Origin of the sequence: Pseudomonas sp. NFACC46-3 (genome assembly GCF_900114515.1) — a bacterium.
In the GTDB taxonomy this organism is placed as follows: domain Bacteria; phylum Pseudomonadota; class Gammaproteobacteria; order Pseudomonadales; family Pseudomonadaceae; genus Aquipseudomonas; species Aquipseudomonas fluorescens_Q.
Genome location: NZ_FOTH01000009.1, coordinates 1 through 57,671, shown reverse-complemented (window position 1 = coordinate 57,671; position 57,671 = coordinate 1). Strand labels below are relative to the sequence as shown.

Sequence of the window (57,671 nt, the reverse complement as noted above, 5' to 3'; positions counted from 1 at the left end):
GTAGACCCTTTGCGGTTTTTCGCTGGGGTACTGCCGAGGCTCGGGCAGTGGCGGGGCGACACGGGTCGCGTTCGGCACGGCGTTATAAAAAAGCTCGCTCATCAGGCGTGTCTCCGGGTGGTCCCGGTTATCCGTCCGCTGAGGCTGCTGAATATAGACAGGAAATCTTTCAGCAGCCTTGCAGACCCGGTGGTGAATAGCAGACGCCGAATCACGGTTCGGCGTCGGTTTTTCCAGTGTTGCGTGTAGGACTTAATGAACCAGCATGCCGGTAAACCAGTAGGCCTGGGCCAACGTGATCAGGCCGACAATCGTTGCAAAGAATAGGCTGTGTTTGAGGGTGAAACGGAACAGATCCGATTCCTTGCCCACCAGCCCGGTCGCCGCGCAGGCCACCGCGATCGATTGTGGCGAAATCATCTTGCCGGTCACGCCGCCGCTGGTATTGGCCGCCACGAGCAAGGTGTCGTTGACGCCGAGCTGGTGCGCGGTGGTGGCTTGCAGCGAGCTGAACAACGCGTTGGACGACGTATCGGAACCGGTCAGGAACACGCCCAGCCAACCCAGGAACGGCGAGAAGAACGGGAACGCCGCGCCCGTGCCGGCCAGTACCAGGGCCATGGTCGACGACATGCCCGAGTAGTTGGTGACGAAGGCGAATGCCAGCACCATGCCGATGGACAGGATCGGCCAGCGCAGCTCGAAAAGTGTCTCTTTAAAAGTGGTAAGACCAGTTTTGATATTGATCTTCAGCACCAGCATCGAGATCAATGCGGAGAAGAAAATCGCCGTGCCGGTGGCGGAAATCGGATCAAGCTTGAACACGGCCGGAATGGCAGTGGGGTTGATCACGATGGGCGCGACCTTGATCACCATCTGGTCCAGGTGCGGGATGGCGAAGTTGAACACCCAGCCGTACATCGAACCGCCCGCAGCGAACATTGCCTTGAACGGCTTGAGGGTCCAGATCGTCACCAATACGGTCAGGATCAGGAACGGCGACCAGGCTTTGATGATTTCTCCCAGGCTGTAGGGCGAAGCCACCGTGCTGCGCGGTTGGCCGAAACCGCCGACGCTGGCGGTGACCGTTGCGCTGGAGGTGGCGCCGGCAATCTGGGCGCCGGCGGTGCGCTTGGGCTGCCAGACTTTCAGGAACAGCGTCAGGGAAATCAGGCTGGCCAGGGCGGAGGTGATGTCCGGCAGTTCCGGGCCGATGAAGTTGGAGGTGAAGTACTGGGTGATGGCGAAGCTCAAGCCGGCCACCAGCGCTGCTGGCCAGGTTTCCCGCACGCCGCGCAGACCGTCCATCATGAACACCAGCCAGAACGGCACGAACAGCGACAGCAGGGGCAGTTGGCGACCGGTCATGGCGCCGATCTTGAAGGCGTCGATCCCGGTAACCTGACCGGCCACGATGATCGGAATGCCCAACGCGCCGAACGCGACCGGGGCGGTGTTGGCGATCAGGCACAGGCCCGCGGCATACAGGGGGTTGAAGCCCAGGCCGACCAGCAGGGCGGCAGTGATCGCCACCGGGGCACCGAAACCGGCGGCCCCTTCGAGGAACGCGCCGAAGCAAAAGCCGATCAGCAGCACTTGCAGGCGTTGGTCATCGGTAATCGACAGCACTGAGCTGCGAATCACCTCGAACTGGCCGCTCTTGACCGTCAGTTTGTAGAGGAATACGGCGGCGACGATGATCCAGGCGATGGGCCACAGACCGTAGGCAAAGCCATAGCCGGCGGCTGCGAAGGCCATGTCGGCGGGCATATTGAACGCGAAAATCGCCACAGCGATCGCCAGGGCCAGGGTAATGCTGCCGGCCACATGTCCCTTGAGGCGAAACACCGCCAGGGCCAGGAAGAAAAATACGATGGGAATGACGGCCGCGAGTGCGGACAAGCCGAGGCTGCCGAGCGGGCTGTAGAGCTGTTGCCAGGTTTGCATCATGGGTGGGCCCCTAATTGTTGTTGGTCAGGCACTGTCAGCGGATTTGGTTAATTGGTAATACCAATTTACAATCGCTGTTGGCTAGGGTAAAAGCCTTGGTTGTCGTGTGTCAATTTGCCGCCCTGAAACTTTCGTCGAATAAGCGGTGCAGATGGCATCTGATCCGTTGGTAGAAGCGGCTTTTACGGGGTGTGGATAAAGCCCGGATGGGCCAGAATAGAGGGCCCGGCGAGCGGTCGGGATCGTGGAGAATTGAGTTATGGGGTTTGATCAGATTCGTCAGCGCCGTTTGTCTGACGATATTGTCGAGCGGCTTGAAGGCATGATCCTTGAGGGCACGCTCAAGTCCGGTGAGCGGCTGCCGGCCGAACGGACCCTGGCTGAGCAGTTCGGTGTGTCACGCCCTTCGTTGCGCGAGGCGATCCAGAAGCTGGCGGCCAAAGGCTTGTTGGTCAGTCGCCAGGGCGGCGGCAACTATGTGGTGGAGTCGCTGGGCTCGACGTTCAGTGATCCGCTGCTGCAGCTTTTGGAAAGCAATCCCGAAGCGCAGCGTGACTTGCTGGAGTTCCGTCACACCTTGGAAGCGTCCTGTGCTTATTACGCGGCGCAGCGGGCCACGGATGTGGACCGCGAGCGGCTGACGGCGGCATTCGACGAGCTGCTGGATTGTTACTCGCGCCACGACGAGGTCAGCCGGGCGGAGGAGGGCGCGGCGGATGCCCGGTTTCACTTGGCGATCGCCGAGGCCAGTCATAACGCCGTGTTGCTGCACACGATTCGCGGCTTGTTCGATTTGCTCAAGCGCAACGTGGTGACCAACATCGGCGGCATGTACAAGCAGCGCAGTGAAACCCGCGACATGCTGATCAGCCAGCACCGGGAGTTGTACCAGGCCATCATGGACGGGCACGCCGAACAGGCGCGGGAAGTGTCCAGCCGGCATATCTTGTATGTGCAGGAAGTCTTGGAAGAGGTGCGTCAGGAGGTGCAGCGGGTGGCGCGGGCGGAGCGGCGCAAGGGGATGTAGGTCGCGAGTTCGGTGGCGATTGGGCTTCTGTATTCGCGAGCAAGCCCGCTCCCACACGGGCTCACTGTTGTACACATATTCTGTGTTCGCAAAAGATCCTATGTGGGAGCGAGCTTGCTCGCGATAGCGGTCTCAAGGACGAAAGACTCAGTCTTCCTTGCCCTTGTTGCGCACTGCACGCTGCAGCTCGCGGCCGGCATCACGTTCACGCTCGGTATCGCGCTTGTCGTATTCCTTCTTGCCCTTGCCCAGGGCAATTTCGCACTTGATCAAGTGCTTGCTCCAGTACAACGACGTGCAGACGCAGGTGTAACCCTTCTGTTGCACCGAGGCGAAAAGTTTTTCCAGCTCGCGTTTGTTGAGCAGCAATTTGCGCGAGCGCACCGGGTCGGCAATCACGTGGGTGCTGGCGGTGGTCAGCGGCGTGATATGACTGCCCAGCAGCCAGGCTTCGCCGTCCTTGAGCAGCACATAGCTGTCGACCAGTTGCGCCTTGCCGGCACGCAAGCTCTTTACTTCCCAGCCGGCCAGGACCATGCCAGCCTCGAAACGTTGTTCGATGAAGTAATCGTGTCGCGCCTTTTTATTTTGCGCGATGGTCCCTGTGGGGTGTTTCTTCTGTTTAGCCATAGGGGCGGCATTATAGGCAGTTGCGCGCGTGTCGGCTACGGTGAAGCAGCGTGCTTGAGCACGTTGAGTGAATCCCGGACAATGCGGCCTCTTTTTTGAATGCTTGGGCGTGATCACGATGTCGACAGACAAGGTTTCTGTCCACGGCAGTTGGGCTAGCCGCTGGGTCTTCATACTCGCGGCGACTGGTTCTGCCGTGGGGCTGGGTAGTATCTGGAAGTTTCCGTACATGGTCGGCGTCTACGGTGGCGGCGCCTTCGTATTGATGTTCCTGGCGTGCATCGCGCTGATCGGCGCACCGGTGATGCTGGCCGAAACCCTGATCGGACGTCGGGCCCGGCAAAGCCCGGCCAATGCCCTGAAGGTACTGGCGGTAGAGGCTGGCCATTCGACCAAGTGGTCGTGGGGCGCCTTCGCCGGGATGATCACGGCGCTGTTGATCCTGTCTTTCTATAGCGTGGTCGGTGGCTGGTCCCTGGACTACATCATCGACATGGGGCGCGGGGATTTCCAAGGGGCCACGCCGGATCAGGTGGGCGCCTACTTCGGCAATGTGATCGCCGATCCCTGGAGGCTGACCCTCTGGCACACGATTTTCATGGTGCTCTCGGCGGTGGTAATTGCCCGGGGCGTGGTGGCCGGGCTTGAGCGCAGCCTGCGGATCATGATGCCGTTGCTGTTCGTGATGATCCTGGTGCTGCTGGGCTACAGCATGACCACCGGGCATTTCATGGAAGGCGTGCATTTCATGTTCGACTTCCAGCCGGAGAAAGTCCTGGACGGCCTGCTGCCGGCCATGGGGCATGCGTTTTTCTCCCTGAGCGTCGGGGTCGGTTCGATCATGATCTATGGCGCCTACATGCCCAAGAATGCCTCCCTGACCCGAACTGTGGTCGGCGTTGCACTGCTGGACACCTTCGTGTCGCTGCTGGCGGGCGTGGCATTGTTTCCGATTGTGTTCGCTGCCGGCCTGAATCCGAGCGAGGGGCCAGGGTTGATGTTCGTCAGCCTGCCCTTTGCCTTTGGCAGCATGGCGTTCGGCCAGGTGATGGGCGTGGTGTTTTTTCTCCTGGTGGCCATCGCGGCCTGGAGTTCGGCTATCTCCCTGCTGGAACCCATGGTGGCTTACCTGGTTGAACGGACCCGGCTCAGTCGTGCCTGGGTAACCTTCTGGCTGGCCTTCACCTGTTGGTTTGTCGGCCTGGGCACGGTGTTTTCCTTCAATATATGGAAGCAGGCGAAGTTTTTCGTGAACGAAGACGGGCTGTTCCATCTCTACCAGTGGGGCGCCACCGGAGGGCTGGATTTCTTCGGCGTGATTGATTTCTTCACCTCACGGATCATGCTGCCATTGGGTGGTTTGTGTTTCGTAGTGTTTGCAGGATGGATCATGGGGCGTGAAGCAGTGCGTGATGAGCTGTCGCTGCGTAGCCCGGTATTGTTCGGCTTGAGCCTGTTCTTGATGCGCTATGTGGCGCCCATCGGCATTCTTGTAGTGTTTGCCGCCCAGCTGTGGAAGTGACGCTTACATGACGACACATATTCAACGCTCGGCCTTGCTGCCCTACCCGGCGCAGGCGCTGTATGACCTGGTCAACGATGTGGCGAGCTACCCGGAGTTCTTGCCGTGGTGCTCGTCGGCCGAGGTGCTGGAAAGCTCTGAAACCCATATGCGCGCCAGCCTCAACATTGCCAAGAGCGGCTTGAGCCAGCGCTTCGTCACGCGCAATACGCTGGTGCCGGGACAGTCCATCGAGATGAATCTGGAGGAAGGGCCTTTCAATCAGCTCCACGGTGTCTGGGTGTTCAAGCCGCTGGGTGAAAAGGCCTGCAAGATCAGCCTGGACCTGTCGTTCGACTACGCCGGTCCTCTGGTGCGGGCGACGCTGGGGCCGCTGTTCAATCAGGCCGCCAATACCCTGGTCGATGCGTTCTGCCAGCGGGCCAAGCAGAATGCAGAGCTCAAGCGTTGATTGAGATAGAAGTGGTGTATGCCTCAGCGGAGCGTCAGGTCTTGCGCACCTGCATGGTGCAGGAGGGCGCGAGTGTTCGCGCCGCACTGGCGGCATCCGGTATTGCCGATGTGTTTCCGGAGCTGGATCTGACGACTTGCCCGGTGGGGATTTTTGGCAAGCTGGTTGCCGATCCAGAGCATCAGGTGGTGCAGGCGGCCGATCGACTGGAGATTTATCGCCCGTTGTTGGCCGATCCGAAGGAAATTCGGCGCCTGCGCGCGGCCAAGGCTGCCCAGGCACGCCAATCGGAGCAATAACCTGGCTTGAATGACAGGCAATAAAAAACCCGGCATGCCGGGTTTTTTTATGCCGCCATTTATTGCGGCGATGTGTCCAGGGGCTCTGGCGTCGGGACTGGTACGGTCTCGACTTTGTCCACATCCTTCTGGATCTGGTCCAGCAACGAACCTGGCTTGGCCGGTTTTTCCGGTTTTGGCTGTTCGGCTTTCTGGGTCGGGTCGGTAACGGTGTTGTCGCTGTCCTTGCCCAAGATGGCTTCGTCACGACTCACGCCAGGCATGAAATCGCCTGACAGGCTGACGAGTTGGTCGTTGGGGCTGAAGATAACGCTGATGCGTTCCTGCTGGCGTTCACCGCCGCCTGGCTGCAAGCTGTACAGATAATCCCAGCGATCGGCATGGAACGTGTCGGTCAGCAGAGGGTTACCCATGATAAACCGTACTTGCCGGCGGGTCATTCCCGGGCGTAACTGGTCTATCATGTCCTGCGTGACGACATTGCCCTGCTGGATGTCGATTTTGTAAACCCCGGGGAATGAACAACCGGCGAGTGCGAGCAGTCCCACAAAGGTGAAACTGGTTAGCAAGAGCTTGGTGTTTTGCATCGGTGGGCGACTTCCACTATCTTGGCTGGGACAACGTAAACGCCGATCATACCCGCATTAAGAGAAGCTGCGAAGCAGCATCGCGAGAAAGCTGACCATGGTTGAAAATAGCGAACTACGCAAAGCCGGCCTCAAAGTGACCCTGCCACGGGTCAAGATTCTACAAATGCTCGATTCCGCCGAGCAACGCCACATGAGTGCTGAAGATGTCTATAAGGCGCTTATGGAGGCTGGTGAGGACGTCGGTCTGGCCACGGTTTACCGTGTTCTGACCCAGTTCGAGGCAGCTGGCTTGGTGGTGCGGCACAACTTCGACGGAGGCCATGCGGTCTTCGAGCTGGACGACGGCAAGCATCACGACCATATGGTCAACGTCGAGACCAGTGAAGTGATCGAATTTTTCGACGAAGAAATCGAGCGGCTGCAGAAAGCAATCGTCGACAAGTATGGCTTCGAGATGGTTGATCACAATCTTGTGCTGTACGTACGCAAGAAAAAGTAAGCATGTCGCGCGGACTATTACGGTTCGCGAAACGAACGAAGGCGACCCCAGGGTCGCCTTCGTGCTTTCTGCCGTTCTCAGATTTTCGCTGTAACGACCATTTTTTTCGCGTGGGCCAGGGATTCCTTGGTGAGGTCGATGCCCCCGAGCATTCGCGCCACTTCTTCTACGCGCTCGTTTTTGTTGAGCTTGGACACGGCGGTGCGAGTGGCATCCTCGCCGCGTACCTTATGCACAAATAGATGCTGGTGTCCCTGGGCGGCGACCTGGGGCAGGTGAGTCACCGTCAGTACCTGGCCGCGTTCCCCCAGTCGGCGCAGCAACTGGCCGACAATTTCCGCGGTTGGGCCACCGATGCCCACGTCCACTTCGTCGAATACCAGCGTCGGCACACGGGAGGTCTGCGCGGTGATGACCTGGATGGCCAGGCTGATTCGTGACAGTTCGCCGCCGGACGCGACTTTGGCCAGGGCCTTGAGCGGTTGCCCTGGGTTGGCGCTGACCAGCAGTTCCACTTGCTCCAGCCCGTTGGGCTGGAGCTCGTCGCCAGCGTTGGGGCGCAATTCGATGGTGAAGCGCCCGCCGGGCATGCCCAGGCGCTGGATCTCCTGCTCCACGGCGCTGGCCAGCCCTGTTGCGGCGTGCTGCCGCAGTTCACTGAGCTCCTTGGCCTTTTCCTGATAATGACGGGCATAAGAAGCCAGTTCGTCCCCCAGGCGCTCGATGGATTCATCGTTGGCGTTCAGGGTTTCCAGTTCTTCCAGCAGCCGCTGCTGGAGTTCGGCAACGTCGGCCGGCTGGATGCGGTGCTTGCGCGCCAGTGTATAGATGGTGTCCAGGCGCTCTTCCAGGTACTGCAGGCGGGCCGGGTCGGCATCGAAATGATCGAGGAACCGATTCAGCTCCCCGACGGCTTCTTCGACCTGGATCTGCGCGCTCGTCAGCAGGTTCGTCGCTTCGTTCAGGGCGCCCACCGAATTGTTCACACTGGAGAGTCGGTTCAAGCTCGCTGTCAGCGCATTGAGCACATTGCCCGAATCGCTCTCGCTGCATTGTTCGACCACTTGCCGGCAAATGCCCAGCAGGGTTTCGGCGTTGGTCAGGTTCTTGTGTTCCTGCTCCAGTTCTGCCAGTTCATTTTCACCTAGGGCCAGGTTCTCCAGCTCTTCGAGCTGATAGCTCAGCAACTGGTGACGGGCGCGCTGTTCGTCGCCGGAGTTGGAGAGTCGATCCAGTTCCTGCCGGGTTTGGCGCCAGCGTTGGGCCGCCAGTTGGACCTGTCGGGCCAGGTCGGTGGCGCCGGCGTATTCATCCAGCAAGCGGCGATGGGTGTCGGTCTTGAGCAGGGATTGGTGTTCATGCTGGCTGTGAATGTCGATCAGCAGCTCGCCGAGGGCCTTGAGGTCGCCCAAGGGGCAGGGCGTGCCATTGATGTAGCCGCGGGAGCGTCCTTCGGCGGTGATGACCCGGCGCAGGATGCACAGGCCGTCGGTGTCCAGGTCGCGTTCGGCCAGCCAGGCGCTGGCCTCGGGGATGTCGACCAGGTCGAACGTCGCCAGGATGTCGGCCTTGTCCGCTCCGGGGCGCACTACGCCACTGTCGGCGCGGTCGCCCAGCGTCAGGCCCAGGGCATCGAGCATGATCGACTTGCCTGCGCCGGTTTCACCGGTGATCACACTCATGCCTCGATCAAGTTCGAGGTCGAGGTGTTCGACGATGGCATAGTTGTGTACGGACAGGTGCACCAGCATAAGGCCGCTCCCAGGCTTTAGGTCTGGTTATTTATACAGTGTTTTGTTTTGGCCTGACAACGCCTTTGCTTAGCTCGATTTGCTTGGATAAATGATTTTCTTAGCGCGGCGGGGAATGGTTATGCAGCTGTTTTTTGTAAGGTTAATTCGTCAGATGGCCCTTGAAGCTGCAAAACCCGACCCCATATACCGGGGCAGAAGCGCGAGTTGAGCTCGCGGACGAAGTTGAGAGGAGAAATCTATGGCTGACGAACAGACGCAGGACACGCAAAATCTAGACGCCAATCAGGCTTCCCAGGATTCCGGTGAAGACCTGGCGGCACGTGTACAAGTGCTCGAGGAGCAACTGGCCGGTGCGCAGGATCAGGCGTTGCGTGTAGCAGCCGACCTGCAGAATGTCCGCCGTCGCGCCGAGCAAGATGTAGAGAAGGCTCATAAATTCGCCCTGGAGCGTTTCGCCGGCGACCTGCTGCCGATCATCGACAGCCTGGAGCGTGGCCTGGAACTGTCCAACCCGGATGACGAAAACATTCGTCCGATGCGTGAAGGCATCGAGCTGACCCTGAAGATGTTCCAGGACACCCTCAAGCGTTATCAGCTCGAAACCCTTGATCCCCATGGCGAACCCTTCAACGCCGAGCACCACCAGGCCATGGCGATGCAGGAAAGTGCCGACGTCGAGCCAAACAGTGTGCTGAAGGTTTTCCAGAAGGGCTATCTGCTCAATGGGCGCCTGCTGCGTCCGGCCATGGTCGTGGTCAGCAAGACGCCAGCGCCGGTTTCGCCTTCTATTGATGAGCAGGCTTGAAATCGGTCGTAGCGGCCCCATCTATATGTCAAGCGTTTAAGTGCTACCGCAGTTAGCCACCACTGCTGCGGCAACAAAATCCAAGTTCCGGGAGAGTTAACATGGGCAAGATTATCGGTATCGACCTGGGGACCACCAACTCGTGCGTCTCCGTGCTGGAAAACGGCAAGGCCAAAGTCATCGAAAACGCTGAAGGCGCGCGTACTACGCCGTCGATCATCGCTTACGCCAATGATGGCGAGATTCTGGTTGGCCAATCGGCCAAGCGTCAGGCAGTGACCAATCCGCATAACACCCTGTACGCGGTGAAGCGTCTGATCGGTCGCAAGTTCGACGAAGAAGTCGTCCAGAAAGACATCAAGATGGTGCCTTACAAAATCGCCAAGGCTGACAACGGCGATGCCTGGGTTGAAGTGAACGGCCAGAAAATGGCGCCGCCACAGATCTCGGCTGAAATCCTCAAGAAAATGAAGAAAACCGCCGAAGATTACCTCGGCGAAGCGGTGACTGAGGCGGTCATTACTGTGCCTGCCTATTTCAACGACAGCCAGCGCCAGGCGACCAAAGACGCCGGCCGCATCGCGGGCCTGGACGTAAAACGTATCATCAACGAACCGACTGCGGCCGCTCTGGCCTACGGTATGGACAAGGCCAAGGGCGATCACACCGTGATCGTTTATGACCTGGGTGGCGGTACCTTCGACGTTTCCGTGATCGAGATCGCTGAAGTCGACGGCGAGCACCAGTTCGAAGTATTGGCAACCAACGGTGACACATTCCTCGGTGGTGAAGACTTCGACATCCGCCTGATCGACTACCTCGTCGACGAGTTCAAGAAAGAAAGCGGCATGAACCTCAAGGGTGACCCGCTGGCCATGCAGCGCCTGAAAGAAGCCGCTGAAAAAGCCAAGATCGAACTGTCCTCGAGCCAGTCGACCGACGTGAACCTGCCGTACATCACCGCAGACGCCACCGGTCCTAAGCACCTGAACGTAAAAATCTCCCGCGCCAAGCTCGAAGCGCTGGTGGAAGACCTGGTTCAGCGCACCATCGAACCTTGCCGCATCGCTATGAAAGACGCCGGTATCGACGTTGGTTCGATCAACGACGTGATCCTGGTTGGCGGTCAGACCCGTATGCCACTGGTTCAGAAGTTGGTGACCGATTTCTTCGGTAAAGAAGCGCGTAAAGACGTCAACCCTGACGAAGCTGTTGCCATGGGTGCTGCTATCCAGGGCGCGGTATTGGCTGGTGACGTGAAAGACGTTCTGCTGCTCGACGTCAGCCCGCTGACTCTGGGTATCGAAACCATGGGCGGCGTAATGACCGCGCTGATCGAGAAAAACACCACGATTCCTACCAAGAAATCCCAGGTGTTCTCGACTGCCGACGACAACCAGGGCGCAGTGACCATTCACGTGCTGCAAGGTGAGCGTAAGCAAGCCGCACAGAACAAGTCCCTGGGCAAGTTCGACCTGGCCGAGATTCCACCAGCACCGCGTGGCGTGCCACAAATCGAAGTGACCTTCGACATCGACGCCAACGGCATCCTGCACGTCGGCGCGAAAGACAAGGCTACCGGCAAGACTCAGTCGATCGTGATCAAGGCCAACTCCGGTCTGTCCGAGGAAGAAATTCAGCAGATGGTTCGCGATGCTGAAGTCAACGCCGAGGAAGACCGCAAGTTCGAAGAACTGGCCAGCGCTCGTAACCAGGGCGATGCCTTGGTGCACTCGACTCGCAAAATGATCGCTGATGCTGGCGAAAAAGTGACCGCGGAAGAGAAAACCGCCATCGAAGCGGCCGTGGTTGCCCTGGAAGCTGCCGTCAAAGGCGACGACAAGGCCGCCATCGAAGCGAAGATCGAAGAGCTGTCCAAGGTCTCTGCGCCAGTGGCTCAGAAAATGTACGCCGAACAGGCTCAGCCTGCAGAAGGCGCGGCTGCGCAGGGCGAATCGGCCGAGAAAGCCGACGACGTCGTTGACGCCGAGTTCGAAGAAGTGAAAGACCACAAGTAATCGCTTGTTGGTCGGCCGGTTGACTGCATTTGTGCGGTGGCTGGTAGGATGTCGCCGCGCGGGAGCTTGCTCCCGCGTTGGCGTGTCTGGAGTCAATGAATTTTTACAGCATGCGACAACGCTCGGATGCTGGCGGTGTGATCGGGAATGCTCCTGCTTTCCGAGCGGCGGACACCGCGTTTTGGCCGGGTCCCTGGCTGAAAAACTTAAGACCAGGATCGTTGAATCGACGTGAGTTGGGTCCGGGCCTGTATTGGGGCTCAACGAGTTTGGCAAGGTTCAGGAGAGGTTTGCCGGACGTCCTATAAGAGTGCAAAGACTAATGGCAAAGCGTGACTTTTACGAAGTATTGGGTGTCGAGCGGGGGGCCAGCGAGGCGGACCTGAAAAAGGCCTATCGTCGCCTGGCGATGAAGCACCACCCGGACCGTAATCCCGGCGACAAAGCGTCGGAAGAGATGTTCAAGGAGGCCAACGAGGCCTACGAAGTGCTGTCCGATTCGAGCAAGCGCGCGGCTTACGATCAGTACGGTCATGCCGGCGTCGACCCAAGCATGGGTGGCGGCGGTGCCGGTTTCGGCGGTCAGAACTTTTCCGATATTTTCGGTGATGTGTTCAGCGATTTCTTCGGTGGCGGTCGCGGCGGTGCCCGTGGCGGCGCTCAGCGTGGCAGCGATTTGCGCTACACGTTGGAGTTGAACCTGGAAGAAGCGGTGCGCGGTACTACCGTCAATATCCGTGTTCCAACGCTGGTCAATTGCAAGCCATGCGATGGCTCGGGCGCCAAGAAGGGCTCCTCGCCCGTTACGTGCCCGACCTGTGGCGGCATCGGCCAGGTTCGCATGCAGCAGGGCTTCTTCTCGGTGCAGCAGACCTGCCCGCGTTGCCATGGCCAAGGCAAGATCATTTCCGATCCGTGCGACTCCTGCCACGGTGAAGGGCGTGTCGAAGAGTACAAGACGCTGTCGGTCAAAGTGCCGGCCGGTGTCGACACCGGTGACCGCATTCGCCTGTCCGGCGAAGGCGAGGCAGGTGCCCAGGGCGGCCCGACTGGTGATCTGTATGTGGTCATCAATGTGCGCGAGCATGCGATTTTCCAGCGCGACGGCAAGCACCTGTTCTGCGAAGTGCCGATCAGCTTCGTCGATGCGGCCTTGGGTGGTGAGCTTGAGATTCCGACCCTCGACGGTCGCGTCAAGCTGAAAATCCCCGAGGGCACGCAGACCGGCAAGCAGTTCCGGATCCGCGGCAAAGGCGTCGCGCCAGTGCGTGGCGGTGGTGCGGGCGACCTGATGTGCCGCGTGGCGGTGGAGACTCCGGTCAACCTGGGGCGGCGTCAGCGTGAGCTGTTGGAAGAGTTCCGCAACTCGCTGGCGGATGACAACAGTCACTCCCCGAAAACCACCGGTTGGTTCGAAGGTGTAAAACGCTTCTTCGGCGACCTGTAAGGAGTTCGCATGCGACGTATAGCTGTGATGGGCGCTGCGGGGCGCATGGGCAAGGCGCTGGTCGAGGCGGTGCAGCAGCGCTCGCCGCTTTCCGGCCTGACGGCGGCCATCGTTCGGCCCGACAGCACGCTGGTAGGTGCCGATGCGGGCGAGTTGGCCTCACTGGGGCGTATCGGCGTGCCGATGTCCGGTGGCCTGGAGAAAGTGCTCGACGAGTTCGATGTACTGATTGATTTCACCTTGCCGGAAGTGATGCTGAAAAACCTCGCGATCTGCCGCAAGCACGGCAAGGCCATGGTGATCGGTACGACGGGGCTGGATGCTGCGCAAAAGCAATTGCTGGCCGATGCGGGCAAGGACATTCCGATCGTGTTTGCCGCGAACTTCAGCGTGGGCGTGAACCTGTCGCTGAAGCTGCTGGACATGGCGGCCCGGGTCTTGGGTGACGATGCGGATATCGAAATCATCGAGGCGCATCACCGGCACAAGATCGACGCGCCTTCGGGAACGGCCTTGCGCATGGGTGAGGTGATTGCCGATGCGTTGGGTCGCGATCTGCAGGAAGTGGCAGTGTATGGGCGTCAGGGGCACACCGGTGCTCGTGAGCGCAGCACCATCGGTTTCGCCACTGTGCGCGGCGGTGATGTGGTGGGCGACCACACCGTGCTGTTCGCCACTGAAGGCGAGCGTCTGGAGATCACCCACAAGGCATCGAGCCGGATGACTTTCGCCAAGGGTGCTGTACGTGCCGCGCTGTGGCTGGATAGCCGCGAGCCTGGTTTGTACGACATGCAGGACGTTCTCGACCTGCGTTGATGCCCCTAGGTGCGGGGTTCAGGTTATACTGGGCCCCGTTTTACACCGCTTCGCGACGGCCTGTCGCATTCCCCTGCCTTCAAGGCTCATTAGCGGTGGACCAAAAAAGCCTTTTTCTGTAAGCTACAGCTTTAGTGTGTCCACTAAAAGCGCGCAGAATAATTCAGTGAACAAGCGGGGTGACGTGTCCATACGTCACTCCGCTTTTTTACAACCTGCGATCGCCCTTTCAGGCTTTATTTACGGGAGGTCTTCTTGACTAAGCCAGCCATACTCGCCCTTGCTGATGGCAGCATTTTTCGCGGCGAAGCCATTGGAGCCGACGGTCAGACCGTTGGTGAGGTGGTGTTTAACACCGCAATGACCGGCTATCAGGAAATTCTTACCGATCCTTCCTACGCCCAACAAATCGTTACCCTGACTTACCCGCACATCGGCAACACCGGCACTACGCCGGAAGACGCCGAGTCTGACCGTGTCTGGTCCGCCGGCCTGGTCATCCGTGACTTGCCGCTGGTAGCGAGCAACTGGCGTAACACGATGTCCCTGTCCGATTACCTGAAAGCCAACAACGTCGTGGCGATCGCCGGTATCGACACCCGTCGCCTGACCCGCATCCTTCGGGAAAAAGGCGCGCAAAACGGCTGCATCATGGCCGGCGACAACATTTCCGAAGAAGCCGCCATTGCCGCTGCCCAGGGCTTCCCTGGCCTCAAGGGCATGGACCTGGCGAAAGTCGTCAGCACCAAGAAACAGTACGAATGGCGCTCCACGGTCTGGGACCTGAAGACCGACAGTCACGCGACGATCGAGGCTTCCGAGCTGCCTTACCACGTCGTGGCCTACGACTACGGCGTCAAGCTGAACATCCTGCGCATGCTGGTCGAGCGTGGTTGCCGCGTCACCGTGGTGCCGGCCCAAACCCCGGCCGCCGACGTCCTGGCCCTCAAGCCCGACGGTGTGTTCCTGTCCAACGGCCCGGGTGACCCGGAGCCTTGCGACTATGCGATCCAGGCGATCAAGGACGTGCTGGAAACCGAGATCCCGGTATTCGGTATCTGCCTCGGTCACCAACTGCTGGCTCTGGCTTCGGGCGCCAAGACCTTGAAGATGGGCCACGGCCACCACGGTGCCAACCACCCCGTGCAGGACCTGGATACCGGCGTGGTGATGATCACCAGCCAGAACCACGGTTTCGCGGTGGACGAAGCCACTCTGCCGGCCAATGTGCGCGCGATTCACAAGTCGCTGTTCGACGGCACGCTGCAAGGTATCGAGCGTACCGACAAGAGCGCGTTCAGCTTCCAGGGCCACCCTGAAGCGAGCCCGGGCCCGAACGATGTGGCTCCGCTGTTCGATCGCTTCATCAACGAGATGGCCAAGCGACGCTGACCGCGAGAAGCCCGAGGGCGGCCCCGAGCGCGGCGGCCCCTTCGGGCGCTTCAAAGATTGTTCGACGGCCTAGCCGACTGACCTGCGGATTTGAGTGACAAACCCATGCCAAAACGTACAGACATAAAAAGCATCCTGATTCTCGGCGCTGGCCCGATCGTGATCGGCCAGGCCTGCGAATTCGACTACTCCGGCGCCCAGGCCTGTAAGGCCCTGCGCGAAGAGGGTTATCGCGTCATCCTGGTGAACTCCAACCCGGCCACCATCATGACCGACCCGGCCATGGCCGACGCCACCTACATCGAGCCGATCAAGTGGCAGACCGTTGCCAAGATCATCGAGAAGGAACGCCCGGACGCGCTGCTGCCGACCATGGGTGGCCAGACCGCGTTGAACTGCGCCCTGGACCTGGAGCGCGAAGGCGTCCTGGAGAAGTTCGGTGTGGAAATGATCGGCGCCAACGCCGACACCATCGACAAGGCCGAAGACCGTTCGCGCTTCGACAAGGCGATGAAATCCATCGGCCTGGACTGCCCACGCTCGGGCATCGCCCACAGCATGGAAGAGGCCAACGCCGTCCTGGAACGCCTTGGCTTCCCGTGCATCATCCGTCCGTCCTTCACCATGGGCGGCACCGGTGGCGGCATCGCCTACAACCGTGAAGAATTCGAAGAAATCTGCGCCCGTGGTCTCGACTTGTCGCCGACCAAGGAACTGCTGATCGACGAATCCCTGATCGGTTGGAAAGAATATGAAATGGAAGTTGTCCGCGACAAAAAGGACAACTGCATCATCGTCTGCTCCATCGAAAACTTCGACCCGATGGGCGTGCACACCGGTGACTCGATCACCGTCGCACCAGCCCAGACCCTGACCGACAAGGAATACCAGATCCTGCGTAACGCCTCCCTGGCGGTACTGCGCGAGATCGGCGTGGAAACCGGCGGCTCCAATGTCCAGTTCGGCATCTGCCCGAACACCGGTCGCATGGTGGTCATCGAGATGAACCCGCGGGTATCCCGTTCGTCGGCCCTGGCTTCCAAGGCCACCGGTTTCCCGATTGCCAAGGTCGCTGCCAAGCTGGCCGTGGGCTACACCCTGGACGAGCTGTCGAACGACATCACCGGCGGCAAGACCCCGGCATCCTTCGAACCGTCCATCGACTACGTCGTCACCAAGCTGCCACGCTTCGCCTTCGAGAAGTTCGCCAAGGCTGATGCCCGCCTGACGACTCAAATGAAGTCGGTCGGTGAAGTCATGGCCATTGGCCGGACTTTCCAGGAGTCCTTGCAGAAAGCCCTTCGCGGCCTGGAAGTGGGCGTCTGCGGTCTTGATCCGAAGCTGGACCTGGCCGACCCGGAAAGCATGAGCGTGCTCAAGCGCGAGCTGACCGTGCCGGGCGCCGAGCGTATCTGGTACGTGGCCGATGCCTTCCGTGCCGGCATGACCGTCGAGCAGATCTTTGGCATGAACATGATCGACCCTTGGTTCCTGGTACAGATCGAAGATCTGATCAAGGAAGAAGAGAAGGTCAAGACCCTGGGCATGTCCAGCATCGACCGCGACACCATGTTCCGCCTCAAGCGCAAAGGCTTCTCCGACATGCGCCTGGCCAAGCTGCTGGGTGTGACCGAGAAGAGCTTGCGCGCGCATCGCCACAAGCTGGAAGTGTTCCCGGTCTACAAGCGCGTCGACACCTGCGCGGCCGAGTTCGCCACTGACACCGCCTACCTGTACTCCACGTACGAAGAAGAGTGCGAAGCCGCGCCATCGACCCGCGACAAGATCATGATCCTGGGTGGCGGTCCTAACCGGATCGGCCAGGGCATCGAGTTCGACTACTGCTGCGTACACGCGGCATTGGCCCTGCGCGACGACGGTTACGAGACCATCATGGTCAACTGCAACCCGGAAACCGTGTCCACCGACTACGACACCTCCGATCGCCTGTACTTCGAGCCAGTGACCCTGGAAGACGTGCTGGAAATCGTCCGCGTCGAGAAGCCAAAAGGCGTGATCGTCCAGTACGGCGGCCAGACTCCGCTGAAACTGGCCCGTGCCCTTGAAGCCGCTGGCGTGCCGATCATCGGTACCAGCCCGGATGCGATCGACCGCGCCGAAGACCGTGAGCGCTTCCAGCAGATGGTCGAGCGCCTGAACCTGCGCCAGCCGCCAAACGCCACCGTGCGCAGCGAAGACGAAGCGATTCGTGCCGCGGCCAAGATCGGTTACCCGCTGGTGGTGCGTCCGTCCTATGTGCTGGGCGGTCGTGCGATGGAAATCGTCTATCAAGAAGACGAGCTCAAGCGCTACCTGCGTGAAGCGGTCCAGGTGTCCAACGACAGCCCGGTGCTGCTGGACCACTTCCTCAACTGCGCCATCGAAATGGACGTGGACGCGGTCAGCGACGGCAAGGACGTGGTAATTGGCGCGATCATGCAGCACATCGAGCAGGCCGGTGTTCACTCCGGTGACTCCGCTTGCTCGCTGCCGCCTTACTCGCTGCCGGCCCACATCCAGGACGAGATGCGCGAGCAGGTCAAGAAAATGGCCCTGGAGCTGGGCGTTGTCGGTCTGATGAACGTGCAACTGGCCCTGCAGGGCGAAGACATCTACGTCATCGAAGTCAACCCGCGCGCTTCCCGGACCGTGCCATTCGTCTCCAAGTGCATCGGTGTTTCCCTGGCGATGATCGCTGCACGGGTCATGGCCGGCAAAACCCTGAAGGAACTGAATTTCACCAAGGAAATCATTCCGAACTTCTACAGCGTGAAAGAGGCGGTGTTCCCGTTCGCCAAGTTCCCTGGCGTCGACCCGATCCTCGGCCCTGAGATGAAGTCCACCGGTGAAGTGATGGGCGTGGGCGATACCTTTGGTGAAGCCTTCGCCAAGGCCCAGATGGGCGCGAGCGAAGTGTTGCCGACTGGCGGCACGGCGTTCATCAGCGTGCGTGATGACGACAAGCCACTGGTTGCAGGCGTAGCCCGTGATCTGATCAACTTGGGCTTCGAAGTGGTCGCCACTGCCGGTACTGCCAGGCTGATCGAAGCGGCAGGCCTGAAAGTGCGCCGCGTGAACAAGGTGACCGAGGGGCGTCCGCACGTGGTCGACATGATCAAGAATGACGAAGTCACGCTGATCATCAACACCACCGAAGGTCGCCAGTCGATCGCCGATTCCTACTCCATTCGTCGCAATGCGCTGCAGCACAAGATCTACTGCACCACGACCATTGCTGCGGGCGAAGCGATCTGCGAAGCGCTCAAGTTCGGTCCCGAGAAGACCGTGCGTCGCTTGCAGGATCTACATGCAGGATTGAAGGCATGAGCATAACCAAGTACCCGATGACAGTTCAGGGCGCGAAGGCCCTGGAAGAAGAGCACGCTTTCCTGACCAAGGTCGAGCGCCCGCGCTTGAGCCAGGCTATTGGTGAAGCGCGTGAGCTGGGCGATCTCAAGGAAAACGCCGAATACCACGCTGCCCGAGAGGAGCAGGGGATGGTCGAGGCGCGTGTCCGTGACATCGAAGGTCGCATGCAGAATGCGGTGATCATCGATGTCACGACGATCCCGCACACCGGCAAGGTGATTTTTGGCACTACCGTGGAAATCGCCAACGTCGAGACCGATGAAAGCGTCACTTACCAGATCGTTGGTGAGGACGAGGCAGACATCAAGCTCGGCAAGATTTCCGTTGGTTCGCCCATCGCTCGCGCCTTGATTGCCAAGGAAGAGGGCGATGTGGTGGTGGTGAAGACGCCGGGTGGTGTCATCGAGTATGAGATTGTCGAAGTCCGTCACATCTGAACGAAGGCGCCCGCTGCGAGCGGGCGCCATGATCTGGCAGCTCACCCAGATGCTGTGGGTGGGCGGCGTCTGGTTGTTGCATGTCGGTTTGCTGCCGGTGCTGGGTCGAGTCGGCCTGGCACCGCTGCTCATCGATGAAATCGCAGGCATGCTGACGGCGCTGCTGGTGGGTTTCTCCGCAGCGTGCGTAATATTTCAGGCTTTGGTGCTGGTTCAGGCCGAGGGCCTTGCCAGTCTATGGCGCGACATTCGTGGGCAATTGTTGCTCATGTCGTTGTACGCGTGCGGGATGTTCTTCGCGGTGCGTCTCGGCTGGCCGGATGCGAGCCAGTGGCAGGCATTCAGTTACCTGGTGCTGGGTTTTTCCGGGTTGGTGCTGGTGTTGCAGCCGGTTCCCGGGTGGAGTGGCAGGGTGTGCGAGGCACACCCTTGACCCTTTGGCATCACTTGAAGCGGTGAACGTTCGACAGTTGCTTGTTGACGCTGAAATTCTTGCGATAAATCAGCGCCATCTTGCCGATGACCTGCACCAGGTCGGCCTTGCCGGTCTTGCACAGTTCGGCAACGGCAGCCAGGCGGGCTTCGCGGTCGAGGATGTTGAGCTTGATCTTGATCAGCTCGTGATCGCTCAAGGCGCGCTCCAGTTCGGCGAGTACACCTTCAGTCAAACCGTTGTCAGCCACAGTCAAAACCGGTTTCAGATGGTGGCCAATGGATTTGTATTGTTTCTTCTGCTCTTGAGTGAGCGGCATAATCTGACCCCTGCGTCTGATCTTGTAAAAAGCGGCGGCCAGTTTACCCGAGCAAGTCCGGGACCGCCCACTTAATCACGACCCGTTTTATTTTTAGAGGTGGCCCGTGGCCCGTTCCAAGACTAGCCAGAACTGGCTCAGAGAGCATTTCAACGATCCGTACGTCAAAATGGCGCAAAAAGACGGCTATCGCTCTCGCGCCAGCTATAAATTGCTGGAGATCCAGGAAAAGGATCGCCTGATCCGTCCAGGCATGACCGTGATCGATCTCGGCGCGGCACCGGGCGGTTGGTCCCAGGTGACCAGTCGTCTGATTGGCGGTCAGGGCCGCTTGATCGCTTCCGATATCCTGGAAATGGACAGCATCCCTGATGTGACCTTTATCCAGGGCGATTTCACGGAAGACGCCGTGTTGGCGAAAATCCTGGAAGCCGTCGGAAATACGCAGGTTGACCTTGTGATTTCCGATATGGCCCCCAATATGAGTGGATTGGCGGCTGTCGACATGCCTCGTGCAATGTTCCTCAGCGAGCTGGCCCTGGATCTTGCCGGGCGGGTTTTGCGTCCAGGTGGTGATTTTTTGATCAAGGTCTTCCAGGGTGAAGGCTTCGACGAATACCACAAGGGCATCCGCAAATTGTTCGACAAGGTGCAGATGCGCAAGCCATTGTCATCCCGTGACCGTTCTCGCGAACAGTATCTGCTGGCGCGGGGCTTTCGTGGTGTTGAAGGTGCGGCCAGTGATGAGCGTCTTTGATAGAAGGCGATAGTTTTTTTTGTCTCGCGTTGAAAAAGCCGTGTAACGAAAATTACCCGGCCAAAGTTTCACAAAGGGTTACAGACGGCGCCTGCCAGAGTCGTAGGTAATGTAGTAAGTTAGGCCGGTGAATATCATGCGAAGCGCGCGCCAGTAGCGGAGCTTGCTTCAGAGGGTAGTTAATTGAACGATATGGCAAAGAATCTGATCCTGTGGTTGATCATCGCCGCTGTCCTGGTGACCGTGATGAACAACTTCTCCAGCCCTAACGAGCCGCAGACCCTCAACTATTCCGACTTCATCCAGCAGGTCAAGGATGGCAAGGTCGAGCGCGTAGCCGTTGATGGCTATGTGATTACCGGTAAGCGCACCGATGGCGACAGCTTCAAGACCATTCGTCCGGCAATCCAGGACAATGGCCTGATCGGCGACCTGGTGGACAACCATGTCGTGGTCGAAGGCAAGCAGCCTGAGCAGCAAAGCATCTGGACCCAGCTCCTGGTCGCCAGCTTCCCGATCCTGGTGATCATCGCCGTGTTCATGTTCTTCATGCGCCAGATGCAGGGCGGCGGAGGAGGCAAGGGCGGGCCGATGAGCTTTGGCAAGAGCAAGGCCCGGCTGCTTTCCGAAGACCAGGTGAAAACCACCCTGGCCGACGTCGCGGGTTGCGATGAAGCCAAGGAAGAAGTCGGCGAGCTGGTCGAGTTCCTGCGTGATCCGGGCAAGTTCCAGCGCCTGGGCGGTCGTATTCCTCGTGGCGTGCTGATGGTGGGCCCGCCGGGTACGGGTAAAACCTTGCTGGCCAAGGCGATCGCCGGCGAAGCCAAGGTGCCGTTCTTCACGATTTCCGGTTCCGACTTCGTCGAAATGTTCGTCGGCGTGGGCGCCAGTCGTGTTCGCGACATGTTCGAACAGGCCAAGAAACACGCGCCGTGCATCATCTTCATCGACGAGATCGACGCCGTTGGTCGCCACCGTGGCGCTGGCATGGGTGGCGGTCACGATGAGCGTGAACAGACCCTCAACCAGTTGCTGGTCGAGATGGACGGTTTCGAAATGAACGACGGCATCATCGTGATTGCCGCCACCAACCGTCCTGACGTGCTCGACCCTGCGCTGTTGCGTCCAGGTCGCTTCGACCGCCAGGTCGTGGTGGGGCTGCCGGACATTCGTGGTCGCGAGCAGATCCTCAAGGTCCATATGCGCAAGGTGCCAATGGGTGACGACGTCGCTCCTGCAGTCATCGCGCGTGGTACGCCGGGCTTTTCCGGTGCCGACCTGGCGAACCTGGTCAACGAAGCGTCGCTGTTCGCCGCTCGTACCGGCAAGCGCGTCGTGGAAATGAAGGAATTCGAACTGGCCAAGGACAAGATCATGATGGGCGCTGAGCGCAAATCCATGGTCATGTCGGAGAAAGAAAAGCAGAACACCGCGTATCACGAGGCGGGTCACGCGATCGTCGGTCGTGTCGTGCCCGAGCACGATCCGGTCTACAAGGTCTCGATCATCCCGCGCGGTCGCGCCCTGGGCGTGACCATGTTCCTGCCGGAAGAGGATCGCTACAGCCTGTCCAAGCGTGCATTGATCAGTCAGATCTGTTCGTTGTACGGCGGTCGTATCGCCGAAGAGATGACGTTGGGCTTCGATGGCGTGACCACCGGGGCATCCAACGACATCATGCGCGCGAGTCAGATCGCTCGGAACATGGTTACCAAGTGGGGCCTGTCCGAGAAACTGGGGCCGCTGATGTATGCCGAAGAAGAAGGGGAAGTGTTCCTCGGTCGTGGTGGCAGTGGCCAGCATGCTAGCTTCTCTGGCGAAACGGCCAAGCTGATCGATTCCGAAGTGCGCAGCATCATCGACCAGTGCTACGGCACAGCCCGGCAGATTCTCACGGACAACCGTGACAAGCTCGATGCCATGGCCGATGCGCTGATGAAGTACGAAACCATCGATGCCGAGCAGATCGACGACATCATGGCGGGTCGCGTACCTCGCGAGCCTCGTGACTGGTCGGGTGGTACTGGCACCTCCGGTACACCTCCGGCAGTACAGGGTGAGCGTCCGGAAACACCGATTGGCGGTCCGGCCGCTGATGTCTAAGGCTTGAAATGACTTCTGTTCAGTCCTCGACCCGGTTGCCTTGCGGCAACCGGGTTCTTGATTTGGCCCATGCGCATGTCATGGGTATTCTCAATGTCACGCCTGATTCCTTTTCCGATGGTGGTCGATTCAGCCAGCTCGATGCTGCGCTGCGACATGCCGAGGCCATGGTGGCTGAGGGCGCAACGCTGATCGATGTGGGTGGTGAATCGACCCGGCCGGGCGCACGTGCGGTCTCGCCTACTGAAGAGCTGGAGCGAGTGGCGCCGATTGTCGAGCGCATCCATCGCGAACTTGATGTCATTATCTCGGTCGATACGTCCACGCCTGCGGTCATGCGTGAGACTGCGCGGCTGGGGGCGGGCCTGATCAATGATGTTCGGTCCTTGCGGCGCGATGGTGCCCTGGACGCGGCGGCGGCCACCGGATTGCCGGTGTGCCTGATGCATATGCTTGGCGAGCCGGGGACCATGCAGAATGACCCGCACTATGATGATGTGACCAGGGAGGTAGGTGAGTTCCTGGTGGAGCGTCTGGATCGGTGCGCCGCCGCGGGCATTCCCGCCGAGCGGATCATTCTTGACCCCGGGTTCGGCTTTGCCAAGACCCTGGCTCACAACCTGAGCTTGTTCAAGCATATGGAAGCCTTGCATTCCCTGGGGCGGCCCCTGTTGGTTGGGGTCTCGCGAAAGAGCATGATAGGCAATGCCTTGGGCCGCCCGGTGGGTGAGCGCCTATATGGCGGTCTCGCCCTTGCGGCCTTGGCCCTTGCCAAAGGTGCACGCATATTGCGCGTGCATGATGTAGCCGAAACGATGGATGTCGTGCGGATGATCGCAGCTGTGGATTCAGCCGAATAAGAATGACGGAGCACTTATGAGCAAGAAATACTTTGGCACCGACGGTATTCGTGGTCGGGTCGGCGAATACCCTATTACCCCTGATTTCATGCTCAAGCTCGGCTGGGCGGCCGGCATGGCATTTCGCAAAATGGGCGCGTGCAAGGTGCTGGTCGGCAAGGACACGCGAATTTCCGGCTACATGTTCGAATCGGCACTCGAGGCCGGCCTGACATCGGCGGGCGCCGATGTGATGCTGCTTGGCCCGATGCCGACGCCAGCCATTGCCTACCTGACGCGTACGTTCCAGGCCCAGGCAGGCATCGTGATCAGCGCCTCGCACAACCCTCATGATGACAACGGCATCAAGTTCTTCTCCGGCCAGGGTACCAAGCTGCCGGATGATATCGAGCTGATGATCGAAGAGCTGCTGGACACGCCGATGACTGTGGTTGAGTCGAGCAAAATCGGCAAAGTGTCGCGGATCAACGATGCGTCGGGTCGCTACATCGAGTTCTGCAAAGGCAGTGTGCCGACCGGTACCAGTTTTTCCGGCCTGAAAATCGTCGTCGATTGCGCCCATGGGGCAACCTATAAAGTTGCGCCGAGCGTCTTTCGCGAGTTGGGCGCCGAGGTGGTGGTGCTTTCCGCCCAGCCTAATGGCCTGAACATCAATCATAACTGTGGCTCCACCCATACCGAGGCGTTGCAGGCTGCGGTACTGGCTGAGCAGGCCGATCTCGGGATCGCCTTCGATGGCGACGGTGATAGGGTCCTGATGGTCGATCACACCGGCACGGTTGTCGATGGTGACGAGCTGCTGTTCATCATCGCCCGTGACCTGCATGGACGCGGCAAGCTGCAGGGCGGCGTTGTCGGTACGTTGATGAGCAACCTCGGGCTTGAACTGGCCCTGGCGGACCTGGATATCCCGTTCGTGCGGGCTAACGTGGGTGACCGCTACGTGATCTCGGAGCTGCTGGAGCGTAACTGGGTGATCGGGGGTGAGAACTCCGGCCACATCGTATGCTTCGACCATACCACCACGGGCGATGCGATCATTGCAGCCTTGCAGGTGCTGATGGCGCTCAAGGCGCGTAACGAAGGGCTCGCACAGTCGCGCCAGGCATTGCGCAAATGCCCGCAAGTGTTGATCAACGTGCGTTTCGGTGGCGGTGTGAATCCTCTCGAGCATGCGAAGGTCAAGCAGGCCAGTGAGCATGTGACGCAGGCGATGGCGGGGCGTGGGCGCGTGTTGTTGCGCAAGTCCGGCACAGAGCCTTTGGTGCGCGTCATGGTCGAAGGAGAGGATGAAGCGCAAGTTCGCGGTTATGCCGAAGAGCTGGCAAAACTGGTTACTGAAGTTTCTGCCTGAATTCGGCTTGCCAGTCATGAATCGGTTGGGTAACATCTGCGCCCACTTTGACCGACGAGGTACAGCATGCGTCGCCCTATGGTAGCTGGTAACTGGAAGATGCACGGTACCCGCGCCAGCGTCGCTGAGCTGATCAAGGGCCTTCGTCATCTGGCCTTGCCTAGCGGTGTTGATGTCGCGGTGTTCCCGCCTTGCTTGTATATCAATCAAGTGGTTGATGGCTTGAAAGGTAAGTCGATTTCGGTCGGCGCGCAGAACTCTGCGGTGGAATCCATGCAGGGTGCGTTGACCGGTGAGATTGCGCCGAGTCAGTTGGTGGATGCGGGTTGTTCCCTGGTCCTGATTGGGCATTCCGAGCGTCGCCAGATCATGGGCGAGCAGGATAAGGCCCTGATTCGCAAATTTTCTGCGGCCCAGGCCTGTGGTCTGATCCCGGTGCTGTGTGTAGGGGAAACCCGGGAGCAGCGCGAGGCCGGAAAGACTCTTGAAGTTGTCGGGCGTCAGCTGGGTGGCATCATCGAAGAGCTGGGTGTCGATGCTTTTGCAAAGGCAGTCATTGCCTACGAGCCGGTATGGGCCATTGGTACCGGGCTGACGGCTTCGCCGCAACAGGCGCAGGATGTGCACGCCGCCATCCGCGCGCAGTTGGCGGCAGAGAATTCTGAAGTGGCACGAGGTGTGCGGCTTCTATACGGCGGCAGCGTGAAGGCGGCCAATGCGGCCGAACTGTTCGGCATGCCGGATATCGATGGGGGGCTCATTGGTGGAGCGTCCCTGAATGCAGATGAGTTCGGTGCGATCTGTCGCGCCGCGGGAAACTGAAAAAATGCTGGAAACAGTCGTAGTCGTTTTTCATCTGCTGGGTGCACTGGGTGTAGTTGCCCTCGTATTGCTGCAGCAGGGTAAAGGTGCGGATGCTGGTGCGTCTTTCGGTGCAGGTGCTTCAAATACTGTGTTCGGAAGCCAAGGTTCCTCTACCTTTCTTAGTAAGTTTACTGCTATACTTGCCGCCGGTTTCTTCATGACCAGCTTAGGGTTAGGTTACTTTGCTAAAGAGAAAGCTCATGAGCTGACTCAAGTAGGTTTGCCAAACCCAGCGGTACTGGAAGCGCCTAAGCAACAACCGGCTTCTGATGATGTCCCGGTGCTTCAAGAGCAAAAGTCGGCCAACCCGGCGACTGACGTACCTCCAGCTCAAGAGCAGAAGTAAGAAGGTTTCAAACGCTGTATTGCCGAGGTGGTGGAATTGGTAGACACGCAACCTTGAGGTGGTTGTGCCCATAGGGTGTAGGGGTTCGAGTCCCCTTCTCGGTACCAATTATCAGGAGAGCCCGCGATTGCGGGCTTTCTTGTAGGTGGAAGGGTTACATTGACCCTGTAAGGGATCGGTCGTATACTTCCGCCCCAGCTTTGTCGCGGGATGGAGCAGTCTGGTAGCTCGTCGGGCTCATAACCCGAAGGTCGTCGGTTCAAATCCGGCTCCCGCAACCAGTTTCAGGGGCCCCTTCCAAGGGGCTTTTTGTTAGCTGGACACTTTATAACGCCGCTGTTCGACGGCGTTTCAGGGATGGGCGATTCGCCCATTTTTTTTTATTTGCACAGCATGCACAAACATGCACGAGGGGGTTCAGGTGTCGAGCAAGCTAGAACAGTTGCAGGCCTTGTTGGCCCCGGTGGTCGTGGCCCTTGGCTATGAATGCTGGGGTATTGAGTTCTCGGCTCAAGGTCGCCACTCACTGTTGCGCGTTTATATCGATAAGGAAGGCGGCGTGTTGGTGGATGATTGCGCCATCGTCAGCCGTCAGATCAGCGGTGTACTGGATGTTGAAGATCCAATCACCTCCGAATACACCCTTGAAGTTTCCTCGCCTGGCATGGAGCGCCCCCTGTTCACACTTGAACAGTTCGCTTCGTTTGCCGGTGAACAAGTGAAGATCAAGCTGCGCTCGCCTTTCGAAGGTCGACGCAACTTCCAAGGCCTTCTGCGCGGTGTAGAAGAGCAGGATGTCGTGGTGCAGGTAGATGACCATGAGTTCCTGTTGCCGATCGATATGATCGACAAGGCCAACATTATTCCCAGTTTTGACTGATACGTGCCAGATACTGCGGATCCCGCGGATCCAATGGCTTGCGAAAGGCGAGGCGTACGATGAGCAAAGAAGTACTGCTGGTTGTTGAGTCGGTATCCAATGAAAAGGGCGTACCGGCTAACGTTATTTTTGAAGCGCTGGAGCTGGCTCTGGCCACTGCTACCAAGAAGCGGTTTGAAGACGAAGTTGATTTGCGTGTGGAAATCAATCGCCACACCGGTGCCTACGAGACTTTCCGTCGCTGGACGGTGGTCGAGGAAGCCAACCTGGATGATCCGGCTATCGAAACCTGGCCGAGCAAGGTTGCAGAAACGCATCCGGGCGCCAAGGTTGGTGATGTAGTAGAAGAAAAAATCGAGTCCATCGAGTTCGGTCGCATCGCTGCACAGACTGCCAAGCAGGTTATTGTGCAGAAAGTTCGCGAAGCCGAGCGCGCGCAAGTCGTTGACGCTTATCGCGAGCGCCTGGGGGAAATCATCTCCGGCACCGTGAAAAAAGTGACCCGCGACAACGTGATCGTCGACTTGGGCAACAACGCCGAAGCGTTGCTGGCTCGCGAAGACATCATCTCTCGCGAAACTTTCCGGGTTGGCGTGCGTTTGCGTGCGCTGCTCAAGGAAATCCGCACCGAGAACCGCGGCCCACAGTTGATCCTGTCGCGTACCGCGCCGGAAATGCTGATCGAGTTGTTCCGCATCGAAGTGCCGGAAATTGCCGAAGGCCTGATCGAAGTGATGGCCGCCTCCCGTGATCCGGGTTCGCGTGCCAAGATCGCGGTCCGCTCCAAGGACAAGCGCATCGACCCGCAAGGTGCCTGCATCGGCATGCGTGGTTCGCGTGTCCAGGCCGTATCCGGCGAGTTGGGCGGCGAGCGTGTGGACATCGTCCTGTGGGACGACAACCCGGCTCAGTTCGTGATCAATGCCATGTCGCCTGCTGAAGTGGCGGCAATTATCGTCGACGAAGATGCCCACGCCATGGACATCGCCGTTGGCGCAGACAATCTGGCTCAGGCCATCGGTCGCGGTGGTCAGAACGTACGTCTGGCCAGCCAGTTGACTGGCTGGACCCTGAACGTGATGACCGAATCGGACATCCAGGCTAAACAGCAAGCTGAAACCGGCGACATCCTGCGCAACTTCATCGAAGAGCTTGAAGTCGATGAAGAGCTGGCGCAGGTGCTGGTGGATGAGGGCTTTACCAGCCTGGAAGAGATTGCCTACGTACCGGTGGAGGAAATGCTCAACATCGACGGCTTTGACGAGGAGATCGTCAACGAGCTTCGCGCTCGGGCCAAGGATCGTTTGTTGACCAAAGCCATCGCTACTGAGGAAAAGCTGGCAGACGCCCATCCGGCCGAAGACCTGCTCTCGCTTGAGGGCATGGACAAGGATTTGGCGATGGAACTGGCGGTGCGCGGCGTAATTACCCGCGAAGACCTGGCCGAGCAGTCTATTGACGATCTGCTCGACATCGACGGCATTGACGATGATCGTGCCGGCAAGTTGATCATGGCCGCCCGAGCCCACTGGTTCGAGTAATTAGGCGCGGCCTGAGGAGAGAAGTGCATGACGCAAGTCACGGTGAAACAACTGGCCGATGAGGTCAAAACACCGGTAGAGCGCCTGTTGCAGCAGATGCGTGAGGCAGGTCTGCCGCACACCGCCGCCGAGGAACATGTGACCGACAGTGAGAAGCAGTCCCTGCTGACTCACCTGAAGAGCAGTCACAAGGCGAAAGTGGAAGAACCGCGCAAGATCACTCTGCAGCGTAAAACCACCAGCACCCTGCGTGTTGCCGGTAGCAAAAGCATCAGCGTTGAAGTACGCAAGAAGAAAGTCTTCGTACAGCGCAGCCCGGAAGAAATCGAAGCCGAGCGCAAACGCGAACAGGAAGAACGTCGCGCAGTAGAAAATGCTGCTCGTCAGAAGGCTGAAGAAGAAGCCAAGCGTCGCGCCGAAGAAGAAGCGCGTCGCCAGCCTGCTGCTGCGCAAGCTGCTCCGGTAGAAGCCGTCGAGGCTGTTGCCCCGGTAGCCGAGCCTGTGCGCGAAGCCGCTCCAGTCGTGGCTGCGGCTCCGGCTCCAGCCGACACTCGCAAGCGCGACGAACAGCGTCGTCCCGACAAGCCACGTGCCGACGACAACCGTCGTGGCAGTGGCGATGGCGAGCGCAAGAACGCGCCTCATCGTGCTTCGGTCAAGGAAAAGGCACCAGCGCCACGCGTTGCGCCACGTACCACCGACGAAGAAAGCGACGGTTTCCGTCGTGGCGGTCGCGGCAAGGCCAAGCTGAAGAAACGCAACGCCCACGGTTTCCAGAGCCCTACCGGCCCTGTCGTGCGTGAAGTGAAGATCGGCGAGACCATCACTGTGGGCGATCTGGCCCAGCAGATGTCGGTCAAGGCTGCTGAAATCATCAAGTTCATGTTCAAGCTGGGTACGCCAGCCACCATCAACCAGGTACTGGACCAGGAAACTGCCCAACTGGTTGCTGAAGAGCTGGGCCACAAAGTGACCCTGGTCAGCGACACTGCCCTGGAAGATTCCCTGGCCGAGTCCCTGAAGTTTGAAGGTGAGGCGGTTTCCCGTGCACCGGTCGTGACCGTCATGGGTCACGTTGACCACGGTAAAACGTCCCTGCTCGACTATATTCGTCGTGCGAAGGTTGCGGCAGGTGAGGCTGGCGGTATTACCCAGCACATCGGCGCCTACCACGTTGAAACCGACCGCGGCATGGTGACGTTCCTCGACACCCCGGGTCACGCCGCGTTTACCGCGATGCGTGCCCGTGGTGCCAAGGCGACCGACATCGTGATCCTGGTGGTTGCAGCGGACGACGGCGTGATGCCGCAAACCATCGAAGCCGTTCAGCATGCCCAGGCAGCTGGCGTGCCGCTGGTGGTTGCAGTGAACAAGATCGACAAGCCGGGCGCCGATCTCGATCGCATCCGCAGCGAACTGTCGGTCCACGGCGTGACCTCCGAAGAGTGGGGTGGCGACACTCCATTCGTTCCGGTCTCGGCGAAGATGGGTACCGGCGTTGACGAACTGCTCGAAGCCGTTCTGTTGCAAGCCGAGGTTCTGGAACTGACCGCTACGCCTTCGGCTCCTGGCCGTGGTGTGGTTGTTGAATCGCGCCTCGACAAGGGCCGTGGTCCGGTTGCGACCGTCCTGGTCCAGGACGGTACCCTGCGCCAAGGCGACATGGTGCTGGTCGGTTCGAACTACGGCCGTGTACGTGCCATGCTCGATGAGAACGGCAAGTCCATCAAGGAAGCCGGCCCGGCTATCCCGGTCGAGATCCTCGGCCTGGACGGCACCCCGGATGCTGGCGACGAGATGAGCGTTGTGGCTGACGAGAAGAAAGCCCGTGAAGTGGCTCTGTTCCGTCAAGGCAAGTTCCGCGAAGTCAAACTGGCTCGTGCTCACGCTGGCAAGCTGGAAAACATCTTCGAGAACATGGGGCAGGAAGAGAAGAAGACGCTCAACATCGTCCTCAAATCCGACGTCCGTGGTTCGCTCGAAGCGTTGAACGGTGCCTTGAACGGCCTGGGTAACGACGAAGTGCAAGTGCGTGTGGTCGGTGGCGGTGTCGGTGGTATCACCGAATCCGACGCCAACCTGGCACTGGCCTCCAACGCTGTACTGTTCGGCTTCAACGTGCGTGCCGATGCCGGCGCTCGCAAGATCGTCGAGCAGGAAGGCCTGGATATGCGTTACTACAACGTGATCTACGACATCATCGAAGACGTCAAGAAAGCGTTGACCGGTATGCTGGGCAGTGACGTGCGGGAGAACATCCTGGGTGTTGCCGAAGTTCGCGACGTGTTCCGTTCGCCGAAGTTTGGAGCCATCGCCGGTTGCATGGTGATCGAGGGTGTTGTTCACCGTAACCGTCCGATCCGTGTACTGCGTGAAGACATCGTGATCTTCGAAGGCGAGCTGGAATCCTTGCGCCGCTTCAAGGATGACGCTTCCGAAGTACGTGCCGGCATGGAGTGCGGTATTGGCGTCAAGAGCTACAACGACGTCAAGGTCGGCGACAAGATCGAAGTCTTCGAGAAGGTCCAGGTTGCTCGCAGCCTCTGACTCGCGCACTTCAAGAGCCGCACCGGGCAGCCGCATGAACATGCACTGCCTGGTTGGCGGACTCTAAATGCAACGCCCGGTCTGGCTTTTGCCAGGCCGGGCGTTTGCCGCTTTCAGACCTCGCGGGTTTCACCGTGGGGCAGTAACAGGTAACAAGACATGGCAAAAGAATACAGCCGTACCCAACGAATCGGCGATCAGATGCAGCGCGAGCTGGCCCAGCTGATCCGTCGCGAAGTCAAAGACCCGCGCGTCGGCCTGGTCACCATTACCGCAGTGGAAGTCAGCCGTGACGTTGGTCATGCGAAGATTTTCATCACCGTGATGGGCCAGGACAGCGCCGAAGAAATCGCCCAGAGCATCAAGGTGCTCAACTCGGCCGCCGGCTTCCTGCGTATGCAGCTGGCCCGGGAGATGAAGCTGCGCAGCGTCCCACAGTTGCATTTCCACTACGACGAAAGCGTCGTGCGTGGTGCGCATCTGTCGGCCTTGATCGAACGCGCCGTGGCTGAAGACAGTCAGCACCCGGTTGCGGCTGAACCTGAAGACACCAAGGAGTAATTCGGTGGCTCAGGTCAAACGTATCCGTCGTAACGTCAGCGGCATCATCCTGCTCGACAAGCCGCTGGGGTTCACGTCCAACGCGGCGTTGCAGAAGGTTCGCTGGCTGCTCAATGCTGAAAAGGCCGGGCACACCGGTAGCCTCGATCCGCTGGCCACCGGCGTGCTGCCGCTGTGCTTTGGCGAGGCGACCAAGTTTTCCCAGTACCTGCTCGATTCCGACAAGGGTTATGAAACCCTGGCGCAACTGGGCAAGACAACCACCACGGCGGATGCCGAAGGTGAGGTTTTGCTCGAGCGCCCGGTGACCGTTGGTCAGGCCGATATCGAAGCGGTGTTGCCGAAATTTCGCGGGCAAATCAGTCAGATACCGCCGATGTACTCGGCTCTGAAGCGTGATGGCCAACCGCTGTATAAACTGGCTCGTGCAGGCGAAGTAGTGGAGCGTGAACCGCGTTCTGTTACTATTGCGCGCTTGGAATTGCTGGCCTTTGACGGTAATACTGTGCGGCTGGCCGTGGATTGCAGCAAGGGCACCTATATCCGGACCCTGGTGGAGGATATTGGTGAACAGCTCGGCTGTGGTGCGTACGTGGCAGAATTGCGACGGACCCAGGCCGGGCCTTTCACGTTGGCCCAGACGGTCACGCTGGAAGAGCTTGAAGCGGTCCATGCCGAAGGCGGCAACGAAGCGGTCGACCGTTTCCTGATGCCATCGGACAGCGGGTTGCTGGATTGGCCGCTGTTGCAGTTCTCGGAACACAGCGCGTTCTACTGGCTCAATGGCCAGCCGGTACGTGCCCCGGATGCGCCGAAGTTCGGCATGGTCCGGGTACAGGATCATAATGGTCGCTTCATCGGTATAGGTGAAGTGAGCGAAGACGGGCGCATTGCGCCGCGTCGACTGATTCGGTCGGAATGACCGGAACCAGCCTGCGTAACAGCAGGTTGGCGAGTGTGGCTGTTAACAGGCACGGTCACTACTCATTTATAGATACAGGGATTTGTCCCTGGCCTGTTGAAGCTGTTTCCTCGGAACAGTTTCCTGACTAAAAGGATTGCCTCATGGCTCTCGACGTTCAAGAAAAAGCTCAAATCGTAGCTGACTACCAGCAAGCTGTTGGTGACACTGGTTCGCCAGAAGTGCAAGTTGCACTGCTGACCGCCAACATCAACAAACTGCAAGGTCACTTCAAGGCCAACGGTAAGGATCACCACTCCCGTCGTGGTCTGATCCGCATGGTAAACCAGCGTCGTAAGCTGCTGGACTACCTGAAAGGCAAGGACGTGAGCCGTTACAGCGCTCTGATCGCTCGCCTGGGTCTGCGTCGCTAATCAGCGATTGCGCTAGAGGTTGGTGGTCTGTCGTACGTCAGTGGGTTTCCCGCTGGCGCATGGCAGGCTCCCAGCCTCAAGTTTTATCTGGATACACGCTTTACCCTGGACAAACGTCGGGCCGATTCCCGTCATTGCCCAAGAATTTCGCAAGAAGACAAGTTCCCCAAGAGCCACAAAGAAGGTAGGACACCGTGAACCCGGTAATCAAAAAATTCCAGTTCGGTCAGTCGACCGTTACCCTCGAGACTGGCCGTATCGCCCGTCAGGCCTCCGGCGCAGTGCTGGTCACCGTTGACGACGACGTCAGCGTATTGGTGACCGTTGTCGGTGCCAAGCAAGCCGATCCAGGCAAGGGCTTCTTCCCTCTGTCTGTTCACTACCAGGAAAAGACTTACGCTGCCGGTAAGATCCCTGGCGGTTTCTTCAAGCGCGAAGGCCGTCCTTCCGAGAAAGAAACCCTGACTTCCCGACTGATCGACCGTCCGATCCGTCCGCTGTTCCCAGAAGGCTTCATGAACGAAGTGCAGGTCGTCTGCACCGTCGTGTCCACCAGCAAGAAAACCGATCCGGACATCGCTGCGATGATCGGTACCTCGGCTGCCCTGGCCATCTCCGGCATTCCTTTCGATGGCCCGATCGGCGCTGCCCGCGTTGCGTTCCACGAAAGCACCGGCTACCTGCTGAACCCGACCTACGAGCAACTGAAAGCCTCGAGCCTGGACATGGTCGTGGCCGGTACTTCCGAAGCCGTGCTGATGGTTGAATCCGAAGCCAAGGAACTGACCGAAGACCAGATGCTGGGCGCCGTACTGTTCGCCCACGACGAGTTCCAGGTGGTGATCAACGCCGTCAAGGAACTGGCCGCCGAAGCCGCCAAGCCAACCTGGACCTGGGCTCCGCAAGCCGAAGCCACCGAGTTGCTGGGCGCGATCCGTGCCGAGTTCGGCGAAGCGATCTCCCAAGCCTACACCATCACCGTCAAGGCCGACCGTTATGCACGCCTGGGCGAGCTGAAAGACCAGGTCGTTGCCAAGCTGTCCGGCGAAGAAGGCCAGCCATCGGCCAGCGACGTCAAAGCCGCTTTCGGTGAAATCGAATACCGCACCGTTCGCGAAAACATCGTCAACGGCAAGCCGCGTATCGACGGTCGCGACACCCGCACCGTACGTCCGCTGAACATCGAAGTCGGCGTTCTGCCAAAGACCCACGGTTCGGCACTGTTCACCCGTGGCGAAACCCAGGCGCTGGTCGTTGCAACACTGGGCACCGCCCGTGACGCGCAACTGCTGGACACCCTGGAAGGCGAAAAGAAAGACCCGTTCATGCTGCACTACAACTTCCCTCCGTTCTCGGTGGGTGAGTGTGGTCGCATGGGTGGCGCCGGTCGTCGCGAAATCGGTCACGGCCGTCTGGCCCGTCGTTCGGTCCAGGCCATGCTGCCTGCCGCTGACGTGTTCCCGTACACCATTCGCGTGGTATCGGAAATCACCGAGTCCAACGGTTCGAGCTCGATGGCTTCGGTCTGCGGCGCTTCCCTGGCCCTGATGGACGCCGGTGTGCCGATGAAGGCACCGGTTGCCGGTATCGCCATGGGTCTGGTCAAAGAGGGCGAGAAATTCGCCGTCCTGACCGACATCCTGGGTGACGAAGACCACCTGGGCGACATGGACTTCAAAGTGGCCGGTACCGCCAAGGGCGTCACCGCACTGCAGATGGACATCAAGATCAAGGGCATCACCGAAGAGATCATGGAAATCGCCCTGGGCCAGGCCCTGGAAGCGCGCCTGAACATCCTCGGTCAGATGAACCAGATCATCGGTCAGTCCCGTACCGAGCTGTCGGAAAATGCTCCGACCATGATCGCGATGAAAATCGACACCGACAAAATCCGTGATGTCATCGGTAAAGGCGGCGCGACCATCCGTGCGATCTGTGAAGAAACCAAGGCTTCGATCGACATCGAAGACGACGGTTCGATCAAGATCTTCGGCGAAACCAAGGAAGCGGCAGAAGCAGCACGCCAGCGCGTCCTGGGCATCACTGCCGAAGCCGAGATCGGCAAGATCTACGTCGGCAAGGTTGAGCGCATCGTCGACTTCGGCGCGTTCGTCAACATCCTGCCGGGCAAGGACGGTCTGGTTCACATCTCCATGCTGAGCGATGCTCGCGTCGAGAAGGTGACCGACATCCTCAAGGAAGGCCAGGAAGTGGAAGTGCTGGTACTGGACGTGGACAACCGCGGCCGTATCAAGCTGTCCATCAAGGACGTCGCAGCAGCCAAGGCATCGGGCGTTTAATCACCCCATCGCCTAACCGCTGAACAAGCAAGCGCCCCGACTGGTTCGGGGCGTTTTGCTGTGTGACGAAAATCCCTGTGTCGCGGGTTGCCTGGCCGCAGGGGACGATGCTAGGTTTAGCCACCGCCCGTGTAGCTCAGTCGGTAGAGCAGCGCACTCGTAACGCGAAGGTCGCAGGTTCGATTCCTGTCTCGGGCAAAAATTTTTTCGCCCACGCTTTTATGCGTGATGTTGTAGATATTCGTTCAGTGCTTGGCGTGTCAGGTCGTTCAGCGATACATTTTGACGAGTCGCAGCCAAAGCCGCTGCCAAATGTAGATCGTGACCGATGCGAACATTGAACGATCCTTTGCAGGGTATTTCTGGCTTCTGGCCTAGCTGCTGGCAGGTCTGTAGATAATCATCTACGGATTCGCGAAAAGCCGTTTCCAATTCGGCCACCGTTTGTCCCTCATAGCTCACCAGCGCCCGTATGAATAAGAGCTTTCCGAACAGGCATTTATCTTCGGTGCTCGCTTCAATCGAGCCGACGTAGCCCTTGTAGTGCAGCTGGGTGCTCATGGGATCAGGCCTCCTGTTTTCAATTGCTCAATAATCTGGCGTCTTACGTACATTTTGAGCTCATTACCTGGATGCGGCTTGTGTAAGCTGATCATTGCACCTGGGTCGCCATTATCGAATTTAACTCGACTGCCAGAGCCTTCCAGTTGGGAGTAACCCAGGCGACGTAATAGGGTGATGAGTTGCGGCCAAGTAAATGAGCCTTGTTCATTGAGCAGCTTTGCGAGGTTTTTTTCATTTTTTGACATAAGCGCTTTTCGTTGCGACTGAATATAGTTGCAGGCGTCAGGGCGGTCAATGAGAAGGCTTTGGTCATTGAGCCTCAGTGCTGAAGTAATGGAATATTTATAAGGGCTGAATCCCCGCCCATGGAAACGAGAAACTGTAACCGGACGCATATCTCGTTCCTCCATTCGATTCCGGTTGTTGCACTGGCTTGCGTCTCTGTTAGGATTCCTTGTCCCAAAAAGTCAAACACCTTTGTTTTCAGATGATCCCCGAATGGTTCTGAAGGCCAGATAAACCGGGCTTCACACGGTTTTTTGCGTCAGAGAGATCCTTGATGATCCAGATCCATCTTCCATTCCCCAGATCAGCGAGAACGCCATGACCGTTAAAGCATTGACCCAAGAAGCCAGGCACGAAGAAGCGCTGAAAAAATACGTACTGGACGCGCCCCAGTTGCTGGAAGAGATCAAGGACTTGCCCGCCGACGATCAGAAAGACCAGATCCAATGGGCATTCGAGGACGAGGCCGAAGCCCAGGGGCTGCAGCCTTGGGAGTTGACGCTCAAGTACACCAGCACGCCTGAGGAATTCGAGGCGCAGCGCCTTGCGTTGCACAAGGAAGCGGCCGAGGTGTTGGGTGTGGAATGGGATGAGTACTGCGAGATGAACAATCTGGTGGTTTAACGGCAGCTACAAGCTACAAGCTACAAGCTACAAGACAAGCGCGGAACAGCTTGAAGCTTGTAGCTTGCGGCTCGAAGCTGCTCAGAGACTGAGCCGCATCGATAGATCCACTGCCTTCACATCCTTGGTCATCGCGCCGATCGAGATGTAGTCCACCCCAGTCTCGGCAATCGGGCGCAACGTGCTTTCGTTGATCCCGCCGCTGGCTTCCAGCTTCGCCTTGCCGCCATTGAGGCGTACGGCTTCACGCATGTCGTCCAGGCTCAGTTCGTCGAGCATGATGATGTCGGCGTCGGCCGCAAGCGCTTCTTTCAATTCCGCCAGGCTTTCCACTTCGACTTCCACCGGTTTGCCCGGTGCGATCTTGTGGGCGGCAGCGATGGCCTGGGCGATCCCGCCGCAGGCAGCGATGTGGTTTTCCTTGATCAGGAACGCATCGTACAGGCCGATGCGGTGGTTATGGCAGCCACCGCAGGTGACCGCGTACTTCTGGGCCAGGCGCAGGCCGGGCAGGGTCTTGCGGGTGTCCAGCAGCTTGACCTGCGTGCCTGCGACAAAGTCGGCCAGGTAACGGGCCCGCGTGGCGACGCCCGAGAGCATTTGCAGGAAGTTCAGCGCGCTGCGTTCGCCGGTCAGCAGCGAGCGGGCCGGGCCTTCCAGGTGGAACAGCACTTGATCGGGGTTGACCCGGTCGCCGTCGTGCACTTGCCAATGTACCGCGACACGCGGGTCCAGTTGCCGGAACACGGCATCGACCCAGGCCGTGCCACTGATGATTGCCGCGTCGCGGGTGATGATGGTGGCCTTGGCCAGGCGTTCGGCGGGGATCAGTTGCGCGGTGATGTCGCCGCTGCCGATGTCTTCAAGCAACGCACGGCGCACGTTGGCTTCGATTTCGGCGGTCAGATCGGCGAGGCGTAGATTCGGCATAACGGGCTCCACAAACAAAGTGGCCTGATTATAGGGGGTCGAAACCTGCATTTGGTCGCGTCCTCGCAACATTTCCTTATTTCCCAGGTCACTTATTGCGCCGTATTTCGAGATGGATCACAGAGTGTGCTGGTACGACAGGGCTGTTTTACCCGATAATCCGCCTTTCGATTGACGTCATAGCTTTGACGTTGCGAGCCGCAGAAAGCCGTTTCAGGAGGCCAGGATGCACAACGACGGGAATGTAGTGCCTTTGCACAAGGTCGCTACCGATCAGGCGAGCCCATCGCCGCTCGCCCGCCTGCCTGTGATTCTGCTTCAGGTTCGCGACAAGGCCGCCCAGCAGTTGCGCCTGGGCTTGCAGGGGTTGTTCGATAATGCCGACGACACCTTGTTTGAAATGGCCGACCGGGCGCGCGACGACGTCGAGCAGAACCTGTACTTCGAGGCCATGCGGGACTTGCGCCTGAAGCGTAAAAGCATCGAGCGTGAATTCATCGAGCAGTTTTTCGAGACCTTCGTCAGCCTCGCCCAATACGACCTGACCCACGCCAGCCTGGCGCCAGACAGCCAAATCCAGCGCTCCCAGGACGACCTGGAGCGGCATCTGGCGGTCGAGGCGATGGTCACTCGGGTGCTCAGGCGCGATGGCGTGTCGCTGGAACAACTGACGGCCCGGCTCAGTGTGCTGCTGGCCCGACCGCTGGCCAATCAGCACAATCCCCTGAGCCCGGCATTGCTGTGCGAGAAGTTCCTGCAGGCCGGGCGCAACCTGGGCGTGGGAATCAAGGTCAAGCTGATCCTGCTCAAGCTGTTCGAGCGTTATGTGCTCAGCGATTGCGACCAACTCTATACCGAGGCCAACCAGTTGCTGGCCGCCACCGGCATCCTGCCAGAGCTCAAGGTCACGCTGGCGCGCCGGGCGTCGGATCGCACCGAGGATAACCCCAGGCCCAACGCCGAGATAGCTGCCAAGCCCAGCGATGCCGAGGTGGATGACAGCGTGCAGGAAGTGTTTGCCGCCTTGCAGAAACTGTTGATGCAGGTGCGTGGCACTGTGGCGCCGACCTTGGAGCTCAGCGCGCCGCCCCAGCCGATTTCTACCCGTGACCTGCTGCGGCTGCTCTCTCATTTACAGCAATACGTGCCAGCGCCTGCCGTTCACGACGAGTTCGATTTGCGTAGCCAGCTCGAACAACTGTTGACCCGGGTCAGCGTCAGGAGTGGCAAGTCTCGCGTGGTCGAAGGCGCCGATGAAGACGTGATCAACCTGATCTCGATGATGTTCGAATTCATCCTCGACGATCACAACCTGCCAGACTCTTTCAAGGCCCTGATCGGCCGCCTGCAAATCCCGATGCTCAAGGTCGCGGTGCAGGACAAGAGTTTCTTCAGCCGCGGCAATCATCCGGCCCGGCGACTGCTTAACGAAATCGCGGCTGCGGCCATGGGCTGGGGTGATTGCGACGATCATCAGCGCGACAGCCTCTACCTGCGCATCGAGCAGGTGGTGCAGCGCTTATTGAATGATTTTGTCGATGACCCGGCGATTTTCTCCGAGTTGCTGGCCGACTTCCTGGCCTTCACCAGTGACGAGCGGCGCCGCAGTGAGCTGCTCGAACAGCGCATCCGCGATGCCGAAGAAGGCCGGGCCAAGGCCGAACTGGCGCGCCAGCGCGTCGAAGGGGCGCTGAACCAGGTGATGTTGGGCAAAGTCCTGCCACAAGCGGTGGTGGAGTTCGTGCAACACGCCTGGAGCCAGGTGTTGCTGCTGACGTGCTTCAAGCATGGCAAGTATTCCGCCGAGTGGCAGGCCGACGTCTTGACCCTGGAGCAATTGATCTGGAGCGTCCAGCCTCATGATGAACCCGATGCCGGCCTGCGTTTGCTGGCGATAGTGCCCGAACTGCTCAAGGCCCTGCGTGAAGGCTTGAGTCGCTCGGCGTTCGATCCGTTCGCCACCAGCGAATTTTTCAGTGAGCTGGAAGCCCTGCATGTGCAGGCGCTCGAGCGCACCGGCCAAGCGACGGAACAGGCCGAGTCGTTCACTTCACCGGTCATGGTCGAGGTGCTGGAGAAAATCGTCTTGCGGCCCCCTCAAAAGTCGGCGGGGGAGAGCGTGGCGGTGCATTTGCCGGCCGATGACGTGGGTCTGCTGCAGGTCGACCAGTTGCACCTGGGAAGCTGGGTCGAGTTCCAGGAGGACGATGACAACACCCTGCGTTGCAAGTTGGCGGCGATCATCGAGGCCACCGGCAAATACGTCTTCGTCAATCGCACCGGCCTCAAGGTATTGGAGCACAGCCGCACCAGCCTGGCCCTGGAGTTTCGCCGTGGCGCGGCGCGGCTGCTGGACGACACCCTGTTGTTCGACCGCGCGCTGGAGTCGGTGCTGGGCAATCTGCGTCAGCTCAATCGCGGCAAGTGATCGCGCGGCCCGGTCCGATCACGGCATACTGGCGGCATTCACCGTCGTCATCGAAGGAACCTGTATGCAGTTGGACTCCGCGAGCGGTTGGTGCGAGGGGGTGCGTCATTGCCCATCGCCCAACTTCAATGCGCGCCCCGAGGGCGAAATCTCCCTGCTGGTGATCCACAACATCAGCCTGCCACCGGCACAATTCGCCACGGGCAAGGTGCAGGAATTCTTCCAGAATCGTCTGGATGTCACGGAACATCCCTACTTTGTCGGTATCGCCGACCTGCGGGTTTCTGCGCATTTCCTGATCGAGCGTGACGGCGCCGTGACCCAATTTGTCTCTTGTCTGGATCGCGCGTGGCATGCGGGGGTCTCGTGCTTCGAGGGGCGTGAGGCCTGTAATGATTTTTCCCTGGGCATCGAGCTCGAAGGCACGGATGATCTGCCGTTCACCGACGCGCAATATGTCGCATTGGTGGACCTGACCCGGCAGTTGCAAGCGGCGTTCAGGGCGATCACTGTGCAGCGTATCTGCGGGCACAGCGACATCGCCCCGGGGCGCAAGACCGATCCGGGACCGGCATTCGACTGGGTGCGCTATCGCGCGGCCCTGACAGAAGGGGAAGGACAATGAGTTTTCTGGTGTTGCTGCTGGCCGTCTGGATCGAGAAGTTCTCGGCCTTGCGCCAGCGGGTCCAGCGTGACGGCGGTTGGCTGCACGAGCTGAACAAGCTCGAGGCGAGCCCACGTTGGGTCAACCGACCCTGGCTGGTGCTGACGGTGATGGTTTTGCTACCCGTGGCGCTGCTGGCGTTGCTGCTCTGGGTGCTGGAGCCGGTGGCCTACGGTCTGTTGGCGCTGCCAGTGCATTTGCTGGTGGTGATTTACAGCCTGGGGCGCGGTGATCTGCTGGCCGGCCTCGGGCCGTTTCGCGATGCGTGGCGTCGGGAAGACCTGCAAGCGGCGGCCCATGTCGCCAAGCGCGACCTGGACATTGAAGCCAATGACGGTGAGCAGTTACTGGAGCGTGTCCAGGGGCATTTGTTGTGGCAGGCCTACCAGAGCTTCTTTGCGGTGATTTTCTGGTACTTCGTGTTGGGCCCGGTCGCGGCCTTGAGCTATCGGCTGCTGGCGCTGGCCGCCGAGAACAGCCAGAACCCCGGTGTGGCCGAGCGGGCCGCACAAATGCGCCATGCCTTCGATTGGGTGCCGGTGCGGTTGCTGGCGGCAAGCTTCGCCCTGGTGGGGAATTTCGTCGCGGTCAGCCGGGTCATGTTGCATGAACTGCTGAACTGGAACATCAGCGCCGCCGACCTTATCGACAAGGTCGGCCTGGTGGCAGGCGAGATCCCCCGGCCCGTCGCCGGACCGGACGGCATCAACAGCCTGGACCGTCTCTGGGAATTGCTGCTGCGTGCGGCGGTGCTCTGGTATGCCGGGTTTGCGTTGTGGACGGTGTGGGCCTGATCAACGTAAGCAGGGTTGTGGCCAGGCGCTTTTGTGGCGAGGGAGCTTGCTCCCGCTCGGTTGCGCAGCAACCGAAAACCTGGGCAAGCGATTTTCCTGAAGGCACTCGGAGGCCTGCTTCGCAGGCCAGCGGGAGCAAGCTCCCTCGCCACAAGGGACTGAGTCACGACCAGGCTCGTTAACCTTAAGTTACAAATCTCCCCGCCGATTTAGGCTATACAAGAGCAGCGCCCGAATAGTGGCTTTCTGCTGTCTCTGTGCGCCTGCCTATAAAAATAAAAACCTACCGGGAGACTTCTTTGTGAAGAGTTTGCTCTGGCCCGCCGTCGCGCTGATGAACCGCCTGAGCTTCGGTATGAAGTTCAGCCTGATCAGCGTGCTGTTCCTGCTGCCGATGCTGGTGACCAACTTCTTTCTGGTGCGCGATTCCTATCGGGAATTCCAGGGCACGCAAGTGGAGCTGCAAAGCCTCGACCTGCTGGGCAGCAGCCTGGTCCTGCGGCGGGACCTGGAAACCCTCAATAACCTGGTGCAGATCAACGCCAGCCTGGGCCAGTCCGGCAAGGCCGGTGATGTCGAAGCGAAGATCGGCAGCCTGGAACAACAGGTCCTCGCGCGGCTGCAAGGCATGACCCCCGTGGTCATCGAGCCTGAACAGATCAGTGCCTTCGAGGCCAAGCGCGACGAAATGATCGGTGCTTTCAAGACCCAGCAGGCTGAAAGCTCCCTGCAGAGCAAAAGTGCGCTGATCGGCAAGTTGCTCAACAGCGCCCAGATGTTCAGCCAGATCATCGGCAGCCAGGCGGGGCTGAGTCGCGATAACCAGAGCGATATCCGCCAGCTCAGCGAGTTGATTATCGGCACGACCCCCAAGGTCACCCAGATCCTTGGCGAAGGCCGGGCGCTGGGCGCATCCTCGTTGGGGCTGGGGTTTCTCAATTCAGCGTCGAGCACCCGCTTCGACGAGTTGCTGGCGCAGATCGAAAAGCTCCAGGGTGAATATGACTTGAAACTGCAGGATGCCTTGGGCTCCAGCAAGGCCGCCGGGCAGGCCCTTGCCGATCAGGCCAATGGCAGCAAGAGCACCCTCAAGAAGGCCAGTGAGCTGATTGAAGAGCAGGTGGTGATGGCTGACACTCTCGATGCGCCATGGCCGGCGTTTTATGAGCACGTCAGTGGCCTGATGGAGCAGACCTACCGGCTGAACGAGGCGACCCAGGGCTTCCTGGGGGTGCAGTTGCAGCAGCGTCTGGAGCAGAACCGCAGCCACATGGTGCTGCAAGCCGTGGCGCTGGTGCTGGTGTTCCTGTTGATTTTTTACCTGTACGCCGGGTTCTACGCCTCGACCCGTACCACGCTCCAGCATCTGGGCCAGATGATGGACAAGGTGGCGGCGGGGGACATGACGGTCAATTTTGTTGCCCGCAGCAAGGATGAGCTGGGCGAATTGGGTGAAGTGTTCAACGGTACGGTGGCGAAGATCCATGACCTGATCGAACAGGTCGGCCGTACCGTTGCCGAAGTCGAACGCCAGGCCGGGCAGGTGGAAACGGTATCGGCCCGGAGCAACCAGGCCGTCGCCGGCCAGCGCACCCAGATCGAACTGGTGGCGACGGCGATGAACCAGATGTCGGCCACGGCCCAGGAAGTGGCCCGCAGTGCCGCTGCAGCGGTGAGCAGTGCCCACAGCGTGAACGACGAGACCCTCAGCGGGCGTGGGCTGGTGGAGTCCCAGCAGGGTAGCATCGTCCGCTTGGCCAGTGAGATCGATCAGTCGGTGCAGGTGATCAACCAATTGGCGACCGACAGCCAGGCCATCAGTCGTGTGCTGGATGTGATCAAGAGCATCGCCGAGCAGACCAACCTGCTGGCCCTCAATGCCGCCATTGAAGCAGCCCGGGCCGGTGAGCAGGGGCGCGGTTTTGCGGTGGTGGCCGATGAAGTGCGGACCCTGGCCAAGCGAACCCAGCAATCGACCGAAGAAATCGAAGCGATGATCACCCGCCTGCACAGTGGTGTCGGCGCTGCGGTCAAGGCGATGGGCACCAGCCATGAGATGGCCAACGGCACGGTCAGCCAATCGGAAAAGGTCCAGCAGGCCCTGGAAAATATCCTTGGTGCCGTCGGCATGATCGTCGATCAGAACCAGCAGATCGCCGCCGCGGTAGAGCAGCAGACGGCGGTGGCCCATGACATCGACCAGAACATCGTCCAGATCAACCGCGCCGGCGAACGCACCGCCGAAGGTGCCCATCAGACCGAAGACGCCAGCCGCGAATTGTCCGCCCAGGTGGTGCAGCTCAAGCAGTTGATCAATGCGTTTCGGGTGTGATTGCTAAGTCCGCCGCAGATGATCCTACCAACCAAACAAATCGCGGGCGTTGGTGGTGCTGGCCTCAGCCAGTTGTTCTGGTCTGACGGTCATGATCTGCGCCAGTGCCTCGCAGATGGCCGGTAAATGCGCCGGGCTGTTGCGCTGGCCCGGGAACATCGCCGGGGCCATGTCCGGGGAATCGGTTTCCAGCACCACCGCGTCCAGCGGCAATTTCGCCAGCACCCGGTGCATGCGCAGGGCCTGGGGCCAGGTCGCGGCGCCGCCCAGGCCGAGCTTGAAGCCGAGCTTGATGTACTCGCGGGCCTCCTCAAGGCTGCCGGCGAACGCGTGGATGATCCCCGTGCGTTTCAGGCCGAAGCGCTTGAGGGTCGCGATCACGGCGGCATGGCTGCGGCGCACGTGGATCAGTGCCGGCAGTTCGAACTCCGCGGCCAGCTGTAGTTGCGCCTCGAACAGCGTTTGTTGGCGCTCACGGTCGAGGGTTTCGATGTAGTAGTCGAGGCCGATTTCCCCCACGGCACACAATTGCCGATGCCCGGCCAGGCGGCTCAGCCACTCGCGCAGCAGCGCCACGTCGTCGGGGCGGTGCTGATCAAGATACACCGGGTGCAGGCCCAGGGCGGCATGCAGGTCCGGGTCGCTTTGCACCAGGTCCCAGACCCGCTGCCAGTTGTCCCGGTAAACGCCCAGTACCACCATTTGCCGCACGCCTAAGGCGCGGCTTTCGGCCAGCAGGGCCGGGCGGTCCGCGTCAAAATCTGGAAAATCCAGGTGGGTGTGGGTATCGATCAACTCCATGCATCAATCCTGAAGAAGCTTCAGCTCTGGTGAATACGCTGCTTGAACGTCCGCGCGATGGCCTGCACGCCTGGCTGGTAATCATCGTTTTCGATGGCTGCCAGCGCCAGTTCCAAGGCCTTGTTGGCGATCAGTTGATGTTGTTGGGACATGGCGTTGACCGGCAGCGGCAGGAAGTCCAGCAACTGCGTGTCACCGAACGTGCCCAGGCGCAGCGGCCGCGACTTGAGCGGGAAGTCGTGCAGGGCGTCGAACACCCCTTGCAGCAGTACATAGGAGGTAGTGATCAACGCATCGGGCAAGTGCCCCAGGCGCGCGAGCATTTCATCCATCAACTGGCGGCCGCATTCACGGCTGAACGATTCGCCGTGCTCGATCAGCACCTGGCCTTCGAAACCGGCCAACGCCTCGTTGAAACCAGCGGTCCGTTCCTGGCTGATGCTCAGCTCGGGACGGGCACTGATCAGCGCGATTTGTCGCGGATGGGTTTCCAGCAGGCTGCGCGTCAGTTGCAGGCTGGCCTGGCGATCATCGCTGATCACCGAGCAGAACCGCGCAGGGTCCATGACCCGGTCGATGGCGATGATCGGAATGCCCTTGGCCTGCAACTGCAGGTAGCTGTCGTCGCCGGCCGGCAGGCAACTGGCGACGATCAGTGCATCGCAGCGCCGGGCGCGGAACAACTGCAGGAGTTGCCGTTCGCTGTCAGGTGCGTCGTCGGAACTGGCGATCAGCAACTGATAGCCCCGTTCCCGCGCCCCCTGCTCCAGCAGCTTGGCGATGCGTGCGTAACTGGGGTTTTCCAGGTCAGGCAGGATGAAGCCCAGGGTACGGGTGTGGCGGCTGCGCAGCCCGGCGGCCTGGGGATTGGGCGTGAAGCCGTGTTCCTGGACCACCGCCCGCACCCGTTCGACGGTGGCGCTGCTGATACGTTGCTGTTCGGCCTTGCCGTTGATGACATAGCTGGCGGTGGTCACGGACACACCGGCCAGTTGGGCAATATCACTGAGTTTCAACCCGGTTTTCCTTGTTTTTTCGAGTTAGCCCCGACGATAAGGGCCATCCTACCCGATTCAAGCTGACGGTCACCGTCCACGCGCTTACGACAAGTTGCACTTCAAGGATGAGAGATTATCGAGTAACGTGCCAATCTTTCTAGATTAAACGTTTCAGCAAGCGTATTTTCAAGGCTAGCAGGATTTTTGGCCCTTCTGCCGCGATCACGCCAAAAATCATCCTGCAACGCTAAGCTGATTCATTCAAAACAATACCTGGCGCCAACCGGACGCCAAAAAGGAGAAAGCATGCTCGAGCTCACTCTAGAGCAGATATCCATGGCTCAGACGGCTGTGGATAAAGACGCTGCACTGCAACTGCTCGCCGACAAACTGGTGGCCGATGGCTTGGTGGCTGAGGGTTACCTCGCCGGCTTGCAGGCTCGCGAAGCCCAGGGCTCGACCTTTCTTGGCCAAGGTATTGCCATCCCCCACGGCACTCCGCAGACCCGCGACCTGGTGCATTCGACCGGCGTGCGCCTGCTGCAATTCCCTGAGGGCGTGGATTGGGGCGATGGTCAGATCGTCTACCTGGCGATCGGCATTGCGGCCAAGTCCGACGAACACCTGCGCCTGCTGCAACTGCTGACCCGCGCCCTCGGCGAGACTGACCTGGGCCAGGCTCTGCGCCGGGCCGGTTCCGCCGAAGCGTTGCTGAAGCTGCTGCAAGGCGCACCGCAGGAACTGGCCCTGGATGCCCAGATGATCGGCCTCGGTGTGTCGGCTGACGATTTTGAAGAACTGGTATGGCGCGGCGCGCGGCTGCTGCGTCAAGCCGATTGCGTGAGCAATGGCTTTGCCGGGGTGTTGCAGCAAGTCGATGCGCTGCCCCTGGGCGATGGCTTGTGGTGGCTGCACAGCGAACAGACCGTCAAGCGTCCGGGCCTGGCGTTCGTCACCCCGGACAAGCCCATCCGTTACCTGGGCCAACCGTTGAGCGGGCTGTTCTGCCTCGCCAGCCTCGGCGAAGCTCACCAGGCTCTGCTGGAAAGGCTCTGCGCCTTGCTGATCGAAGGCCGCGGTCACGAGCTCGGTCGCGCCACCAGCAGCCGCAAGGTGCTGGAAGTGCTCGGCGGTGAACTGCCCGCCGACTGGCCCAGCGCGCGCATCGGCCTGGCCAATGCCCATGGCCTGCATGCACGCCCGGCGAAGATCCTCGCCCAGTTGGCGAAAAGCTTCGAAGGCGAAATCCGTGTGCGCATCGTCGACGGCCAGGACAGCGCCGTGTCGGCCAAGAGCCTGAGCAAGCTGTTGAGCCTGGGTGCCCGTCGCGGCCAGGTCCTGGAGTTCATCGCCGAGCCGAGCATTGCCACCGATGCGTTGCCGGCACTGCTGGCCGCCATCGAAGAAGGCCTGGGCGAAGAGGTCGAACCGCTACCGCCACCGAGTGCGCCACGGGAAACCGTGATGGCCGAGGTCGCGACCGTCATGCTGGCGCCCGAATCCGGCAGCCTGATCCAGGCCGTCGCCGCCGCCCCGGGCATCGCCATCGGCCCGGCCCACATCCAGGTATTGCAGGCCATCGACTATCCGCTGCGCGGTGAATCGGCGGCTATCGAGCGTGAGCGCCTGCAGAACGCCTTGAACCAGGTACGCCAAGACATCCAAGGCCTGATCGAACGCGCCAAGGCCAAGGCTATCCGCGAGATCTTCATCACCCACCAGGAAATGCTCGACGACCCGGAGCTGACCGACGAAGTCGACACCCGCTTGAAGCTGGGCGAGAGTGCGCAAGCGGCCTGGATGGGGGTGGTTGAAGCCGCCGCGAAAGAACAGGAAGCCTTGCAGGACGCCCTGCTGGCCGAACGTGCCGCCGATCTGCGAGACGTCGGCCGTCGCGTGCTGGCGCAACTGTGCGGTGTCGAAACCCCGAACGAACCCGATCAACCCTACATCCTGGTGATGGACGAAGTCGGCCCGTCCGACGTGGCCCGCCTGGACCCGACCCGGGTGGCGGGGATTCTCACCGCCCGTGGCGGCGCCACTGCCCACAGCGCCATCGTCGCCCGGGCCTTGGGCATTCCGGCGCTGGTGGGCGCCGGTGCGGCGGTGTTGCTGCTGGCGCCGGGCACGTCCTTGCTGCTGGATGGCCAGCGCGGTCGCCTGCACGTGGACCCTGACGCCGCCACGTTGCAGCGTGCCAAGGAAGAACGCGATACCCGCGAACAGCGTCTCAAGGTCGCCGCCGAGCAGCGTCACGAACCGGCGCTGACCCGTGACGGTCATGCCGTGGAAGTGTTTGCCAACATTGGCGAAAGCGCCGGTGTCGCCGGTGCGGTGGAGCAGGGCGCCGAAGGCATCGGCCTGTTGCGCACCGAACTGATTTTCATGGCCCACAGCCAGGCGCCGGACGAAGCGACCCAGGAAGCCGAATACCGCAAGGTGCTCGACGGCCTGGCCGGTCGACCGCTGGTGGTGCGCACCCTCGATGTCGGCGGCGACAAGCCGCTGCCGTACTGGCCGATCGCGAAAGAAGAAAACCCGTTCCTCGGCGTGCGTGGCATTCGCCTGACCTTGCAGCGCCCGCAGGTCATGGAAGCGCAACTGCGTGCACTGTTGCGTTCGGCGGACAACCGTCCGTTGCGGATCATGTTCCCGATGGTGGGCAGTGTCGATGAGTGGCGCCAGGCCCGGGCCATGACCGAGCGCCTGCGCCAGGAAATCCCTGTGGCGGACCTGCAACTGGGGATCATGATCGAAGTGCCGTCCGCTGCGTTGCTCGCGCCCGTGCTGGCCAAGGAAGTCGACTTCTTCAGCGTCGGCACCAACGACCTGACGCAATACACCCTGGCCATCGACCGGGGTCACCCGACCCTTTCGGCCCAGGCCGATGGCTTGCACCCGGCGGTGCTGCAACTGATCGACATCACCGTGCGCGCTGCCCATGCCCATGGCAAATGGGTTGGTGTGTGTGGTGAATTGGCGGCCGACCCACTGGCGGTGCCGGTGCTGGTGGGCCTGGGCGTGGACGAACTGAGTGTCTCGGCCCGCAGCATCGCCGAGGTCAAGGCGCGGGTTCGCGAACTGAGCCTGGCGCAAGTACAAACCCTGGCCCAAGAGGCCTTGGCCGTGGGCAGCGCCGATGACGTGCGCGCATTAGTGGAGGCGCTGTAATGGCGAAGATTCTTACCCTGACCCTCAACCCGGCGCTCGACCTCACGGTGGAGTTGACGCGCCTGGAGCCGGGCCAGGTCAACCGCAGCGACGGCATGCACGCCCACGCCGCCGGCAAGGGCGTGAACGTGGCTCAGGTGTTGGCCGATCTCGGCCATACGCTGACGGTCAGTGGTTTTCTGGGCGAAGACAATGCCCAGGTGTTCGAGACGCTGTTTGCCCAGCGTGGATTTGTCGATGCTTTTATCCGTGTTCCCGGCGAAACTCGCAGCAATATCAAACTGGCTGAGCAGGACGGACGCATCACTGACCTCAACGGCCCGGGCCCGGTGGTTGATGAAGCCGCACAGCAGGCTTTGCTGGCGCGTCTTGAGCAAATCACCCCCGGTCACGACGTGGTTGTGGTGGCGGGCAGCTTGCCCCGGGGAGTCAGCCCGCAGTGGTTGCAGGCCTTGATCACGCGCTTGAAAACACGCGGTCTGAACGTGGCCCTCGACACCAGTGGCGAAGCCTTGCGCGTCGCCCTGGCGGCGGGGCCGTGGCTGATCAAGCCGAACACCGAGGAGCTGGCCGACGCGCTGGGTTGCGAGGTGGTGAGCGAAGCGGCCCAGGCGCAAGCTGCGCAGCACCTGCATGCCCAGGGTGTCGAACATGTGGTGATTTCCCACGGCGCCGATGGCGTGAATTGGTTCAGCGTCGGTGCGGCGCTGCATGCTTCGCCACCCAAGGTCAGCGTCGCCAGCACCGTGGGTGCCGGGGATTCGCTGCTGGCGGGCATGCTGCACGGCCTGCTCAGCGCCGACACCCCGGAACAGACGCTGCGCACTGCTACGGCCATCGCTGCCATGGCGGTCACGCAGATCGGTTTTGGCATCCACGACACCGCGTTGCTGGCGTCGCTTGAACAGGGCGTGCGCGTGCGCCCCCTGACAGAACAATAAGAGGGTTAGCAAGAATGAAACTAGCCATTGTGACGGCCTGCCCCAACGGCATGGTCACCAGTGTGTTGTGCGCCCGCCTGCTGGACGCCGCTGCGCAGCGCCAGGGTTGGAGCACCAGCGTCGAGGTCCATGACGCGGCCCATCCGGAACGCCAGTTGTCGGCGGCGACCCTCGAAGCAGCCGAGTGGGTCTTGCTGGTTGCCAGCGGCCCGGTGGACATGTCGCGGTTCGTCGGCAAACGCCTGTTCCGCAGCACCCCGGCCCTGGCCCTGCAAGACGTCGATTCGGTGCTGCGGCGTGGCGCCGAAGAGGCCGAGGTTTTTCTCGCCTCGGATGTCGTGGAGCAGGCCCCCGCGGTGTCGACCGACCGTGCGCCGCGCCTGGTTGCCATCACCGCATGCCCAACGGGCGTTGCCCACACCTTCATGGCCGCCGAAGCCTTGCAGCAGGCGGCGACGAAGCTCGGCTACGACCTGCAAGTGGAAACCCAGGGCTCGGTCGGTGCACGCAATCCGTTGAGCGCCGAGGCCATCGCCGAGGCAGACGTGGTGTTGCTGGCGACTGACATCGAAGTCGCCACCGAGCGTTTTGCCGGCAAGAAGATCTACCGCTGCAGCACGGGCATCGCCTTGAAACAGGCCGAAGCGACACTGAACAAAGCACTGGTCGAAGGTCGCCAGGAAAGCGCGTCGAGCGGTGCCAGCGCTCCGGCCAAGTCGGAGAAGACCGGCGTCTACAAGCACCTGCTGACGGGCGTGTCGTTCATGCTGCCGATGGTGGTGGCCGGTGGTTTGATGATCGCCTTGTCGTTCGTGTTCGGCATCGAGGCCTTCAAGGAACCTGGAACCCTGGCGGCCGCGCTGATGCAGATCGGTGGCGACACCGCGTTCAAATTGATGGTGCCGCTGCTGGCCGGCTACATCGCCTATTCCATCGCCGACCGTCCGGGCCTGGCGCCGGGGATGATCGGCGGGATGCTGGCGAGCACCCTGGGCGCCGGCTTCATTGGCGGGATCATCGCCGGTTTCCTGGCCGGTTACGCGGCCAAGGCGATCAACCGCTACGCGCGTCTGCCCCAGAGCCTGGAAGCGCTCAAGCCGATCCTGATCATCCCGCTACTGGCGAGCCTGTTCACCGGCCTGGTAATGATCTACATCGTCGGCAAACCGGTGGCGGGCATGCTCGAAGCCTTGACCCACTTCCTCGACAGCATGGGCACCACCAACGCGATCCTGCTGGGCGTGCTGCTGGGAGCGATGATGTGCGTCGACCTCGGTGGGCCGATCAACAAGGCCGCCTACGCGTTTTCGGTGGGGCTGCTGGCTTCCCAGAGTTATGCACCGATGGCCGCGACCATGGCCGCCGGTATGGTGCCGCCGATTGGCCTGGGCATCGCCACCTTCATCGCCCGGCGCAAATTCGCCCAGACCGAGCGCGAGGCCGGTAAAGCGGCACTGGTGCTGGGACTGTGCTTCATCTCCGAAGGCGCGATTCCGTTCGCGGCCAAGGATCCGTTGCGGGTGATCCCGGCGAGCATCGCCGGCGGCGCGCTGACCGGTGCGCTGTCGATGTACTTCGGCTGCAAGCTCATGGCCCCCCACGGCGGCCTGTTCGTGATGCTGATCCCCAACGCCATCAACCACGCGCTGTTGTACTTGCTGGCGATCGTGGCGGGGAGCCTGCTGACGGGGGTGGCGTATGCGCTGCTCAAGCGGCCTGAGGTGGTGGAGATGGCGTTGGAGCCGGCGAAGGCCTGAGACTTCTTTGAAGCCATGAAATCCCCCAGTGGGTGCCTAATGCTGTTCACTTGAGAAAATGGTGGACCTGTGGCGAGGGAGCTTGCTCCCGCTCGGCTGCGAAGCAGTCGTAAACCGGCGGGTGCGGTGTGTCTGATGCTGCGCGTTTGGCAGGTTTAGGGGCCGCTTCGCAGCCCAGCGGGAGCAAGCTCCCTCGCCACAGGTTTGTCGATGGCCTTAAGTGAACAGCATTACCTGTGGGAGCGGGGGGGGGGGCACAAGATCCCTGTCACACCCACTTCACACAGCCATGCTTAAGTTTTCCCATTTCAAGGGAGAACACCATGAGCGAATTCGACCTGGGCCGTCGTCGTGTGATGCAAGCCGTGGGGGCGGGGTTGTTGTTGCCGGGGCTGGCGCCGGCGGTGATGGCTTCGGTCAAGGATCGGCCGGTGCTCACCGACGGTGTGCAATCCGGCGACTTGCAGGGCGATCGGGCGATGATCTGGAGCCGCAGCGACCGTCCGGCGCGGATGGTGGTGGAATGGGACACCCGCAGCCAGTTCAGCAATCCCCGCCGCTTCGTCTCGCCCCTGGCCGACGCTCGCAGCGATTTCACTGCCCGGGTCGAACTCACCGGGCTGCCCCGCGACCAGGCGATTTTCTACCGGGTGCATTTCGAAGACGCCCAAAGCGGGGTTGCCAGCGAACCTTGGCTGGGTCACCTGCGCAGCGTGCCACAGTTCAAGCGCAACATTCGTTTTGTCTGGAGCGGCGACACCGTCGGCCAGGGCTTCGGCATCAACCCGGACATCGGCGGCATGCGCATCTACGAAGCGATGCGCCTGCGCCTGCCGGATTTCTTTATCCACAGTGGCGACACCATCTACGCCGACGGCCCGGTGCCGGCGCAAATCACCGTCGAGGGTGGGCGCATCTGGCGCAACCTCACCACGGACGCCAAGAGCAAGGTCGCCGAGACCCTGGATGAGTATCGCGGCAACTATCGCTACAACCTGATGGATGAAAACGTACGCCGCTTCAATGCCGAAGTACCACAGATCTGGCAGTGGGACGACCATGAGGTGGTCAACAACTGGTCGCCGGGCAAGCAACTGGACGAGCGCTACCAGACCAAGGATATCCACAGCCTCGTGGGACGTGCGCGACAGGCCTGGCTGGAATACGCACCGATGCGCCTGCAAAAGGCCGACGGCGGCGGGCGGATCTACCGCAAGCTCGGTTATGGGCCGCTGCTGGATGTGTTCGTGCTGGACATGCGCAGTTACCGCGAAGCCAACGACGCCAATCTCGGCGCGGCCAAGCCGTTCCTGGGGCGTGAGCAATTGAATTGGCTCAAGCGCGAATTGAAGCAATCCCGTGCCCAGTGGAAAGTCATCGCCGCCGACATGCCCATCGGCCTGGGGGTGCCGGATGGCGAGGTCAGCCCCGGGGTGCCGCGTTGGGAAGCGGTCGCCAACGGTGACCCGGGCGCGGCCCAGGGGCGGGAAGTGGAGATCGCCGAATTGCTGGGTTATCTGCGCAAGCATCAGGTGCGCAACTATGTCTGGCTCACCGCCGACGTCCACTATTGCGCCGCTCATCACTACCACCCCGAACATGCCGCGTTCCAGGATTTCGAACCATTCTGGGAGTTCGTCGCCGGGCCATTGAACGCCGGCAGCTTCGGGCCCAATGCCCTGGACAAGACTTTCGGCCCGGAAGTGGTGTTCCAGAAAGCCCCGCCGGCCCAGAACACCTCGCCGTTTGCCGGGTATCAGTTCTTTGGCGAGGTGAACATCGATGGACCGAGCGGGGAGATGAGTGTGGTGTTGCGGGATCTGGAAGGGGGGGCGGTGTTCGAGAAGAAGTTGCAGCCGGTTTGAATCTAAAGCCCGCCACAAAACCCATGTGGGAGCGAGCTTGCTCCCACAGGGTTGATGTTGCGGTCAGGATCAGTAGACATCCCGCCGATACCGCCCCTGCTCGATCAGGCGCTCCACTTCCTCGCGCCCCAGCACGTTGTTGAGCACGTGATCCACCCCGGATGCCATGCCCTGCAAGCTGCCGCAAACATAGATCGCCGCGCCGTCGGCCACCCATTGCTTGAGCAGCGCGGCCGATTCCAGCAGACGGTCCTGGACGTAGATTTTCTGCTTCTGATCCCGGGAGAAGGCCAGGTCCAGGCGTTCCAGGTCGCCGGAGGTCACCCATTCCTGCAAGTCATCGCGGCAGTGGAAGTCGTGTTCGCGGTTGCGCTCGCCAAACAGCAGCCAGTTGCGCTGCATGCCCTCGGTGACGCGCGCCTTGAGCAGGCTGCGCAGGCCGGCCAGGCCGGTGCCGTTGCCCAGCAGGATCATCGGCACACCCTGGGCCGGCAGGTGGAAGCTGCTGTTGCGGCGCAGCCGCAGGCTGACGGCGCTGCCCAGTGGTGCGTGTTCGGTCAGCCAGCCGGAACCGACGCCCAGGCTGCCGTCGGCGTGACGTTCCTGACGCACGATCAGTTCCAGTACACCGTCGGCCGGTATCGAGGCGATGGAATACTCGCGTATCGCCAGCGGTGCCAGGGCATCCACCAGTGCCTGGGCATGCAGGCCGACCAAGTGGGCGCGGTTTTCCGGGAGTTGGCGGGTCGCCAGGGCCTGGTCGAGGCTCTGGGACAGGCCATCGATTTGCACGCGCGCGTGGCCGGAGAGGCCGAGCCCGTCGAGGAAGTGCTCGATGGCCGACAGGTCATTGCGCGGCAGGATTTCCACCAGGTCACCGGCCAGCCAACTGCTTGGGCCGGGTGCGGTGAAGCCCAGCAGGTATACCCCCGAGCCGCTGCTGTCGGGGTTGAGCAGGGTGCGCTGGCTGAGCGTCCAGTTTTCGAAGCTTGGCGCCTGCCAAGTGTCCAACGGGGCTTGGCCGGTCAGCTCCGCCAATTGTTGTTGCCAGTGACGCAGGGCGTAAGGGTCGCCGCTGTCGACTTCCACCGGCGCGAACAGTGTCTTGCCGCCGTGTTCCGCCAGCCAGGCATGCAGGCGCCGGGCGAAACCGCAGAAGTGTTCATATTGCCGGTCACCCAGGCCCAGCACCGAATACTGCAGGCGCTCCAGGCTCAAGGCCTGGCCCAGCACCTTGCGTTCGAAGCCGCGGGCACTGTCCGGCCCTTCGCCGTCGCCAAAGGTGCTGACGACAAACAGCGCGTGGGTGGCGTCGTTCAGGTCCTGCTCACGCACACCGGCCAATGGCTGGACCTTCACCGGCAAGCCGGCGGCCTGGAGTTGGCCGGCGGTCTGCCAGGCCAGTCGCTCGGCGAAACCGCTTTGGCTGGCGAAGCCGATCAGCCAGGCCGGCGCATCGGTCGGGTTGGCGATGAGGGCCTGGCGGGCGTTTCTGACGTGGCGTTTCTTGCGGCGGCGGTCCAGGTACAGCAACCAGCCGGTGATGAAGAACAGCGGCATGGCCAGCGCGGCGACGGTCACCAGGATCCGCCCGACCAGGCCGAAGTAGCTGCCGATATGCAGGGCATAGACACTGGTCAGCAACTGCGCCTTGAGGCTTTTGTCGCTGTAGCGGCTATGCCGGCTGATGACGCCGGTGGCCGGGTCGAGGATGAGCTGGTTCAGCGCCCGGTCGTGAGGTGAGTTTTTCAGCAGGTAGAACACGGTCGCCGGCTGCCCGGCCACGGGCGGCATGCGCACGTTGTAGGTGGACAGGCCCGGGCCGGCGGCGCTGTAGATGCTGCTCCACATGGCCCGGTAATCGGCCACGGGCAATGGGCCGCTGGGTGCCGGGCCGCGATTGCGCACCCGTTCCTCTTTCGGTGAATCGGAAAGCAGGCGGGTCACGCCTTTGTTGTACCAGTCGTAGGACCAGGTCAGCCCGGTCAGTGCCGCCAGTAGATAGAACGCCAGGCACCAGGTGCCCGCCACCGAATGCAGGTCCCAATTGAAGCTCCGGCCCTTTTTCCCCCAGTCGAGGGTCAGCCAGGCGCGCCAGCTTTTCCATTGGCGCGGCCAACGCAGGTACAGCCCGGACAGGCAGAAAAACACCAGGATCAGCGTGCAGGCACCAGTGATTTGCCGGCCCACGTCATCCAGGGTCAGGACGCGGTGCAACCTGAGCATCAAGCCGAAGAAGTCCTGGCCCGTCACATCGCCCATGAACTGCCCGTTGTAAGGGTTGAAATAGCGCATGGCGCCACGTTTTTCCCCAGGTGGCGCCGCGAAGATCACCCGCGCGGCGTTGCCGCTGTCGGTCTCGACCCAGAGCATGGCGACGGTCTTGCCGGAGGCAGCCTCGATCTGTTCCACCAGTTCGGCGGGCGGCAGGACGCCGGCCGGTTGTTTCTCGACCATCAGCACTTGCGGGTTCAAGGCCCGCAGGATTTCATCCTGGAACGACACCACCGCCCCGGTAACGCCCATCAACGCCAGGACCAGCCCGGCACTGATGCCGAAAAACCAGTGCAACTGGAACAGGGTTTTCTTCAACACGTCGCTCGCCTTGTTCATTTACTGTTCATCAAGGCGTGCATTATGCCGTGTGTTATCGAGAAGCATTCATAAACACACCCAAAAGTTGCCGAACAGTGATGAGGTGAGCGGCAAAGTCCCACAGGGGGAACTCGGTCTTATCAAGAACAAAAACAAAAAAACGGCGCTTTCCATTTCTGGAAAACGCCGTTTTTTATTACGCGACAGGGCCGGAACGATGAACGTTCAAGCGCCCGAACACATCACACGTAGAACGATTTCAGCGGCGGAAAGCCATTGAATTCCACCGCGCTGTAGCTGGTGGTATAGGCCCCGGTCGACAGCCAATACAGGCGATCCCCAATAGCCAGGTTCAACGGCAAACCATACTTGTAGTTTTCATACATGATGTCGGCGCTGTCGCAGGTAGGGCCGGCGATGACCACTTCTTCCATCTCGCCTTTCTTCTCGGTCCAGATCGGAAACTTGATGGCTTCGTCCATGGTTTCGATCAGGCCGGAGAACTTGCCCACATCCGTGTACACCCAACGCTCGACGGCGGTACGGGACTTGCGCGCCACCAGCACCACTTCGCTGACCAGGATGCCGGCGTTGGCGATCAACGAACGGCCCGGCTCCAGGATGATTTCCGGCAGGTCGTCGCCGAAGTCTTCCTTGAGGAAACGGATGATTTCCTCGGCGTAGGTTTCCAGGCTGTTGGTGCGGGTGATGTAGTTGGCCGGGAAGCCGCCACCCATGTTGATCAGCTTCAGGACGATGCCGTCTTCTTCTTTCAGGCGCTCGAAGATCACTTTGACCTTGGCGATCGCCGCGTCCCAAACGCTGATGTCGCGCTGTTGCGAGCCGACGTGGAACGAAATGCCGTACGGCACCAGGCCCAGGTCGCGGGCCAGGATCAGCAGGTCCATGGCCATGTCGGTCTGGCAGCCGAACTTGCGCGACAACGGCCAGTCAGCGGTGGTCGAGCCTTCGGTGAGGATCCGTACATAGACTTTCGAGCCCGGCGCGGCCTTGGCGATGTTGCGCAGGTCGGCTTCGGAGTCGGTGGCATACAGGCGCACGCCCTTCTCGTAGAAGTAGCGAATGTCGCGGGATTTCTTGATGGTGTTGCCGTAGCTGATCTGGTCCGGGCCAACGCCACGGCTCATGACCTTATCCAGCTCGTAGATCGAGGCGATGTCGAAGTTCGAGCCTTTATCCTTGAGCAGGTCGATGATTTCCACCGCCGGGTTGGCCTTGACGGCGTAATACACCTTGGCGAATTCGAAACCGGCGCGCAGGTCGTCATAGGCCTGGGCGATCATCGCGGTGTCGATCACCACGAACGGGGTTTCCTGCTTGTCGGCGAACGCTTTCATTTTCTGGAAAGTTTCGCGCGCGAAATAATCTTCGACCTGGATCGACATACTTGGGACTCCTACTGGCAAACATCAGGATCAATGGGTGTGAGGGCAAGCAGCCCTCGTGAACGTCCTCCGTATCCCCACTTTGGTTCGCCTACTTCCCAAGGCATGTCGCCGAAAGCAAAAAGGCCACGGGATGCGTGATTCCCTTGGCCTTGCTGTCTCGTCGTCAGTACTTGAGCCGGATGGATCGTTTCCAGCATGGACGTTCGGCGCGAACTTTAGGGCGTGAGGGGCCTGAGATCAACTAAAAATGTCGCGTTTTTGCACACATCCGTCGTGCGGCCCGCGACAGCTCATGATGTAACCGACC

At 60.5% G+C, this 57,671-nt stretch carries 47 protein-coding genes, 3 tRNA genes and 2 pseudogenes (1 of these 52 running past the window's edge); 39 read left to right on the top strand and 13 right to left on the bottom strand.

Annotated elements, in window-relative coordinates:
• Window positions 1–102, bottom strand: partial view of a (Fe-S)-binding protein gene (locus BM300_RS11945; RefSeq protein ID WP_063322994.1) — the 5' portion only. It extends 723 nt beyond the left edge of the window; 102 of the gene's 825 nt are visible here — the first part of the coding sequence; it begins with the start codon at window positions 100–102; the stop codon falls past the left edge of the window.
• A 150-nt stretch (window positions 103–252) separates the two neighbouring features.
• Window positions 253–1,947 (bottom strand): lactate permease LctP family transporter, encoded by a 1,695-nt coding sequence (locus tag BM300_RS11940; RefSeq protein ID WP_092146261.1) that lies wholly within the window; start codon window positions 1,945–1,947, stop codon window positions 253–255.
• A 262-nt stretch (window positions 1,948–2,209) separates the two neighbouring features.
• Between BM300_RS11940 and BM300_RS11935 the strand changes: the two genes are divergently transcribed.
• Window positions 2,210–2,977: an FCD domain-containing protein gene (locus BM300_RS11935; protein WP_092146124.1), complete on the top strand. Its 768-nt coding sequence runs from the start codon at window positions 2,210–2,212 to the stop codon at window positions 2,975–2,977.
• A gap of 147 nt (window positions 2,978–3,124) precedes the next feature.
• Here BM300_RS11935 and smpB read toward each other — a convergent pair whose 3' ends face one another.
• Complete coding sequence (gene smpB / locus BM300_RS11930) at window positions 3,125–3,607, bottom strand: SsrA-binding protein SmpB (protein ID WP_042730880.1); 483 nt, start codon at window positions 3,605–3,607, stop codon at window positions 3,125–3,127.
• A gap of 118 nt (window positions 3,608–3,725) precedes the next feature.
• On the opposite strand from smpB, the gene BM300_RS11925 reads away from it, so the two are divergent.
• Genes BM300_RS11925 through BM300_RS11915 form a run of 3 tightly spaced genes read left to right on the top strand, consistent with a single transcriptional unit; the run spans window position 3,726 to window position 5,879 of the window.
• A complete protein-coding gene (locus BM300_RS11925) occupies window positions 3,726–5,129 on the top strand; it encodes a sodium-dependent transporter (RefSeq protein ID WP_092146259.1) in 1,404 nt (467 codons plus the stop codon).
• Window positions 5,130–5,136: 7 nt separating this feature from the next.
• Window positions 5,137–5,580, top strand: coding sequence for a type II toxin-antitoxin system RatA family toxin (locus BM300_RS11920; RefSeq protein ID WP_024617726.1), 444 nt, complete (start codon window positions 5,137–5,139; stop codon window positions 5,578–5,580).
• Complete coding sequence (locus tag BM300_RS11915; RefSeq protein WP_092346817.1) at window positions 5,577–5,879, top strand: RnfH family protein; 303 nt, start codon at window positions 5,577–5,579, stop codon at window positions 5,877–5,879. Before BM300_RS11920 ends, BM300_RS11915 begins: the two co-directional genes overlap by 4 nt.
• Window positions 5,880–5,938: 59 nt before the next feature.
• Here the strand turns inward: BM300_RS11915 and BM300_RS11910 are convergent, their stop codons facing one another.
• On the bottom strand, window positions 5,939–6,466 hold the full coding sequence (locus tag BM300_RS11910) for an outer membrane protein assembly factor BamE (protein ID WP_072341055.1): 528 nt from the start codon (window positions 6,464–6,466) through the stop codon (window positions 5,939–5,941).
• Between the two features lie 97 nt (window positions 6,467–6,563).
• Between BM300_RS11910 and fur the strand changes: the two genes are divergently transcribed.
• Window positions 6,564–6,968 carry a ferric iron uptake transcriptional regulator gene (gene fur, locus BM300_RS11905; RefSeq protein ID WP_003197684.1) on the top strand — a complete coding sequence of 135 codons (405 nt, stop codon included), beginning with the start codon at window positions 6,564–6,566 and terminating at the stop codon, window positions 6,966–6,968.
• A 77-nt stretch (window positions 6,969–7,045) separates the two neighbouring features.
• Here the strand turns inward: fur and recN are convergent, their stop codons facing one another.
• The gene (gene recN / locus BM300_RS11900; protein WP_063322990.1) at window positions 7,046–8,719 is read right to left on the bottom strand and encodes a DNA repair protein RecN; all 1,674 of its coding nucleotides are present in this window, start codon (window positions 8,717–8,719) and stop codon (window positions 7,046–7,048) included.
• A gap of 241 nt (window positions 8,720–8,960) precedes the next feature.
• Here recN and grpE point away from each other — a divergent pair, with 241 nt between their 5' ends.
• The 8 genes from grpE to BM300_RS11860 all read left to right on the top strand — a co-directional run bounded on the left by grpE (window position 8,961) and on the right by BM300_RS11860 (window position 19,439).
• A complete protein-coding gene (gene grpE, locus BM300_RS11895; protein WP_013692249.1) occupies window positions 8,961–9,527 on the top strand; it encodes a nucleotide exchange factor GrpE in 567 nt (188 codons plus the stop codon).
• A 101-nt stretch (window positions 9,528–9,628) separates the two neighbouring features.
• Window positions 9,629–11,545 carry a molecular chaperone DnaK gene (dnaK, locus tag BM300_RS11890; protein WP_014336568.1) on the top strand — a complete coding sequence of 639 codons (1,917 nt, stop codon included), beginning with the start codon at window positions 9,629–9,631 and terminating at the stop codon, window positions 11,543–11,545.
• Window positions 11,546–11,867: 322 nt separating this feature from the next.
• On the top strand, window positions 11,868–12,992 hold the full coding sequence (gene dnaJ / locus BM300_RS11885; RefSeq protein ID WP_003197693.1) for a molecular chaperone DnaJ: 1,125 nt from the start codon (window positions 11,868–11,870) through the stop codon (window positions 12,990–12,992).
• Between the two features lie 9 nt (window positions 12,993–13,001).
• A complete protein-coding gene (gene dapB, locus BM300_RS11880; RefSeq protein ID WP_092462945.1) occupies window positions 13,002–13,808 on the top strand; it encodes a 4-hydroxy-tetrahydrodipicolinate reductase in 807 nt (268 codons plus the stop codon).
• 255 nt (window positions 13,809–14,063) lie between these two features.
• A complete protein-coding gene (carA, locus tag BM300_RS11875; RefSeq protein ID WP_003197697.1) occupies window positions 14,064–15,200 on the top strand; it encodes a glutamine-hydrolyzing carbamoyl-phosphate synthase small subunit in 1,137 nt (378 codons plus the stop codon).
• A 105-nt stretch (window positions 15,201–15,305) separates the two neighbouring features.
• A complete protein-coding gene (gene carB / locus BM300_RS11870; protein ID WP_063322988.1) occupies window positions 15,306–18,527 on the top strand; it encodes a carbamoyl-phosphate synthase large subunit in 3,222 nt (1,073 codons plus the stop codon).
• A 2-nt stretch (window positions 18,528–18,529) separates the two neighbouring features.
• Complete coding sequence (gene greA / locus BM300_RS11865) at window positions 18,530–19,006, top strand: transcription elongation factor GreA (RefSeq protein WP_027911987.1); 477 nt, start codon at window positions 18,530–18,532, stop codon at window positions 19,004–19,006.
• Between the two features lie 28 nt (window positions 19,007–19,034).
• Window positions 19,035–19,439 (top strand): hypothetical protein, encoded by a 405-nt coding sequence (locus tag BM300_RS11860; protein WP_063322987.1) that lies wholly within the window; start codon window positions 19,035–19,037, stop codon window positions 19,437–19,439.
• Window positions 19,440–19,449: 10 nt separating this feature from the next.
• On the opposite strand, the gene BM300_RS11855 is transcribed toward BM300_RS11860, so the two are convergent.
• The gene (locus BM300_RS11855) at window positions 19,450–19,758 is read right to left on the bottom strand and encodes a YhbY family RNA-binding protein (protein ID WP_003197704.1); all 309 of its coding nucleotides are present in this window, start codon (window positions 19,756–19,758) and stop codon (window positions 19,450–19,452) included.
• 106 nt (window positions 19,759–19,864) lie between these two features.
• On the opposite strand from BM300_RS11855, the gene rlmE reads away from it, so the two are divergent.
• The 16 genes from rlmE to BM300_RS11775 all read left to right on the top strand — a co-directional run bounded on the left by rlmE (window position 19,865) and on the right by BM300_RS11775 (window position 35,404).
• Complete coding sequence (gene rlmE, locus BM300_RS11850) at window positions 19,865–20,515, top strand: 23S rRNA (uridine(2552)-2'-O)-methyltransferase RlmE (protein WP_060739222.1); 651 nt, start codon at window positions 19,865–19,867, stop codon at window positions 20,513–20,515.
• Between the two features lie 192 nt (window positions 20,516–20,707).
• Window positions 20,708–22,618 carry an ATP-dependent zinc metalloprotease FtsH gene (gene ftsH, locus BM300_RS11845; protein WP_072341069.1) on the top strand — a complete coding sequence of 637 codons (1,911 nt, stop codon included), beginning with the start codon at window positions 20,708–20,710 and terminating at the stop codon, window positions 22,616–22,618.
• Between the two features lie 8 nt (window positions 22,619–22,626).
• Window positions 22,627–23,478 carry a dihydropteroate synthase gene (folP, locus tag BM300_RS11840; RefSeq protein ID WP_063322984.1) on the top strand — a complete coding sequence of 284 codons (852 nt, stop codon included), beginning with the start codon at window positions 22,627–22,629 and terminating at the stop codon, window positions 23,476–23,478.
• Between the two features lie 16 nt (window positions 23,479–23,494).
• Window positions 23,495–24,832: a phosphoglucosamine mutase gene (glmM, locus tag BM300_RS11835; RefSeq protein WP_063322983.1), complete on the top strand. Its 1,338-nt coding sequence runs from the start codon at window positions 23,495–23,497 to the stop codon at window positions 24,830–24,832.
• Between the two features lie 66 nt (window positions 24,833–24,898).
• Window positions 24,899–25,654, top strand: a complete 756-nt coding sequence (tpiA, locus tag BM300_RS11830; RefSeq protein WP_063322982.1) for a triose-phosphate isomerase — start codon at window positions 24,899–24,901, stop codon at window positions 25,652–25,654.
• 4 nt (window positions 25,655–25,658) lie between these two features.
• On the top strand, window positions 25,659–26,042 hold the full coding sequence (secG, locus tag BM300_RS11825) for a preprotein translocase subunit SecG (RefSeq protein ID WP_003197714.1): 384 nt from the start codon (window positions 25,659–25,661) through the stop codon (window positions 26,040–26,042).
• Between the two features lie 21 nt (window positions 26,043–26,063).
• A tRNA-Leu gene (locus BM300_RS11820) sits at window positions 26,064–26,149 on the top strand.
• Between the two features lie 97 nt (window positions 26,150–26,246).
• Window positions 26,247–26,323 (top strand) — tRNA-Met (locus BM300_RS11815).
• A 140-nt stretch (window positions 26,324–26,463) separates the two neighbouring features.
• The gene (gene rimP, locus BM300_RS11810) at window positions 26,464–26,922 is read left to right on the top strand and encodes a ribosome maturation factor RimP (RefSeq protein WP_013692254.1); all 459 of its coding nucleotides are present in this window, start codon (window positions 26,464–26,466) and stop codon (window positions 26,920–26,922) included.
• 59 nt (window positions 26,923–26,981) lie between these two features.
• A complete protein-coding gene (gene nusA, locus BM300_RS11805; protein ID WP_092462943.1) occupies window positions 26,982–28,463 on the top strand; it encodes a transcription termination factor NusA in 1,482 nt (493 codons plus the stop codon).
• 27 nt (window positions 28,464–28,490) lie between these two features.
• Window positions 28,491–31,010: a translation initiation factor IF-2 gene (gene infB, locus BM300_RS11800; RefSeq protein WP_063322981.1), complete on the top strand. Its 2,520-nt coding sequence runs from the start codon at window positions 28,491–28,493 to the stop codon at window positions 31,008–31,010.
• A gap of 159 nt (window positions 31,011–31,169) precedes the next feature.
• Window positions 31,170–31,571, top strand: coding sequence for a 30S ribosome-binding factor RbfA (rbfA, locus tag BM300_RS11795; protein WP_003177871.1), 402 nt, complete (start codon window positions 31,170–31,172; stop codon window positions 31,569–31,571).
• 4 nt (window positions 31,572–31,575) lie between these two features.
• Window positions 31,576–32,493: a tRNA pseudouridine(55) synthase TruB gene (gene truB / locus BM300_RS11790; protein ID WP_063322980.1), complete on the top strand. Its 918-nt coding sequence runs from the start codon at window positions 31,576–31,578 to the stop codon at window positions 32,491–32,493.
• Between the two features lie 143 nt (window positions 32,494–32,636).
• Window positions 32,637–32,906, top strand: coding sequence for a 30S ribosomal protein S15 (gene rpsO, locus BM300_RS11785; RefSeq protein WP_011332409.1), 270 nt, complete (start codon window positions 32,637–32,639; stop codon window positions 32,904–32,906).
• A 194-nt stretch (window positions 32,907–33,100) separates the two neighbouring features.
• The gene (pnp, locus tag BM300_RS11780) at window positions 33,101–35,206 is read left to right on the top strand and encodes a polyribonucleotide nucleotidyltransferase (RefSeq protein WP_003197725.1); all 2,106 of its coding nucleotides are present in this window, start codon (window positions 33,101–33,103) and stop codon (window positions 35,204–35,206) included.
• A gap of 125 nt (window positions 35,207–35,331) precedes the next feature.
• Window positions 35,332–35,404 (top strand) — tRNA-Thr (locus BM300_RS11775).
• 21 nt (window positions 35,405–35,425) lie between these two features.
• Here BM300_RS11775 and BM300_RS11770 read toward each other — a convergent pair.
• Both BM300_RS11770 and BM300_RS11765 read right to left on the bottom strand, forming a co-directional pair.
• Complete coding sequence (locus tag BM300_RS11770) at window positions 35,426–35,767, bottom strand: type II toxin-antitoxin system HicB family antitoxin (protein WP_092224291.1); 342 nt, start codon at window positions 35,765–35,767, stop codon at window positions 35,426–35,428.
• Entirely contained in the window at window positions 35,764–36,015 is a 252-nt protein-coding gene (locus tag BM300_RS11765) for a type II toxin-antitoxin system HicA family toxin (protein WP_092146112.1), read from the bottom strand. The genes BM300_RS11770 and BM300_RS11765 overlap by 4 nt, the downstream gene beginning before the upstream one ends.
• A 358-nt stretch (window positions 36,016–36,373) precedes the next feature.
• On the opposite strand from BM300_RS11765, the gene BM300_RS11760 reads away from it, so the two are divergent.
• Entirely contained in the window at window positions 36,374–36,679 is a 306-nt protein-coding gene (locus BM300_RS11760; RefSeq protein WP_053213286.1) for a DUF6388 family protein, read from the top strand.
• An 81-nt stretch (window positions 36,680–36,760) separates the two neighbouring features.
• Here the strand turns inward: BM300_RS11760 and nadC are convergent, their stop codons facing one another.
• The gene (gene nadC / locus BM300_RS11755; protein WP_092146110.1) at window positions 36,761–37,609 is read right to left on the bottom strand and encodes a carboxylating nicotinate-nucleotide diphosphorylase; all 849 of its coding nucleotides are present in this window, start codon (window positions 37,607–37,609) and stop codon (window positions 36,761–36,763) included.
• 226 nt (window positions 37,610–37,835) lie between these two features.
• Between nadC and BM300_RS11750 the strand changes: the two genes are divergently transcribed.
• The 5 genes and pseudogenes from BM300_RS11750 to BM300_RS31715 all read left to right on the top strand — a co-directional run.
• The gene (locus BM300_RS11750; RefSeq protein WP_092146108.1) at window positions 37,836–40,037 is read left to right on the top strand and encodes a DUF1631 domain-containing protein; all 2,202 of its coding nucleotides are present in this window, start codon (window positions 37,836–37,838) and stop codon (window positions 40,035–40,037) included.
• Between the two features lie 64 nt (window positions 40,038–40,101).
• The gene (gene ampD, locus BM300_RS11745; RefSeq protein WP_063322976.1) at window positions 40,102–40,662 is read left to right on the top strand and encodes a 1,6-anhydro-N-acetylmuramyl-L-alanine amidase AmpD; all 561 of its coding nucleotides are present in this window, start codon (window positions 40,102–40,104) and stop codon (window positions 40,660–40,662) included.
• Window positions 40,659–41,495, top strand: a complete 837-nt coding sequence (ampE, locus tag BM300_RS11740) for a regulatory signaling modulator protein AmpE (protein WP_092462941.1) — start codon at window positions 40,659–40,661, stop codon at window positions 41,493–41,495. The genes ampD and ampE overlap by 4 nt, the downstream gene beginning before the upstream one ends.
• Window positions 41,496–41,829: 334 nt before the next feature.
• Window positions 41,830–42,921: pseudogene (locus tag BM300_RS31720) on the top strand (methyl-accepting chemotaxis protein); the annotation flags it as partial.
• Window positions 42,922–43,254: 333 nt separating this feature from the next.
• Window positions 43,255–43,827: pseudogene (locus BM300_RS31715) on the top strand (methyl-accepting chemotaxis protein); the annotation flags it as partial.
• A gap of 24 nt (window positions 43,828–43,851) precedes the next feature.
• Here the strand turns inward: BM300_RS31715 and BM300_RS11730 are convergent.
• Entirely contained in the window at window positions 43,852–44,628 is a 777-nt protein-coding gene (locus tag BM300_RS11730) for a TatD family hydrolase (RefSeq protein WP_063322973.1), read from the bottom strand.
• Window positions 44,629–44,648: 20 nt separating this feature from the next.
• Window positions 44,649–45,644 carry a catabolite repressor/activator gene (cra, locus tag BM300_RS11725; RefSeq protein ID WP_092462937.1) on the bottom strand — a complete coding sequence of 332 codons (996 nt, stop codon included), beginning with the start codon at window positions 45,642–45,644 and terminating at the stop codon, window positions 44,649–44,651.
• Window positions 45,645–45,932: 288 nt separating this feature from the next.
• Here cra and ptsP point away from each other — a divergent pair, with 288 nt between their 5' ends.
• The 4 genes from ptsP to BM300_RS11705 all read left to right on the top strand — a co-directional run bounded on the left by ptsP (window position 45,933) and on the right by BM300_RS11705 (window position 53,360).
• Window positions 45,933–48,797 carry a phosphoenolpyruvate--protein phosphotransferase gene (gene ptsP, locus BM300_RS11720; RefSeq protein WP_092462935.1) on the top strand — a complete coding sequence of 955 codons (2,865 nt, stop codon included), beginning with the start codon at window positions 45,933–45,935 and terminating at the stop codon, window positions 48,795–48,797.
• On the top strand, window positions 48,797–49,738 hold the full coding sequence (gene pfkB, locus BM300_RS11715) for a 1-phosphofructokinase (RefSeq protein WP_092462934.1): 942 nt from the start codon (window positions 48,797–48,799) through the stop codon (window positions 49,736–49,738). Before ptsP ends, pfkB begins: the two co-directional genes overlap by 1 nt.
• Window positions 49,739–49,752: 14 nt before the next feature.
• On the top strand, window positions 49,753–51,495 hold the full coding sequence (locus tag BM300_RS11710; RefSeq protein ID WP_092224280.1) for a PTS fructose-like transporter subunit IIB: 1,743 nt from the start codon (window positions 49,753–49,755) through the stop codon (window positions 51,493–51,495).
• A gap of 323 nt (window positions 51,496–51,818) precedes the next feature.
• Entirely contained in the window at window positions 51,819–53,360 is a 1,542-nt protein-coding gene (locus tag BM300_RS11705) for an alkaline phosphatase D family protein (RefSeq protein ID WP_092462932.1), read from the top strand.
• Between the two features lie 69 nt (window positions 53,361–53,429).
• Here the strand turns inward: BM300_RS11705 and BM300_RS11700 are convergent, their stop codons facing one another.
• Both BM300_RS11700 and BM300_RS11695 read right to left on the bottom strand, forming a co-directional pair.
• Window positions 53,430–55,955 carry a PepSY domain-containing protein gene (locus BM300_RS11700; RefSeq protein ID WP_177344946.1) on the bottom strand — a complete coding sequence of 842 codons (2,526 nt, stop codon included), beginning with the start codon at window positions 55,953–55,955 and terminating at the stop codon, window positions 53,430–53,432.
• A 242-nt stretch (window positions 55,956–56,197) separates the two neighbouring features.
• Window positions 56,198–57,361 carry a type III PLP-dependent enzyme gene (locus BM300_RS11695; protein WP_072341133.1) on the bottom strand — a complete coding sequence of 388 codons (1,164 nt, stop codon included), beginning with the start codon at window positions 57,359–57,361 and terminating at the stop codon, window positions 56,198–56,200.
• Window positions 57,362–57,671: the final 310 nt, after the last annotated feature.

Coding starts and splice junctions, on each gene's coding strand:
- BM300_RS11940 (WP_092146261.1), bottom strand. CDS start 1,947: ATGCAAACCTGGCAACAGCTCTACAGCCCGCTCGGCAGCCTCGGCTTG.
- BM300_RS11935 (WP_092146124.1), top strand. CDS start 2,210: ATGGGGTTTGATCAGATTCGTCAGCGCCGTTTGTCTGACGATATTGTC.
- smpB (WP_042730880.1), bottom strand. CDS start 3,607: ATGGCTAAACAGAAGAAACACCCCACAGGGACCATCGCGCAAAATAAA.
- BM300_RS11925 (WP_092146259.1), top strand. CDS start 3,726: ATGTCGACAGACAAGGTTTCTGTCCACGGCAGTTGGGCTAGCCGCTGG.
- BM300_RS11920 (WP_024617726.1), top strand. CDS start 5,137: ATGACGACACATATTCAACGCTCGGCCTTGCTGCCCTACCCGGCGCAG.
- BM300_RS11910 (WP_072341055.1), bottom strand. CDS start 6,466: ATGCAAAACACCAAGCTCTTGCTAACCAGTTTCACCTTTGTGGGACTG.
- fur (WP_003197684.1), top strand. CDS start 6,564: ATGGTTGAAAATAGCGAACTACGCAAAGCCGGCCTCAAAGTGACCCTG.
- recN (WP_063322990.1), bottom strand. CDS start 8,719: ATGCTGGTGCACCTGTCCGTACACAACTATGCCATCGTCGAACACCTC.
- grpE (WP_013692249.1), top strand. CDS start 8,961: ATGGCTGACGAACAGACGCAGGACACGCAAAATCTAGACGCCAATCAG.
- dnaK (WP_014336568.1), top strand. CDS start 9,629: ATGGGCAAGATTATCGGTATCGACCTGGGGACCACCAACTCGTGCGTC.
- dnaJ (WP_003197693.1), top strand. CDS start 11,868: ATGGCAAAGCGTGACTTTTACGAAGTATTGGGTGTCGAGCGGGGGGCC.
- dapB (WP_092462945.1), top strand. CDS start 13,002: ATGCGACGTATAGCTGTGATGGGCGCTGCGGGGCGCATGGGCAAGGCG.
- carB (WP_063322988.1), top strand. CDS start 15,306: ATGCCAAAACGTACAGACATAAAAAGCATCCTGATTCTCGGCGCTGGC.
- BM300_RS11860 (WP_063322987.1), top strand. CDS start 19,035: ATGATCTGGCAGCTCACCCAGATGCTGTGGGTGGGCGGCGTCTGGTTG.
- BM300_RS11855 (WP_003197704.1), bottom strand. CDS start 19,758: ATGCCGCTCACTCAAGAGCAGAAGAAACAATACAAATCCATTGGCCAC.
- ftsH (WP_072341069.1), top strand. CDS start 20,708: ATGGCAAAGAATCTGATCCTGTGGTTGATCATCGCCGCTGTCCTGGTG.
- folP (WP_063322984.1), top strand. CDS start 22,627: ATGACTTCTGTTCAGTCCTCGACCCGGTTGCCTTGCGGCAACCGGGTT.
- glmM (WP_063322983.1), top strand. CDS start 23,495: ATGAGCAAGAAATACTTTGGCACCGACGGTATTCGTGGTCGGGTCGGC.
- tpiA (WP_063322982.1), top strand. CDS start 24,899: ATGCGTCGCCCTATGGTAGCTGGTAACTGGAAGATGCACGGTACCCGC.
- secG (WP_003197714.1), top strand. CDS start 25,659: ATGCTGGAAACAGTCGTAGTCGTTTTTCATCTGCTGGGTGCACTGGGT.
- nusA (WP_092462943.1), top strand. CDS start 26,982: ATGAGCAAAGAAGTACTGCTGGTTGTTGAGTCGGTATCCAATGAAAAG.
- infB (WP_063322981.1), top strand. CDS start 28,491: ATGACGCAAGTCACGGTGAAACAACTGGCCGATGAGGTCAAAACACCG.
- rbfA (WP_003177871.1), top strand. CDS start 31,170: ATGGCAAAAGAATACAGCCGTACCCAACGAATCGGCGATCAGATGCAG.
- rpsO (WP_011332409.1), top strand. CDS start 32,637: ATGGCTCTCGACGTTCAAGAAAAAGCTCAAATCGTAGCTGACTACCAG.
- BM300_RS11770 (WP_092224291.1), bottom strand. CDS start 35,767: ATGAGCACCCAGCTGCACTACAAGGGCTACGTCGGCTCGATTGAAGCG.
- BM300_RS11765 (WP_092146112.1), bottom strand. CDS start 36,015: ATGTCAAAAAATGAAAAAAACCTCGCAAAGCTGCTCAATGAACAAGGC.
- BM300_RS11760 (WP_053213286.1), top strand. CDS start 36,374: ATGACCGTTAAAGCATTGACCCAAGAAGCCAGGCACGAAGAAGCGCTG.
- nadC (WP_092146110.1), bottom strand. CDS start 37,609: ATGCCGAATCTACGCCTCGCCGATCTGACCGCCGAAATCGAAGCCAAC.
- BM300_RS11750 (WP_092146108.1), top strand. CDS start 37,836: ATGCACAACGACGGGAATGTAGTGCCTTTGCACAAGGTCGCTACCGAT.
- ampD (WP_063322976.1), top strand. CDS start 40,102: ATGCAGTTGGACTCCGCGAGCGGTTGGTGCGAGGGGGTGCGTCATTGC.
- ampE (WP_092462941.1), top strand. CDS start 40,659: ATGAGTTTTCTGGTGTTGCTGCTGGCCGTCTGGATCGAGAAGTTCTCG.
- BM300_RS11730 (WP_063322973.1), bottom strand. CDS start 44,628: ATGGAGTTGATCGATACCCACACCCACCTGGATTTTCCAGATTTTGAC.
- ptsP (WP_092462935.1), top strand. CDS start 45,933: ATGCTCGAGCTCACTCTAGAGCAGATATCCATGGCTCAGACGGCTGTG.
- pfkB (WP_092462934.1), top strand. CDS start 48,797: ATGGCGAAGATTCTTACCCTGACCCTCAACCCGGCGCTCGACCTCACG.
- BM300_RS11710 (WP_092224280.1), top strand. CDS start 49,753: ATGAAACTAGCCATTGTGACGGCCTGCCCCAACGGCATGGTCACCAGT.
- BM300_RS11705 (WP_092462932.1), top strand. CDS start 51,819: ATGAGCGAATTCGACCTGGGCCGTCGTCGTGTGATGCAAGCCGTGGGG.
- BM300_RS11695 (WP_072341133.1), bottom strand. CDS start 57,361: ATGTCGATCCAGGTCGAAGATTATTTCGCGCGCGAAACTTTCCAGAAA.